The sequence below is a fragment of the Ancylobacter sp. TS-1 genome (assembly GCF_009223885.1).
GTDB lineage: Bacteria > Pseudomonadota > Alphaproteobacteria > Rhizobiales > Xanthobacteraceae > Ancylobacter.
This window is the reverse complement of the sequence record NZ_CP045144.1, coordinates 1565520-1619856: the sequence shown is the minus strand read 5'-3', so window position 1 is coordinate 1619856 and position 54337 is coordinate 1565520. Positions and strand designations below refer to the sequence as shown.

The following is a 54337-nucleotide window of genomic DNA, read 5'->3' as shown; positions in this document are numbered from 1 at the left end:
CGGGTCTATCGCGGCTTCCTCTCCGCCGCGCTGACCGCGCGCTGGGTCACCATCGCGGTGACGCTCGGCCTGTTCGTCGTCGCCGTGCTGCTGATGCCGCTGATTCCGCGCCAGTTTTTCCCCTCGTCCGACCGGCCGGAGCTGCTGGTCGACCTGCAACTGCCGCAGAACGCCTCGATCTACGCCACCGAGGGGGCGATGCAGCGGCTCGACGACGCGCTCAAGGGCGACCCGGACGTGGACCGCTGGAGCGCCTATGTCGGGCGCGGCGCCATCCGCTTCTACCTGCCGCTCAACGCGCAGCTGCCGAACGACTTCTTCGGTCAGGCGGTGGTGGTCGCCAAGGATGTGGAGGCGCGCGAGCGGCTGCACGCCAAGCTGGTGAAGCTGCTCGCCGACGACTTCCCCAATGTGGTGAGCCGCGTCTCGCCGCTGGAACTCGGCCCGCCGGTGGGCTGGCCGATCCAGTACCGCGTGGTCGGTCCCGATCTGGCGCAGGTGCGCGACATCGCCTTCAAGCTCGCCGAGGTCATCGCCGCCGATCCGCTGACGCGGACGGTGAACTATGACTGGATCGAGCCGGCGCGCGAGATCCGCATCCATGTCGATCAGGATCAGGCGCGGCTGCTCGGCCTCTCCACCGAGACCATCGGCTCGGTGCTGAACACCGTCGTTACCGGCGCCCCGGTGACGCAGGTGCGCGACGACATCTACCTCGTCGACGTGGTGCTGCGCGCCACCGACGAGCAGCGCGTCTCGCTCGACACGCTGCGCACGCTGGAGGTGCCGCTGCCCGGCGGCCAGACCGTGCCGCTGAGCCAGTTCGCCACCTTCGACTACGCGCAGACCTATCCGCTGGTCTGGCGGCGCGACCGGCTGCCCTCGCTGACGGTGCAGTCGGACATCGCGGAGGGCGAGCTGCCCGAAACCGTGGTGCAGCAGCTCACCCCGCACATCGAGGCGCTGGCGAAGACACTGCCGGCCGGCTACCGCATCGAGATCGGCGGGACGGTGGAGGAGAGCGCGTCGTCGCTGGCCTCGGTGATGGCGGTGATACCGCTCATGCTGCTGATCATGCTGACGGTGCTGATGTTCCAGCTGCGGCGCTTCTCGCTCACCTTCCTGGTGGTGAGCGTGGCGCCGCTCGGCCTCATCGGCGTGGTGCTGGCGCTGCTGGTGTCGAACCGTCCGCTCGGCTTCGTCGCCATCCTCGGCGTGCTGGCGCTGATCGGCATGATCATCAAGAACGCGGTGATCCTGATCGGCCAGATCGAGGCCGAGCGCGCAGCCGGCAAGAGCGCCCGCGAGGCGGTGATGGACGCCTCCTGTGCGCGCTTCACCCCGATCATGCTCACGGCGGTCTCGACCGTGCTCGGCATGATCCCGATCGCCCCGACCGTGTTCTGGGGGCCGATGGCCTTCGCCATCATGGGCGGCCTGCTGGTCGCCACGCTGCTCACGCTGATCTTCCTGCCGGCGCTCTATCTGGCGGCGGCGGGACGCGAGCGGCCGGCGGCGCCCTGAGCGGGCGCCGCGCTCCCGCCCTCACGGGGCGGGGGCGGGCTCGGCGGGAGGCGTGGTCTCAGGGGCTGCGGTCGGCGGTCCGGCGGGAGCGTCGGTCGCCGGCACGGTGTCCGCGGGCACGGTGGGCGTGGGCGCGGTGTCGGCGGGCGTAGCCGGCGCCGTTGCGGCCGGCGGCAGCTCCGGGCCGATGCGGTCGCTCATGTAGGAAAAGAACGGGTTCGACGACATGCGCACCAGCGCGTCGAGGCTGACGATCAGCGCGCCGCGCTCGCCGCGCACCGCCATGGCGCCGAGCTGGAGCCCGAAATCTTCCTTCGGATCGGGGTGCGATCCGTAGAGCCCATCCTCCGGCGGGAAGGGCAGGGCGACATGCGAGAGCGAATAGACGTCGAGCGGATAGCTCAAGCCGAGCGGGCGCACGGTCTCCTCCGTGCTGCCGGCCGGGAAAATGCGCTCCACCACCCGGTCGCTGCCGGCGTCCTCATTGGTGACGATCACGGTGCGGAAATTGCGCGGCAGCGGCGGCAGCAGGCGCAGCAGCGCCGAATACGAGGTCGCGCGCAGCAGCGGGCCGAGCTTGGTGTTGCGGTTGATGTCGAACAGCACCAGCTCGCTGCCGTTCTTCGGCAACTGGCTGTAGAAGGCGTCGACGATCGCCCGCGTCGAGACGGTGAAGTCCATCACCGACTGGAAGGTCAGCGCCGGCGGCAGGTCCTTGAGCCGTCCGGCCCGGGCCTCCGACGCGATGGAGGCTTGCAGCGCCCGCGTCAACTGATGCGACTGCACCGCGCCGTTGACCGGGAAGCTGTTGTATTTGAACGGGTTGAATTCCGGCACGATGCCGAGCCACGCCGCCTTGTCGAAGGCCGGCAGCCAGGCGGGCAGGGCGGCGAGGCCGGCAAAGCGCGCAAAGCGGGTGATGCCGATCATCGGCGAGATCAGCACCAGCCGGTCCGGCCGCACGAGCTTCGTATCGCCGAGCGCGTCGAGCGCGTATTTCAGCGCCAGCGCGCCGCCATTGGAGAAGCCGACGATTTCCATCGGCTTGCCGGGCGCGCGGGCGGCGGCCTCGCGCACCGCGAGGCGCGTCGCCGCCAGCCAGTCCTCCCACACCGCCTCGGTGAGGCCGGCCGGCACCGTGCCGTGCCCCGGCAGGCGCGGGGCCACCACGACGAAGCCGGCCTGCGCATAGCGCTGGCCGATATGGCGCAGGCTGTAGGGCGAATCCGTCAGGCCGTGCAGCAGCACCACGGCGCCGACCGGCGCGCCGGCGGGCACCAGCTCATAGGAGCGGTTGAAGTCCTGCGTCAGGCTCGGGGGATAGACGGCGCTGCCGGCGAAGTAGCGGTTGGAGGGAACGCGCTCGTCCTCGGGCAGCTTCTGCACCACCTCGGCCGTCACGTCGCGGAACAGCCTGTCCTCGCGGGCGAGGTAGCCGGCCCAGTTGGTGGCGTCGAGCTCGGCGATGCTCAGTTCCTCCGGCACGAAGGTGTGCCAGACCTCCAGCTGCGCGCCGGTCTGCGAAAACCAGACGCGCATGCCGAGGAAGGCGACGAAGGCCAGCGCCACCAGAATGGCGAGCCAGCGGACGGTTCTCTTCAGCCGGGCGAACATCAGGCGGCGGTCTCCTGCGCGGGCTCCGGGGGAGGCTCCTGCCGGCCCGACAGCAGGCGGGCGATCCAGCGCGTGCTCTCGCCCTCCTCGCAGAAGGTGAGGGCGGCGATGACCAGCGGCACGCCGATGAAGGCGCCGGACAGGCCCCACATGAAGGACCAGAAGAACACGGCGAACAGCACGAGGAAGGGCGAGATGGCGAGCGCCCGCCCGGCCATGCGCGGCTCGATATAGCTGCCGCTGAAGAACTGGATGACGTTCATGGCGAGGAAGACCAGCACCGCCGTTTCCCACGAGCCGAACTGCGCCAGCGCGAACAGGGTGGGCAGCAGGGTCGCCACCAGCGGCCCGATGAAGGGAATGTAGTTCAGCGCGAAGGCGATGACGCCGAAGGCCGGGGCGAGATCGAGGCCGAGCCCGGCGGTGAGCGCCCAGACGAAGACGCCGGTCAGCACGCTCATGACCGTGCGCACCATCATGTAGGTGCGGAACTTCGCCGCCGTGGCGGCGCTGGCGCGCACCAGCTTGCGGCCGGTCTCGCCGGCCTCGGCGATCAGCTTGGCACGCACGATGCCGACTTCCAGCAGGCCGAGCATGACGAAGATCAGCGTCACCACGCCGAAGCCGATGATGCCGTTGAGCCGTCCGGCGAGGCTCTGGAAGAAGCGGATCAGCCAGCTGGCGTTGAAGGTGTCGGCCAGCATGCCGGCGGAATAGAGCCCGATCTCCTCCAGCCGCGCGGCGGTCTCGACATAGAGCGTCTGGAACCGCGCGGCATTGGCGATGAGCCAGCGCCCGGCCTGGCTGAAGCCCCAGACGGTGACATAGCCGAGCGTCGCGATGACGAGGATGGTCGCCACCAGCGTGATCGCCATGGCGACCAGCGCCGGCAGGCGCCGTTGCAGCGCAAGCTGGAGCGGCCAGACCAGCGCCATGATGAACAGGGCGAAGGCGACCGGCGCCACGATCTGCCGGGCGAGATAGACCGCGCCGGCGAGAAGGACGAAGGCGATGAAGCCGAGAAAGACGGCGTTGGCGCGGGCGGTCATGAATGCCTGTGGGTCTCTGGGAGTACCCGGTGGCGAATATCATGTCGGCCGGCCGGTAGGAACCGCCGTCCGCCTCGGGGTCGGCACTCCGGGCGTCCCGCCGGTCGGGACATATGCGCAACACCCTGTCCGCGTTTGGCCCGCGAGGACCGTGCAGGGTCCGAGCCGGGTTAAACTGCGTGAGACGATGGTCTATCTTGCCCGGACCGGCCGGGACGGCGATTGCAGCCCTTCGGACCGCAACGACAAAAGTCGACCAGAATGAGGGGGATGCGATGGGAGGGCTGCTGGCCTTCAGCCGCGTCATTGATGGGCTGAACGAGAAATTCGGCTGGATCGCGGATTACTGCGTGCTGTTCGCCTGCCTCATCAGCGCGGGCAACGCCACGGTGCGCTACCTCCTGAGCTACAGCACCAACGGCCTGCTGGAAATCCAGTGGTACCTGTTCGGCGCCGTGGTGCTGCTCGGCGCGCCCTACACGCTCAAGCGCAACGAGCATGTGCGGGTCGATCTGCTCTACATGTCGGTCTCCGCGCGGGCCCGGCTCTGGATCGACACGCTCGGCTTCACGCTGATCCTGATCCCGGCCGGCCTCTATCTGAGCTGGCTGAGCTTTCCCTTCTTCTGGCAGTCCTTTGTCTCCGACGAGATGTCGCAGAATGCCGGCGGGCTGATCCTGTGGCCTGCCAAGCTGCTGCTGCCGCTCGGCTTTGCGCTGCTGACCATTCAGGGCGTCTCGGAGCTGATCAAGCGCGTCGCCGCGCTCGCCGGCGCGATCGAGATCGAGACCGATTACGAGAAGCCGCAGCAGTAGCGGCCGCGACGAGCCGTCCGAGCCGCCCCGCCACCTCCTCTCCCGACGCGCGAGCCCCGCATGTTCTCCTATGGCGTGATGCCCCCGCTGATGTTCGCCGGCATGGTCTGCTTCATGCTGGCCGGCTTTCCGGTCGCCTTCTCGCTGATCGCGGTCGGGCTGTTCTTCGGCTCCATCGGCATTCTGACCGAGCATTTCCACCTGAGCTTCCTTCAGGCGCTGCCGCTGCGCTTCTACGGAATCATCTCGAACGACCTGCTGCTGGCGATCCCGTTCTTCACCTTCATGGGCGCGATTCTCGAACGCTGCGGCCTCGCCGAGGATCTGCTGGAAGGCACCGGCAAGCTTTTCGGCCGGGTGCCGGGCGGCCTTGCCTATGCGGTGATCGTGGTGGGCGCCATCCTTGGCGCCATCACCGGCACGGTGGCGGCCTCGGTCATCGCCATGGGCGTCATCTCGCTGCCGGTGATGATGCGCTACGGCTACAATGAACGGCTGGCCACCGGCGTCATCGCGGCGTCCGGCACCATCACCCAGCTCATTCCGCCCTCCCTGGTGCTGATCATCCTCGCCGAGCAGCTCGGCAAGCCGGTCGGCGACATGTATCTGGGCGCCATCGGCCCCTCGCTGCTGCAGGTGGCGATCTTCCTCGCCTATGTGTTCGTGCTGTCGCTGTTCAAGCCGCACCACATGCCGCCGCTGCCGCCGGAAGCGCGCGGGGAGGGTGGCTGGCCGCTCATCCGGCAGGTGCTGTGGGGCATGGTTCCCTCCATCGTGCTGATAATGCTGGTGCTCGGCACGCTGGCCATGGGCCTCGCCACGCCGACCGAGGCGGGCGCGATGGGCGCGGTCGGCGCCATCGTGCTGGCGGCGATGCACGGGCGACTGACCTGGAACCTCGTCCGGCAGGCCATGGGCTCGACCGCGCGCATCACCTCGATGGTGGTGTTCATCCTCATCGGCGCCACCGTGTTCAGCCTCGTCTTCCAGGGCATGGACGGGGCGCTGTGGATCGAGCACCTGCTGTCGCAGCTGCCCGGCGGCCGGGTCGGATTCCTGATCTTCGTCAACGTGTTCGTGTTCTTCATCGCGTTCTTCCTCGACTTCTTCGAGATCGCCTTCATCATCGTGCCGCTGCTGGTGCCGGTGGCGATCAAGCTCGACATCAACCTGATCTGGTTCGGCGTGCTGCTGTGCGTGAACATGCAGACCGCCTTCATGCACCCGCCCTTCGGCTTCGCGCTGTTCTACCTGCGCGGCATCGCGCCCAAGTCGATCCGCACCTCGCAGATCTACTGGGGGGCGATTCCGTGGCTGCTGATGCAGCTGATCCTGGTCGTGGTGGTCATCCTGTGGCCGGACGCGGTGACGTACTGGATCAGCGCCGGCCCGACGGTCGATCCCTCGACCATCGAGCTCAACATCCCGCAGTTCGAGCCGCCTCCGCTCAACATGGGGCCGCCCCAGTTCTGACGGTTCGCGCATCGCTGCGGCGGGCATCGGGGGAGCGAATTCGAACGATCTGTGTCCCGGCGCCCCTAGGGTCGGGCGCGGATCTGCGCGATAAGGCCGGCCCCGGCGCCCTTTGCCGGAATCGCCAACGCACGGATTCCCCATGAGCACGAAGACCTCCGCGCCGGAGACGCCCGCCTCCGGCTCGCCGCATCCCGGCATGGGGTTCCGCGAATTCGTGCTGTTCATCGCCGGGCTGATGGCGACCAACGCCATCGCCATCGATTCGATGCTGCCGGCGCTGCCGGAAATCGGCCATTCGCTGGCCATCGACACCGCCAACCACACCCAGCTCATCATTACCGCCTATCTGCTCGGCTTCGGCTCGGCGCAGCTCTTCTACGGCACGCTGGCCGACCGCTTCGGGCGCCGCGCCGTGCTGGTGTTCGGCCTTGCCCTGTACACGGCGGCCTCGGTCTGGGCGATCTTCGCGGGATCGCTGGAGATGATGCTGGCGGCCCGCGTGGTGCAGGGCATCGGCTCGGCCTCGACCCGCATCCTCGCCATCACCATCGTGCGCGACTGCTATTCCGGCTCGCACATGGCGCGGGTGATGTCGCTGGCCTTCCTCGTCTTCCTGTCGGTGCCGGTGCTGGCACCCTCGATCGGCCAGGCGATCATGATTGTGGCGCCGTGGCGGGCGATCTTCCTGATGCTGTGCCTGCTCGGCGCGGTGCTGCTGGTGTGGACGCTGTGGCGCCTGCCGGAGACGCTGCACCCCGAGGACCGCTCGCCGATCTCCTTTGCCGGCATCTCGCATGCCTTCGGGCTGATCGTCGGCAGCCGCGTCACCGTCGGCTACATGCTGGCGATGACGATGGCGATGGGCGGCCTGTTCGGCTTCATCAACTCGGCCCAGCAGATCTTCGCCGACGCCTTCCGCTCCGCCGAGCTGTTCACGCTGATCTTCGCGCTGATCGCGGTGTTCATGGCCGCCTCCTCGCTGCTCAATGCGCGCATCGTCGAGAAGCTCGGCATGAGGCGGGTCTCGCACGCCGCGCTCGCCGGCTACCTGACGGTGACGGTCGCGCACGCCGCCGTCGTGCTGGCGGGGGCCGAGAACATCTGGACCTTCTCGGTGCTTCAGGGGGCGATGATGTTCTTCTTCGGCCTCATGGTGTCGAATTTCAACTCGATGGCGATGGAGCCGGTCGGCCATGTGGCGGGCACGGCCTCCTCGGTGCTCGGCTTCGTCAGCACTGTGGGCGGTGCGCTGTTCGGCTTCGCGCTCGGCCAGCATTTCGACGGCACGACGCTGCCGCTGACCCTGGGTTTCGTCGCGCTCGCGCTGTCGGCGCTCATCTGCGTGCTGTTCGCCGAGCGTGGAAAGCTGTTCCGGGCCGATGCACGGGTTTCCGATACCGCTATCTGAAAGGTAAGTTTTGACGACATCAACGTTCTCCGACCGCCGATGGAACACGCTTGCGCGTCAATCGTTGACGGGGCGCAGTCAAAGGGTGCGGGTCGACAGGAGAATACGATGATACGTCATGCGATTATTGTAGTGTCGCTGCTTGTTGCTACGCCCATGGTGGCCAATGCTCAGGACGGTGCCGGGACAGCCGCCGGTGCGACGACGGGTGCCGTCGGCGGTGCGCTCGTCGGCGGTCCGGTCGGCGCCGTGGTCGGCGGTGTCGCCGGCGCGGTGGTAGGCGGCATCTCCGACAGCCAGCGCCGGCCGTTCCGCCAGTATGTGGTGGAAGAGCGCGTCCCCTCCTACGCCTATGAGCGCGAGGTCGTGGTCGGCGCCGAACTGCCGCCTTCCGGGGTGCGCTACTACGAGGTTCCCGCCGAATACGGCGCCACCAGATACCGCTATACGGTGGTGAACGACCGTACCGTGCTGGTCGATCCCTCGACGCACCGCGTCGTGCAGATCATCGAGTAACGGTCGGCCGGGCCACACCGGACGTGACGGGCCGTCCGCCGCCGGCGGGCGGCCGAAACGGTCAGGGGGCGGCGACGGCGCTGCCATCCTTCGGCGCGCGTACCGGCAGCATCCGCCGCGCGGCCGGAGACTGGGCGAATTCGAGAACGAGGGCCCCGAGATCGGGCTCATCGAGCAGCAGGGCCGCTTCCTCGGCGGTGACCCATATCTGGGCGCGCTCGTGGCGCTCGGGCCAGTCGTCGAGCTGGCGGCGCACGGCCAGCGGATAGACCGCGACCCGGGCCAGCGCGAAATGCGTCTCCAGACGCTTCCAGTAATGATACTCGCCGATGCGCTTGCGGCCGACATCGCCGACCACGCCCGCTTCCTGCCGGGCCTCGATCTCGGCCGACTTCCAGTCCTTGCGGTTCTTCATCGGCCAGCCCTTGGGGATCACCGCGCGCTGCGTCTCGCGCGAGGTCATGATGAGGATCTGGATGTCTCCGTCCTCCCCGAGGCGGAACGGCAGGGCCGCCACCTGCTCGATAGGGCGCCCGTTGGCCGCTTGCCGCAATTTCTGTTTGCTTTTGGCCATGGTTGGTAAATGTAGTCCGCTTTGCGCCGATGGCGACGGGTTTCGTCATTCTCCCAGCAGGACGGTGATGCGGCCATGACGATCGAATTGACCCTGCTCGCCTGGGCACTGGTGCTCGCCCTTGTGCAGGTACTGCTCCCGGCGTCCCTGCGCAACCGCGAGACCGGAATCTCTTACAATGCCGGGCCGCGCGACGAGCCCGGGCCGGCGGTCGGCATCCTCACCGGCCGGCTGAGGCGCGCGCAGGCCAATCTGTTCGAGACGCTGCCGCTGTTCGCGGCGGCGGTGCTGATCGCCCATGTCGCCGGCCGCGAGGGCGCGCTCACCCTGTGGGGGGCGTGGCTCTTTCTGGGCGCGCGGGTCGTCTATGTGCCGCTCTACGCGTTCGGCGTACCTTATCTGCGCTCTCTGGCCTGGCTGGTCTCGGTCGGCGGGCTCGTTCTCATCCTCATTGCCGTGCTGCGGCCGGCGTGACGCTACGCGGTGCCTGACATGTCGGTCGATTTCTCCTCCTTCGATTTCCTCGTCGTCCCCGGCCGCGAGAACGCCCCGGCCGAGCACTGGCAGTCGCACTGGCTCGGCGCCTTCGCCAATTCGAGCCGGCTGATACAGGAGGACTGGAGTCGGCCGGAGCTGCGGGCCTGGACCTGGCGGCTCAATGCCGCCGTCGAGGCGGCGCCCCGGCGCGTGGTGCTGGTCGCCCATTCCGTCGGCGTGGCGACGGTCGTGCGCTGGGCGCAGTCGCGGCCGGGCCTCGCCCGCAACAAGGCGGCGGCCGCCTTCCTGGCGGCGCCGACCAATGTCGACGACCCCGATCCCTCCTTCGACGTCGTGCGCAATTTCGGGCCGATGCCGCTGGCGCCGCTGCCCTTCCCGACGCTGGTCGTGTCCTCGCGCGACGATCCGCGGGTGAAGCCGGCGCAGGCGCGGGCCTTCGCCGACGCCTGGGGCGCCGACTTCGCCGATGTCGGCGAGCAGGGCCATATCGGCTCGGCCGCGCGGCTCGGCATCTGGCCGGCCGGCCTCGTGCTGCTCGGCGGGCTGCTGGCGCGGATCTGACGCGCCGCGCCCTTCGCTCCCGAAACGGAGCTAGTGCTGGGCGAGCACCAGAGCCAGCGCCTGCGCCACATGCTTGGTGACGCGCTTCTTGTAGCGGCGGTGGACGAGCTGGCCGTTATGGTAGACGTCCTGCTCCACATAGAGGTTGGTGCCGTCCCAGCGCAGGATGTTGTCGGACTCGGTCGTCTCGATGACGCCGATGTCGGGTTTCAGGTTTCCTTCCGGCGCGGTCGTGGTCATGCGGTTCCTCCTGCAATGGCGGGGCGCTCTGCGTCGCCCTGCCGATGAATGATAGCCGAGCGCCGGGCGAATGCCATCGGTGGCATTGCGACTTCACCGCTCGACGAAGGGCCCCCCGGATGCGGATTCGCCCTCTCCCGCCGGCTCCCGGCCGTTGGCGTTCTCGATGCGCCCGCGCCGTTGCAGCACCAGCGCCACCAGCCAGCACAGCAGCGCCCACGCCGCGCCGGCGCACCAGCCGGCAATGACGTCGGTCGGCCAGTGGACGCCGAGATAGATGCGGCTCAGCCCGATGGCGAGGGTGAGCGCAACCGCGACGCCGAGCACATAGGCCTTCAGCCGCCGCCCGCTCTCCGTGCGCACGATGAGCGCGCCGAGGGTGAGATAGGTGACGGCGGCGCCCATGGCGTGGCCGCTCGGGAAGCTCAGCGTGGTGACGTCGACGAGATGGGCCACGAGATCGGGGCGCGGACGCTCGAAGCCGAGCTTGAGCAGGTAGCTCAGCGCCCCTCCGCTCGCCGTCGCCGCCAGCACGAACAGGGCGGCGGCGCGCTTGCGGTCGACCACGAGGAAGCCGGCCACCGCCAGCGTGATCAGGGTGAGCACGGTGGTGCTGCCGAGCGCGGTCACATCGCCCACCGCGATCTCCAGCCAGCGGGGACCGAGCGGATCGGCCGGGTCGCCCGGCGCGCGGAAGGCCAGCAGCACTGCCTCGTCGAAGGCATGGGTCTCGCCCTCCACCACCTCGTCGGCGATGTAGGCGAACACCAGCAGCCCCGCCGCCGCGCCGAGCAGGGCGACCAGCACGCCGATCTCGGCGGCGAGCCAGCGCGGCAGGTCGAGCAGGCGGAATGCGAGTGGCGGGTGCGAGGTTGCCGGGCGGGCCGGGGCCGGCATTTCGGGGGGCGACATTTCGGGCGCAGGCGTCTTGCTGGAGGGCGTCTTGCTGGCGGGCATCTTGCTGGAAGGCATCTTGCTGGAAGGCGTCATCGGGCACCGCTCGGAGGGAATCGGGGCGCGCGAGCAATAACCCGCGCCATCGGGGAACCCAAACCGGGTCGCGCGTGTTCCCTTCCCACAACCGGGAGAAGGGCATCATGTTCAAGGGCGGGCTTCTGTGGCTGATCGGCATTCCGCTGCCGATCATCATCGTGCTCTGGCTGTTCGGCTATCTCAGCTGAGGCCTCGGGCCTTCACGAGACCGCGAGCGGCGGGCTCAGGCTGACCTTGCGTCGGTCGGGAGCTTACCGATCGGTTCAATTCAGCTACTGTTCGCGTCATCCTGCGCTTTGCCGCAGCCATCCTACCGGCGGTTTTCAGAACCGGAATTCGCATGGATCATACCGGCAGCCACGACCAGGCGCTCGTGGCCCTGTCGCTCGTCATCGCCGTGGCGGCGTCCTACACGGCCCTCGATCTCGCCGGGCGCCTGCCGGATGCGCGCGGACGTGCGCGTGACGGATGGCTGGCGGCGGCGGCGCTGGTGCTGGGCGGCGGCATCTGGGCGATGCACTTCATCGCCATGCTGGCGCTGCATGTGGGGGCGCCTGTCTCCTACGATGTCGGCCTGACCGCGATTTCCTTCCTGCTCGCCGTCGTCGCCACGGGTATCGCCTTCTTCGCGGCGAGCCGGGTGCGGCCGGACCGGCCGGGGCCCGGGCCGGGCAGCATCGTGCTCAGCGGCATCTTCATGGGCCTCGGCATTGTCGGCATGCACTACACCGGCATGGCGGCGATGCGCGTGGCGGGAGCCATGTCGCACGACATGCTCTATGTCGGCGCCGCCATGGTGCTGGCGGTCACCGCCTCCACCGTCGCGGTCTGGCTCGCCTTCCGCCGCCATTCCATCGCGCAGCGCGCCGGCGCGGCGCTGGCGCTCGGCTTCGGCATCGCCGGCATGCACTATGTCGCCATGTGGGGGATGACGATCACCCGGCATGAAGGCGTGCACGACCCGCTCGGCGGCATGGGCAATGTCGAGCTGGTGGTCGTGGTGACGGCGGCGACCTTCGCCATCTTCGTCGCCGTGCTGCTCGCGGCCATGTACGACCGGCGCTTCGCCGTGCTCGCCGACCGCGAGGCGGCGATGCTGCGGGCGAGCGAGGAACGCTACCGCACGCTCTACCGCCGCACGCCGCTGCCGCTGCACTCGCTGGGCGGGGACGGACGGATCGAGCAGGTGAGCGACCGCTGGCTCGACCTGCTCGGCTATCGCCGCGAGGAAGTGATCGGGCGCCCGCTCACCGACTTCATGACCCCCGATTCCGCGCGCCGGCGCAACGAGGAGCACTGGCCGCAGCTGGTCGGCAGCGGCGAACTGCGCGAGGCCGAGTACCGCCTCGTGACCAGAGACGGCCGGATGCTCGACTGCATGCTGTCCGCCGTGACCGAGAAGGACGCGCAGGGCGGCATCCTCAAGACCCTGTGCGGGCTGATCGACGTCACCGACTACCGCGCCGCCGAGGAGGCGCTGCGGCAGGCACAGAAGCTGGAGGCGGTCGGCCAGCTCACCGGCGGCATCGCACACGATTTCAACAACCTGCTCGCCGTGGTGCTGGGCAATCTCGAACTGGCAGCCAAGCGCGCGCCGGGCGATCCGCGGCTGCAGACGCTGCTCGACAACGCCACCCAGGCCGCACAGCGCGGCGCGGCGCTCACCCAGCGCATGCTGGCCTTCGCCCGACGGCAGGACCTGCGGCCCGAGCCCGTCGACGTGCCCGACCTCGTGCTCGGCATGGCCGAGATGCTGCGCCGCTCGATCGGCCCCAGCGTGCGCATCGAAACCCGCTTCCCGCTCGGCCTGCCGCATGCGCGGGTCGACGCCAACCAGCTCGAACTGGCGCTGCTCAACCTCGCGGTGAATGCGCGCGACGCCATGCCCGATGGCGGCACCATCACCATTGCCGCCGGCGAGCGCGTGGTGGCCGTCGGCGACGCCGACGCGGAGGCTGGCAGCGAGGCGCTGCGGCCGGGGCGCTATTTCTGCCTCTCGGTGAGCGACACTGGCGCCGGCATGGACGAGGAGACGCTGGCCCGCGCCGCCGAGCCGTTCTTCACCACCAAGGGCGTCGGCAAGGGCACCGGCCTCGGCCTTGCCATGGTGCATGGCCTCGCGGCGCAGTCGGGCGGCCAGCTTCTGCTCGAGAGCCGTCCCGGCCACGGCACGACGGCGACCATCCTCATGCCCATCGCCGACACTCCCCCCGTGGCTGCGCCGGTCGCGGTGGCGGTCGAGGACGAGATGGTGCCGGCCGGCACGGGCGGGGCGCAGCGCGTGCTGGTCGTCGACGACGACCCGCTGGTGCTTTCCGCCACCGGCGCGATGCTGGAGGATCTCGAATGCCTCGTCACCGAGGCGGCATCGGGGGAGGAGGCGCTGCGCATCCTCGAATCCGGCGTCAGCTTCGATGTCGTGCTGACCGATCAGGCCATGCCCGGCATGACCGGCGTGCAACTCGCGGCGGCGCTCGCGGCCCGCTGGCCGGACCTGCCGGTCATCCTCGGCACCGGCTATGCCGAGCTGCCGCCGGACGCGCGCGCCGGCATGATGCGGCTCGGCAAGCCGTTCAGCCGCGAGGCGCTGCGGCGCGCGGTGATCGCGGCGACGCGCCCGGCGGGCCGGGCGGGCGACAATGTGGTGCCGATCTCGCGCCGTGGCTGAGGCCGCCCTGCGGCCGGCGGGGAATATTGTCGGCCGGCCGGTGACATCGGCCTGCCGAGGGACTATATCCATTTTGTCCGGGGGAGCCTCGTCAGGAGGCTGAGAGGCCATCGGCGCGTCGACCCGACGCGGCATGGCGACCCTTCGAACCTGATCCAGTTGAGACTGGCGGAGGGAGGAGTGAATGACGTTCCCGCACACTGAATCGACCGACACCGCGCCGCATCGGGCGGCCAATGCCATGCGCGTGCGCATCGTGGGCGGCGGCGTCGCCGGGCTTACCTGCGCGCATGCCTTCGCGCGCCGGGGGGCGCAGGTGACGCTGATCGAGCGCCGCAGCGCCACCGGGCAGGGCTGCTCCTGGTATGCCGGCGGCATGCTGGCGCCCTGGTGCGAGCGCGAGAGCGCCGAGCCGATCATCGCCGAACTCGGCTTCGAATCACTCGCCTATTGGCGCGAGGCGGTGCCGGACGTGCCGAACGAGGGCAGCCTCGTGCTGGCGCAGGCGCGCGACCTGCCGGACCTGCGCCGCTTCTCGCGGCGGACCGAGGGGTTCGAATGGCTCGACGGCGCGGGCATCGCCGCGCTGGAGCCGGACCTCGATGGCCGCTTCGAGCAGGGGCTGTTCTTTCCCACAGAGGCGCATCTGGAACCGCGCAAGGCGCTCGCCGCGCTGACCGCCCGGCTGGTCGGCGAGCATGGCGTGACCATCCGCACCGATGCCGACGGCTTCGAGGAGCCGGGCGAGGCCGACATCGTGGTCGACTGCCGGGGGCTGGCGGCGCGCGACACGCTTGCCGACCTGCGCGGCGTGAAGGGCGAGATGCTGGTGCTCTATTCCACCGAGGTGTCGCTGAAGCGCCCGGTGCGCATGCTGCACCCGCGCATCCCGGTCTATATCGTGCCGCGCGGCGACGGGCATTTCATGATCGGCGCCACCTCGATCGAGAATGACGAGCGCGGGCGCGTCACCGGGCGCTCCATGCTGGAACTGCTGGGAGCGGTCTATGCGCTGCACCCGGCCTTCGGCGAGGCCGAGATCGTCGAGATCGGCGCCGATGTGCGCCCGGCCTTTCCCGACAACCTGCCGCGCCTGCGCCGGCGCGGCAACACGATCTATGTGAACGGGCTCTACCGCCACGGTTTCCTCGCCGCGCCGGCTTTGGCGCGTCGCGCAGCGGAACTGGCATTCGACGGGACGTATTTCCCGGAGGTCATGGATGAAGATCATCGTGAATGGTGAGAACGCCGACACGCGCGCGGGCACGCTGGCCGAACTCCTCGGCGAGCTTGGGCTCGGCGAGGCGATGGTGGCGACGGCACTGAACGGCGCCATGGTGCGCAAGGTGAAGCGCGGGGAGACCCAGATCGCCGATGGCGACCGGGTGGAGATCCTCGCGCCGATGCAGGGTGGCTGACAGGGAGGCTGTCATGGATGCGATCAACATGTCCGGGACGCTCGCCGATCCGGTCGAATTCTACGGAACCAAGGTGGGCTCTCGCCTGCTGCTGGGCACGGCGCAATATCCCTCGCCGGCAATCCTCCAGGAGGCGATCCGCGCCTCGGGCGCCGACATCGTGACCGTCTCGCTGCGGCGTGAATCGGGCGCGGCGAAGGCCGGGCAGCCTCTCGCGGGCCAGAGCTTCTGGCAGCTCATCCGCGACCTCGGCGTAAGGGTGCTGCCCAACACCGCCGGCTGCAAGACGGTGAAGGAAGCCGTGACCACCGCCGAGATGGCGCGCGAGCTTTTCGACACGCCCTGGGTGAAGCTGGAGGTGATCGGCGAGGACGACACGCTGCAACCCGATGTGTTCGGGCTCGTCGAGGCGGCGCGCATCCTGTCGCGCGACGGTTTCCAGGTGTTCCCCTACACCACCGAGGACCTCGTTGTGGCGGAGAAACTGGTGGCCGCCGGCTGCGAGGTTCTGATGCCGTGGGGCGCCCCGATCGGCTCCGGGCGCGGGCTGAACAATCCCTATGGCCTGCGCTCGCTGCGGGCGCATTTCCCCGGCCTGCCGCTGGTGGTCGATGCCGGCGTCGGCGTGCCCTCGCATGCGGCGGCGGCGATGGAAATGGGCTACGATGCGGTGCTGCTGAACACGGCGGTTGCCAAGGCCGGCGATCCGGTGCGCATGGCGCGCGCCTTCGCCCGCGCCATCGAGGCCGGCCGCGAGGCGCTGATCGCCGATCCCATGGAAGCACGCGACATGGCGGCGCCCTCGACCCCGGTGATGGGCCGCGCCATCCTTGGACAGTGAGAGGTCCGGCGCCGCCGGCCGGTGAGTGAACCGATGAAGCTCGACCCGTTCTACCTGATCGTCGACCGCGCCTCCTGGCTGCCGCGCCTGCTGCCGCAGGGCGTGAAGCTGGTGCAGCTGCGGGCCAAGGAACTCGACGAGGCGGCGTTGCGCCGGGAGATCGCCACCGCGCGCGACGTCTGCGCCCGCTACGGGGCGCAACTCGTCGTCAATGATTACTGGCGCCTCGCCATCGACGAGGGCTGCGACTTCGTGCATCTCGGCCAGGAAGACCTTGCCGATGCCGATCTGGTGGCGATCCGGCGGGCGGGGCTCAAGCTCGGCATCAGCACCCATGACGAGGCGGAGCTGGAAGTCGCGCTGCTGGCGCGGCCCGACTATGTGGCGCTGGGCCCGGTCTACCCCACCATTCTCAAGAAGATGCGCTGGGCGCCGCAGGGGCTGGAGCGCGTCGCCGCCTGGAAGAAGCGCGTCGGCGACCTGCCGCTGGTCGGCATTGGCGGGCTGACCATCGAGCGCGCTCCCGGCGTGCTGCGCGCCGGCGCCGACAGCGTGGCGGTCGTTACCGACGTGCTGCTGAACGACAATCCCGAGCGGCGCGCCCGCGAGTGGGTGACGGCGACGCGCGAGACGGTGTGACGGTCACGGCCGGGAAGGCTCCCGGCCGCTCCTGCGGCGATCAGGGCGGGTTCAGTGCAGGGCGGGGGCGCCGCCGGCCTTGTCGTGGGTGCCGAAGCGGTCGACCATGGTGGCGCTCGCTTCGTTGAGCCCGAGCACCTCGACATGCGCGCCGGCCTTGCGGAACTTCATCACCGCCTTGTCCAAGGCGCCGACCGAGGTGATATCCCAGAAATGCGCGTGGGTGAGGTCGATCACCACCTCGCGCGCCGGGTTGTCGAAGTCGAAGCCCGAGAGGAACACCTCGGAGGAGGCGAAGAAGATCTGCCCCTCGACGACGAAGGTGATGCGTCCCGCCGCCTCGTCGATGATCTCGCCGACCGCCACAAGCTGCGAGACCTTGCCGGCGAAGAACACGCCCGACAGCAGCACGCCGACCAGCACGCCGATGGCGAGATCGTGCGTCGCCACCACGGTGACGACGGTCGCGAGCATCACCAGTGAGGACGAGCGCGGATTGGTGCGCAGATCGAGGAGCGAGCGCCACGAGAAGGTGCCGATGGAGACCATGATCATCACCGCCACCAGCGCCGCCATCGGGATGATGCGCACGAGATCGTCGAGCACGAGGATGAGGAACAGCAGGAAGCTGCCGGCCACGAAGGTCGACAGACGGCCGCGTCCGCCGGAGGTGACGTTGATGACCGACTGGCCGATCATCGCGCAGCCGCCCATGCCGCCGATCAGCGCCGAGGCGATGTTGCCGGTGCCCTGGCCGATGCATTCCTGGCTCTTGTTGCTCGGCGTGTCGGTCATGTCGTCGACGATCTGCGCGGTGAGCAGCGATTCCAGCAGGCCGACGGCGGCCAGCGTCAGCGAATAGGGCAGGATGATCTGCAGCGTCTCCAGCGTCAGCGGGACGTTCGGGAGGGTGAAGATCGGCAAAGTGGAGGGCAGTTCGCCGAGATCGCCGACCGTGCGCAGTTCCACGCCGCTCCACCAGGCGAAGAGCGTGAGCGCGGCGATGGCGACCAGCGGCGAGGGCACGGCCTTCGTCAGGCGCGGGAAAAGATAGATGATGGCGAGACCCGCCGCGATCATCGGGTAGGTCTGGAGCGGCACGCCGATGAGTTCCGGCAGCTGCGCCATGAAGATGAGGATGGCCAGCGCGTTGACGAAGCCGGTGATGACCGAGCGCGAGACGAAGCGCATCACCCGGCCGAGCTTCAGGAAGCCGGCGAGGATCTGGATGATCCCCATCAGAATGGTGGCGGCGAACAGATATTGCAGGCCATGGTCGCGCACGAGGGAGACCATGACGACCGCCGTGGCGGCGGTGGCGGCCGAAATCATGCCCGGCCTTCCGCCGACGATGGCCGAGACGCAGGCGATGGCGAAAGAGGCGAACAGGCCGACCTTGGGGTCGACGCCGGCGATCACCGAGAAGCCGATGGCCTCGGGAATGAGGGCGAGGGCGACGACGATGCCGGCGAGGAGATCGGCGCGGATATTGGAGAACCAGTCGCGGCGGTAGCGTTGGGAGAGGGTCATGAAATCAACTTCGCAAAAGAGCGGGCGACCGCCGGAGGGGCGGTGGGGGCCTGCGCTGCATGTGCGTGGTCCGGCGGATCGGCGGCCGGAAGAGCCACCCGGGATTTCACCGGGTCCGGATTCATGGGTTCCTCGTAGCGGCTTCCCCGCTGCGGCGCAACATGGCCGGCCCGCCACGGACCGAGCGCCGCGTGCTGTTGCGACAGTGCGGCGGCTGCGCGCCGTGCTCGCGGCGGGGCTCTGGCTCGCCGCCACACCGGCGCTGGCCGACGCCGAATCCGATATCCGCGCGCGGCTCGACGCGTGGACGCGGGCCTTCAACAGCGGTGACAAGGCGGGCGCCTGCGACCTGTTCTCCCGCGCGCTGGTCTCCGATTATCGCGGGCAGGGGGAGGCGGGCTTTGAGACACGCTGCGCGCTGATCGGGAAGGCGCTCGACAATCGCGAGCGCCGATTCCGCTATGCCGCCGACATCAAGGAGGTGATCGTCGAGGGCAACCTCGCCGTCGTCCGCCTTACCTGGACACTGACCATCACGCCGGGCGACATCAGAAGCGTCGAGCCGGGAATGGACGTCTTCCGCAAGGAGGACGACGGCGAATGGCGGATCATCCGCTACATCGCCTACGAGGAATAGCGGCCTACGAGGAGTAGCGGTCTGCGAGGAGCCGGCGATCAGGCGGCGGCCAGGTGCTGCCGCTGGCGCAGCAGGGCGGCGAGCTTGGCCATCTCGGGCGGCGGCGCGCGCTCGACGCGGCTATATTCGCTCCCGTCCGGCGTGCGCCGGAACAGGCCGAGATCCACCAGCTCGCGGCGCAGCAGTGCGTGGTCGCCGAACAAATGCTCGGCGTTGAGCAGCTCGTTCATCCGCCGCTCGGGGAAGGTCTCGCCCGCCGGCAGGCGCGACCACAGCATCCACAGGCACAGGATCTGCTGGTTGCGCTTCTTGGGCCAGCGCGCGAGCCGGCCCGACGGGTCGAACAGGCGCAGCGCCTTCTCGCAGCGTGCGTGGTCGGCAACCGGCACCGGCGGGGCGGGCGGTGGCGCGTCGAGCCGCTGCCGCGCCTGCGCGTCGGCGCGCATGTGCTGGAAGTTGCGGTAGCCGGCGCCGCGCGCCAGCAGGTTCAGCAACTCGACATGTCCGGGCGGGCGATCGAGCCCGGCAATGCCCTGATGCAGGGTGCGGGCGAGCGCGGAAATATCCGGCGCCTCATAGGCCAGAACGGTTCTGGGCATGACTTATCCTCGTTTGGTGCCATTCCGCGAGGAAGTGTCGGGGTTGCCGTCTTGCGACCTGGCACAAGGACAAGTGCGGGGTGCGTCTTGCTTGCAGGTTTAGCTCCCCTTGCGGGGCGGCAACGCCTCGGTGAACTGCAGACCGTGGCGCAGAGATAGGGGAGGCGGGGCGCGATGTCCAGCACCCCGCTTCATCTCTGGGAGAGACGCCAACGGGCCCCCTCATCCCCGGGCTTGACCCGGGGACCCAGACTTCACGCCGCCCGTGCCCGGCCTCCGGGTGCCCGGGTCAAGTCCGGGCATGAGGGCGGGGGAGAGGGACGCCGGGCGCCGGCGCCTTATTCCGCCGCCGCGCTGGCGGTGCCGGCGAACATCTGCTCCATCTCGCGGCGCAGGCGCACCGCCGGGCTGTCCTTCACCTCGACATCGGCCCAGCCGACGACCTCGCCCTCGGCGATGTCGCGCTTGAGCGCCACGCCATGCGCGAGGCCGATGGGCAGGCCGCCCCTCGCCAGCGAGGCGGCGGCCGGCAGAAGCTTGCCCCACACGGTGAAGCCGCCTTCGCCGTCCAGCATCTCGCCGGCCTTCAGCGGGCGCTTGGCGACCGCCACCACATCGGCGTTGAACGCCTCGGTGACGCCGGTCGGCTCGCCGCGCAGCGCCGCCGAGGCGACGCTGACGCCGAGTTCCAGCCCGATGAGGTGATAGGGGCGATAGAGAGCGGTGTAGCGGCCCGACGAATCCGTCACTACGCCATATTCCTTGAAGCAGCGGCGGGCATAGTCGCCGCGCGGGCTCGGATCGGCCTCGAACACGACATAGACGCCCCAGCGCAGGTCACGGAACACCGGGCGGCCGTCGCGCTCCAGCGAGGAGACCGTCTCCACCGTGCCGGAATGCTCCAGCACGCCGCCATGTTCGCGCGGGCGCAGGATGGTGGCGAGGTCGTCGACGCCGCAGGGCGGGAACAGCAGGCCGTCGGACGGCGCCGTCAGACCCGCCGCATTGGCGATGGCGGCCATCTCGATCGACGACTTGGTGCCGTCGGCGAAGGAGTTGAACATCTGTGCGTTCATGCCGCCCTGCGCCGCCTGCTCAGGCGTGAGGCCGTAGAGGCTCCAGATCGTGTCCGGCGTCGATTTGTGGAAGCTCGGCAGGTATTTGGTGCCCTTGCCGGCGCAGACGATCCGGAAGCCGCAGGTGCGCGCCCAGTCGACCATCTCGCAGACGAGGGCGGGCTGGTCGCCGGACCCCATGGAATAGACCACGCCGGCCTTGCGGGCGCGCTCGGCCAGCAGCGGGCCGACCAGCACGTCGGCCTCCACCGTCACCATGACGATGTGGCGGCCGTTCTCGATGGCGAGCAGCGCGTGATGGGCGCCGGCGGCCGGGCTGCCGGTCGCCTCGACCACGACGTCGAGGCCGTCGGCCGCGATCAGCGCGGCGGCGTCGTCGGTGAGCATGGTGCGCCCGGTGCGCAGCGCCTCGTCGAAGGAGGGGGCGACAGCGGCGTCCGCGTCCCAGCCGGTGGCGGTGAGTGCGGCGCGGGCGCGCGGCACCGACAGGTCGGCGATGCCGAGCAGATGCAGCCCGGGCGTCGTGCGCAGCTGGGAAAGGAACATGGAGCCGAACTTGCCGGCACCGATGAGGCCGACGCGGACCGGGCGGCCGGCATCGGCGCGCGCCTTGAGCATGCGGGCGAGATTCATGGAGCGTCTTCCTTCCCAGGTGTGGATTGGCGGCGGGCATTCATCGGCCCGCCTTGCCTTGGTCGTGGAGTGTGGCCGCAGTGCGCGGGTCTGGCGCCCCGCGCGACCGCTCAGCCGGCGGCGACCCGGTCCTTGGTTCGGGCGTCTTCCGCCGCGAGGGCATCCGGGCCGGTGCCGCGCAGCGCGAGGATGCGGTCGGCCAGCGTCGGCGGCGCGCCGTTGACGGGGGAGTGGCCGGCGAGCAGGGCCTCGATGGGCGAGCCCGGCCCTTCGAGGCGCGCGGTGAGATGGGCGACCTCGGCGGCGATGTCGCCGATGCGCTGGCGCAGCAGGGCGGCGCCGTCCGCCTCGTCCGGCACGGCGGCGGCGAGCGGGGCGAGGGTATCGAGCTGAAGCTGGATCGCCGCGCGGTCTTCGCGCGCCTTGGCGAGCGCGTCGTCGAGCATGGCCTTCTCGGCCCGCAGCATCTCGATGGTGTCGTTGGCGCCGCGCGCCAGCGCCTCGGCGTGGCGACGGCCCTCATGGGCCTCGGCGGTGACGCGGTGGGCCTCGGTCTCGGTCGCGGCGCGCGCCTGCTCGGCGGCAAGGGTGCGCGATTCGAGTTCGGCGACCCGGGCGACGAGCGCGGTGCGCGCGACGGCAAGCGCGGCCGATTCCGCCTCGACACGGGAAAGCCGCGTCTGGGTGTCGGCGAGCTGGTGCGTGAGTTCGCGGGTGCGGGCCAGCTCGGCGGACAGGCTCTCGGAGGTGCTGCGCAGCGAGTCCCGCGTCGTGGTGAGCTGGGCGTTGGCGGCCGACAGATGGCGGTCGAGTTCGCCGATGCGGTCCTTCAGCGTGTCGCGCAGGGTGGTGAGCGCCACATGGTCGATCTTCAGCTCTTCCTCGCGGGCGGTGGTGTCTTCCAGCGCGTCGCGGGTGCTGCGCAGGTCCGCCTTGGTCGATTTCAGCACCTGCCGCGTCTCGTCGAGGTCGCGGGTGTGGATGCCCAGTTCGACGGCGAGCCGGTCACGATCGGCGACCACTTCGACATGCTCGGTCTGGATAACCGCGAGTTCGCCGGTCAATCGCGCGATGGTCTCCTGCCGCGTGCGCAGTTCGTCGGCCTGGCTCGTGACCACGCCCCATTGCGAGGCGGTGCGCGTGCGCAGCTTGTCGACTTCAAGTTCCAGCCGCCGGACGTCGACGGCGAAGACGGCGCGCTGCTCGTCCTTGTCGGCGAGGATCTCGGCGACGGAGACGGGGATCGCTCCCTCGATGCGCTTGCGCGTCAGCCGGACAGCACGACGCCACACCGCCGGAAGCGCCAGCAGGGCCAGCAGCGTCGCCGTCAGGAAGCCGATGGCGGAATACATGATCGCTTCGATCATGCGGCGGTCTCACCTCGAACGCGGAACGCCCGTCCGCAGAGGACGGGACGGGCAGGGTAGGGGCCATAGGTTACAGATACCAAAACGGCCGGGCTAGCCCGGCCGCACGGTATCATGTGGTGAAGCTCAGAAGGGATTCCACGTCGCCGTGGGCGTGAACTTGAGATAGCCGATATTGGCGCCGAGGCGCACGCCGACGCCCGAGCGGATCGGCACCACGACCATACGGTCGGCGGCCAGAGCCGTCATGCCGAAGCCGGCGACGAAATAGGCCGAGCCCGAAATGCCGCCGAAGCGGCGGAAGATGTCGTTGATGCTGTTCAGGTTGTAAACGAGGATCATGGTGCGGGCGCCGTCGCCGCCGAAGTCCCAGCCGAGCGAGGGGCCCTGCCAGAACACCTTCAGATCGCCGGCGTTGCGGGTGTAGAGCGTGCCGTCGCCGTAGCGCAGGCCGCCGACGAAAGCGCCGGAGCCTTCCTGGCCGAGAATGTAGCCATTGGGCTGGCCCCACTGGCTCACTGCCTTCTCGATCGACAGCGCCAGACCGCGCGAGACCTCGCCGAAGAAGCCGTGGCCCTGCTGGACAAGCTCGTCGGACGAGTAGGTCGAATTGGACTGGGCACGGGCCGGAGCGGCGGCGAAGGGAAGGGCGGCCAGAAGGGCAAGGCAGGCAAGGAGGGCGCGCAAGGTCGGCATCGTCGGTCTCGCGTTTGATCTCAAAAGGAGGGGTGATGCCCGCAAGCCCCCGAGTCGGGGTCGGGCAACCAGTCCCCAAAGCCTATCATTAGCATGGAGTGCGGCGCTAGGAAGGCGCGTTCGGCCCGCTTCGGCGCGGTTGCACCTCGGCTGTGACCCTCACGCATCGGCCCCGCGGGCGACGAATCCGGTCACGCGGTAGCTGGCATCGGTACGTCCGTAGGGCAGGGCGCTGCCGTCCGGCCGGCGCACGCTGCCGCCCGCCGCCCGTACCAGCGCGTGGCCGGCGGCGACGTCCCACTCGCACACCGTGCCGAGCCGGGGATAGATGTCGGCCCTTCCCTCGGCGACGAGGCCGAACTTCAGCGCCGAGCCGCAGCTGATGCGCTCGGCAATGTCGAGGCCGGCGAGCACCGCCTCGGTGCCGGGATCGGGATGCGAGCGGCTGGCCACGGCGACGAGGCCGCGCGCCGGCACCGGGCGGCAGCGGATCGGCGTCCACAGATCCGTGTCGGCCACCAGTCCTGCGGCGTAGGCGGCGCCGCCCGCCGGCGTGGTGACGCCGGCATAGAGCCGACCGACCGCCGGGGCGAGCACGATGCCGAAGGTCGGCACACCCGCTTCGACGAGGCCGATATTCACCGTGAACTCGCCGCTGGCGCCGATGAACTCGCGCGTGCCGTCGAGCGGATCGACCAGCAGGAAGCTGTCGGCCGCCGCCTCGCCGGTTCCCAGCGCCTCGCCCTTGCCCTGCGCCACCGCTTCCTCGGCGATGACCGGGATGCCCGGCAGGATCCGCGCCAGCTCGCCGCGCAGCAGTTCCTCGGCGGCGAGATCGGCGGCGGTGACAGGGCTTTCATCCGCCTTGCGGGCGACCGTCAGGCCCTCCGCGCGGATGCGCAGTATGACCTCCCCGGCCTTCAGCGCGGCGCCGGCGAGGGCGGCGAGAAGCTGGACATGCGGCGGCAGGCGGGAAGGGACGGGGGACATCGGGGAAGCCGGCTTTCGAGAGGGCGGGTACAGGTTGGCGTCGGTTGGGGCGCGGTGTATCACACCCCCGATGCCGGCCGTACCCGTTGCGGCCGATTCGCCGCACTCTCGACGCAAGGGCCGCGATGACGACCGCCATCGATCTCGACAAGCTCGATCTTGCCGCTCTCCTGTGCTCACGCGTGTGCCATGACGTGATCAGCCCGGTCGGCGCCATCGTCAACGGCCTCGAAGTGCTGGAAGACGAGGACGACCCGGCCATGAAGGCCTTCGCGCTCGACCTCATCGCCAAGAGCGCGAAACAGGCCTCGGCCCGCCTCCAGTTCGCCCGGCTCGCCTTCGGGGCGGCCGGTTCGGCCGGGGCGCAGATCGACACCGGCGACGCGGAGAAGGTGGCGCGCGGCTTCATCGAGGACGACCGCACCCGCCTCACCTGGCAGGTGCCGCGCGTGCTGGCGCCCAAGAACAAGGTGAAGCTGCTGCTCAACCTCCTGGTCGTCGCCACCACGACCATTCCGCGCGGCGGCCATATTGCGGTCGATGCGACCGGTGAGGGCGACGAGGGCGGGCTGCGCCTGCGCACCGAGGGCAGCCATTCGCGGGTTCCCCCGCATCTGGTCCGGCTGCTCGACGGCGAGGCGGTGGAGGGCGGGGCGCTCGATGCCCATGCGATCCAGCCGCATTATACCGGCCTGCTGGCCCGTGCCGCGGGCTACGGTTTCGACATCGCCCATGAGGGCGACGGCGTGACGATACGCGTCGAACGTGTGTAAGACGCATTCACCCAGCGTCACTTTCAGACGGCGTTAACGTGAACGGGCGAAACTACGCTACGCAGGCCGGAAAGGCGTGCGCGTTGTGTTGAGCATTGCCGGTCGCCCATGTTCCCCGTCGATTCCCTTTCCGCCGTCCCCTTTCCCGGTGCCTCGCGCGGCCCCGTGCCGGCCGATGCGTCGCGCGTCGCCGCCTTTCGGTCGCCGGAGGTGCCGCGCCCCGAGGAATCGCGTCCCGCCCCGGCGCGCGTCGAGGTGCTGACCTTCCGCGTGCACGGCATGCGCTTCGCGCTGCCGGCGACCAACGTGCTGGAGGTGATGACCGTGGCCGGCGAACGCTGGCAGAAGCTTCTCGCCATGGCGGCGGCCGGCACGCTCGGCTCCAGCGGCCTGCCGCTGATCCGCCTCTCCACCCGCATGGGCCTCGTTCCCGACCCGACCGCCGAGGGCGGTCTGGTGCTGTTCGGCAATGGCGGCAAGGTGCGCGCGGCGGTGCTGATCGACGAGGTGCCGGTGCACCAGCGCGCGGCGGTCGAGAGCATGCCGGCGAGCTGGCGCGACCGTTTCAGCCCGTGCGAGGACATGATTTCCGGCGTCGCCCTGATGGCCGACGGCTTCCAGGCGGCGCTGCTCGACCTGCCGCTCGGCGTCGCCGCGCCGCGCCCGCGTGCTACCGCCATGCCCGAGCACGACACCGCCCATCTGCTGGTGCGCGCCGGTCGGGCCCAGCTTGAGGCGGTGCGCGTCGCCACGCTGCGCGGGGCCACCCCGCTTGATGAGGTTCCCGGCATCGCCGTGCTGCCGGGCGGCGCCGCCCCGGGCGCGCGTCGCGGCCGGCGCATGATGCTTGAATTCGGCGGCGAGGGCGACGTGATCGCGGTCGACGAGGTGGTCGCGATCGCCCCGTCGGGACGGATCGAGCGCGTGGGCAGCCTCCGCTTCCTCGCCACCGCGACCGGCCGCTACCGGCTGCTGGAGCCGGGCGGCACACAGCCCGAGCGCACGCTGCCGATGCGGGTGCTGGTGACGGCGCCGGAGAGCGCGGCGCGTACCAGCCTGCGCGACCTCGTGCGCGCCATGGGGCACGACGTCTCGCTGGCCGACGATCCGCGCGCCGCGCGGCTGGCGGGCGGACGGTTCGACGTCATCCTGTTCGATCTCGACGCCTATGCGGATGTGCGCGCCGAGGGCATTGCGACGCAGGACGAGGCGCGCCGTATCGGGCTGTCCAGCGCCGCGCCGACGCTGAATCCGCCCGGCTTCGCCGCCGTGGTGCCGGCGGGCGATCCCGTGGCGCTGGTGCTTGCCCTGCTGCGCAAGGGCGGCCGTCCCGGCTGAGCCTGCCCTCTTCACGGATGCGCCATCCGTGCTTCTCCCGCTGGCCGGCGGGGGCGATGCTGCTAAGCTACATCGCCACATCCGGACCCGGGCGCTCTCCTTTCATGACCTTGCCGCGCACGCTCCGCCTGATGATCGCGCTCCTCGCGCTGACCGCCGCTCTGGCGGGCTCGGCGGCGGGCAGCGCGGCGATGGCGCGCGCCACCATGCCGTGCCACGAGCCGGCGCTGGTCGCGAGCGTCGCCACAGGACACGAGGCCCATGGCGGGCATTCCACCCATGCCGTCGAGACCGCCGGCGAGGCGAGGGGGCAGGGCGCCATATTGGCGCAGCCGCCCGCCCCGGACGCGGTGCGGCTGCATCTGTGCTGCGTGCTCAGCCAGCTTCTGGTGACGCCGCTCGCCGCGCCGGACCTGCAACCGCGCCTGCCGCGCGCTCTGGCGCTCGCCGTGCCGGCGGGTACGGAACGCGACGGCCGCGTGCTGCCGATCCCGGTGCCGCCGCCCCGCTCCGCCTGATCGTCCGAGCTGCGGCCCCGTGCCGCTTTCCCACGATCTCATGGAGAAAATCATGAACCGCTATACCCGCGCGGCCCTTGCCGCCGCCTGCCTGTCGTTCGTTCCCGTCCTCGCCGTCGCGCAGGACATGCCCGGCAACATGCCGATGCAGCACGGGGACATGCCGATGGACCACAGCGCCCATATGGGCGCCACCACGGCGGCTCCCTCGACCGAGGCCTTCGAGAGGGCCAATGCCCGCATGCATGAGGGCATGGCCATTCCCTTCACCGGCAATGCCGATATCGACTTCGCGCGCGGCATGATTCCGCACCATCAGGGCGCGATCGACATGGCGCGCATCGAGCTTCAGTACGGCAAGGACCCGGAACTGAAGAAGCTGGCCGAGGAGATCATCAAGGCGCAGGAAAGCGAGATTGCCTTCCTCAAGGCCTGGCTGGCGAAGAACGCGAAGTAGCCGGCGCGCGACGTGCACGCCTTCCCGGACGCGATCCGGGAGGGCGCTTCGCGCCGATTCCGGAACAAGGCGTGGAGGACCGGGCCTGTCCTCGCCATGACGCGGCCTCCTCACGCCGTGATCCGTTTCCCTCGTCATCCCGGACGGCCGGCACGGCCGAGCCGGGATCGCTCGCGGAACGGGGAGCGATCCCGGCTCTCGCTGCGCTCGGCCGGGATGACGGGGCGGGAGGGGACGGCGGTACCGCGCAAACAAAAACCCCGCCTTGCGGCGGGGCTTGAGTTGGGGAGGCGGGTGTCGCGCCTCACCGCTCGGGTTCGGGTTCGGGTTCGGGTTCAGCCCTCAGGCCGAGATACGCTGTTCGTGCTCACCCATCTCGCGCAGCACATAGCCGCGGCCCCACACCGTCTCGATGAAGTTGTGGCCTTCGGAGGCGTTGGCGAGCTTCTTGCGCAGCTTGCAGATGAAGACGTCGATGATCTTCAGTTCCGGCTCGTCCATGCCGCCATAGAGATGATTGAGGAACATCTCCTTGGTGAGCGTGGTGCCCTTGCGCAGGGAGAGCAGCTCCAGCATCTGGTATTCCTTGCCGGTGAGGTGCACCCGGTTGCCGGCGACCTCGACCGTCTTGGTGTCCAGATTGACCACCAGGTCGCCCGTGGTGATGACCGACTGGGCGTGGCCCTTGGAGCGGCGCACGATGGCGTGGATGCGGGCGACCAGTTCGTCCTTGTGGAACGGCTTGGTGAGATAGTCGTCGGCGCCGAAGCCGAGACCCTTCACCTTGTCCTCGATGCCGGCGAGGCCGGACAGGATGAGGATCGGCGTTTTCACCTTGGCGACGCGCAGACCCTTGAGGACGTCGTAGCCCGACATGTCCGGCAGGTTCAGGTCGAGCAGGATGATGTCGTAGTCGTAGAGCTTGCCGAGATCGACGCCTTCCTCGCCCAGATCGGTCGTGTAGACGTTGAAGTTCTCGGACTTGAGCATCAACTCGATGCTCTGCGCGGTCGCGCGGTCGTCCTCGATGAGCAAGACGCGCATGCCAATCCCCTTCCCTCGCCATGGCCCCGGGGGGTTGAGCGCTCAACCGGACACTTCCAGACTGAACGCGACCCCACCCCGCGCCCGGCCCGACTCACCGATTCGTTACTTCTTGCAATAGGGGTAACAAACTCAGATTCCTGAGCACAAGCGGGGACTGAAATTTTCTTCGAGTCTTGCCGCAAGAGATTGTTCAGAAACCCGAATCTGGCGACCCGAGGCTTGAAGTCGAACCTTAGAAAACCAGCCTAAGTGAGTCAGCCGACTCCGCTTTCGCGAAACCTGCCGTCTTCACCGGACGTTGCCGCGATCATTAACGAGGCCGGTAAACAAATCGTTTCCAAGCGGCGGATCGCGCACGCATTCCCGGTCGTGGACTACCTTTTCCGCCGAAAGAGTAAGGAAGCGGCAATATCTCTCGGCCAAGATGCCCCCTGCCGCCGCGTAATGGTGGCTCGAACCGGCCGGTGTCTGCGCCGATGCGGCGCGCAGCGGTCGGCCGATGCAGCGGAGTAAGCCGGCCATGAAGTCGCTCGACACCCTCATCCGCCTCAAACGCTTCCAGGCGGAGGAAAAGCGCCGTCACTTCGTCCAGATCGAGACGATGATCGCGGATTTCGACCGCATCTCGCGCGACCTGGACCGCGAGATCGACGTCGAGGAAAAGCGCACCGGCATCACCGACACGCAGCATTTCGCCTATTCGACCTATGCCCGCGCCGCCGCGACCCGCCGCGACAATCTGCGCCGCTCGGCCGACGAGCTGAAGGGCCAGCAGGAAGAGGCGCGCCTCGCCTATGAGGAGGCGCTGGACGAACTCAAGAAGGTCGAGGCGCTGGGCGAGCGCGAGCGCGCCGAGGCGCCCGTGGAAGTGCCGCCGCGCAACATTGCCGGCCGCGCCCGGGCCGCGCTCGGCGCCTGATCCGTCTTTCCGAACCTATCCGATGAGCGGCGCGTGCGGCCCGGCCTCGCGCGCCAGCAGCCCGGCGAGGCGCGGGTCGTCCGCGACCTCGATGGCGCGCGCATAGGCCCTGAAGCCGGCCTTGCCGTAGAAGCCGACCGCGCCCTGATGATCGAGCGTGCAGGTGTGCACGTGGACCCGCCGGGGCCGCGCGGCCCAGGCCAGCGCCAGCACGCGGTTCATCATGAAGCGCCCGGCGCCCGACCCGACCAGTTCCGGCACCAGGCCGAGGAAGGCGAGTTCCACCTCGCCGGCCACGCGGAAGTCCAGCTCCGCCAGGCCGACCTCCTCGCCGCCGCGCCTGAGCACCAGCACCGACACCTGCGGATCGGTCAGGATCGCCGCCAGCTCGGCATCGGCGAGCCGCAGGCGCGAGAACCACAGCCAGTTCTCGCCGATGCGTCGGAACAGGGCCCGGTACCAGTCCACGCCGGGCGCCGCCACCGGCTCGAGCGTCAGCCCGCCGGTGTCGCGCTCGGGCAGCGGCGCGGGCGGCGCGGTCATCTCCATCAGCGTGACCACAGCCGCGATCTTGCCGGGTGGCAGCGCGGTGTAGCCGTCGAGGTTGAGCGGGGTGGAGGCGGGGGCGGTCGTCTCGGTCATGATAGGATGGATCGCTGTCTGGCCGTCCCGGGCGGGCGGCGGCCCTTTCTAGCGCCGGGGGCCGCTCCTGCCTATGCCGCCCCGCGCCTCCCGCACTTTTGGGCGGTTGCGGGGTTCACAGACCGGATTTTTCAGATATCTTCTGGCCAATTACATTTAATACATCGAACGAGAGTGATTTATGACCGTCGCCGTCACCATCGATCAGGTCGGCAAGAGCTTCGGCAGCGGCGCGCCGGCGCTCTCCAACGTGTCGCTCGAGGTCAAGCCGAGCGAGCTGGTGGCGCTGCTCGGGCCGTCCGGTTCCGGCAAGACCACGCTGCTGCGCATCGTCGCCGGGCTGGAGCAGCCGAGCCATGGCCGCGTGCTGTTCGACGAGCACGACGCGTTGTCGGTTCCGGTGCGCCGTCGCGGCATCGGCTTCGTGTTCCAGAACTACGCCCTGTTCCGCCACATGACGGTCAGCGAGAACATCGCCTTCGGCCTGCGCTCGCGCCCGCGCGCCGAGCGGCCCTCGGAGGCGGAGATCAACAAGCGGGTGTCGGACCTGCTGTCACTCGTCCAGCTTGAGAGCTTCGGCGGGCGTTTCCCGGCGCAGCTTTCCGGCGGCCAGCGCCAGCGCGTGGCACTGGCCCGGGCGCTGGCGATAGAGCCCAAGGTGCTTCTTCTCGACGAGCCGTTCGGCGCGCTCGACGCGCTGGTGCGCAAGGAACTGCGCAAATGGCTGCGCGAGCTGCACGACCGCACCGGCCACACAACGCTGTTCGTGACCCACGACCAGGAAGAGGCGCTCGAACTCGCCGACCGCGTGGTGGTGATGGGCAAGGGCAAGATTGAGCAGGTTGGCACGCCGGATGACGTCTATGACCGCCCGGAGACGGCGGCGGTGTTCGGCTTCATGGGCGAATCGAGCCGCATCGAGGTCGAGTTGAAGGACGGGCTCGCCTTTGCCGGCAGCACGCCTATCGCGGCGGCGACGCAGCCGGTGCCGGACGGGCCGGGCCTCGTCTATGTGCGCCCGCACGATGTCTCGCTCGGCCTGCCGGGCACGCCGGGGCTGAAGGGCCGGGTGCGCGGCTTCCGCCGCCACGGCGCCATCCGCCGCGTCGAGATCGAGGTGGGCACCGCGCTGTTCGAGGCGGATATCGCCCCCACGGTGCGGGTGCCGATCGGCGAGGCGGTCGCCGTGCGGCTCGACCGCGCCCGGCTCTTCGCCAATGGCGGGCCCGGTATCGACTGCCGCGCCCCGGCGGCGCAGCAGACCGGCGAATACGCGATCTGATCGCGGCGCGGCGCGTCTCAGCGCCGCTCCAGCCGCCAGACCGCCTCGGCCACCGGCGTTACCCCGCGCAGCCCTTCCTTCACCTCGTGCCGGCCGAGGCAGGCGACCCGGTAGGCGGCGCCGTAATGGCGGCGCAACTCGGCCTCCGGCACCGCGAAGGGCGGACCCATGACGAGCGCCTGATCGTACTCGAAGGTGACGATGAGCTGCGGGGCGGCGTGGGTGAGATGCACCAGATGGCCGGCATAGCGCTCGCGCAGCGGCTCGGGCAGCGCGACCAGCGCCGCGCGGTCGTACACCGCGTCCACCTCGCCGAGACGGTGGCGGTCGAGATCGAACACATTGCCGGCGAAGACGGTGAGCCGGTCGGTCTCGAAGCGCCGCAGCGTACCTTCGTCGGTGATGACAGGGGTCACGCCGAGTTCGGAGAAGAGCTGCTCCACGGCGAGTTCGCTCAGTTCGACGCCGACCACCTCGTGCCCCTGCGCCAGCAGCCAGCCGATGTCGCGCGTCTTGCCGCAGAGCGGCAGCAGCAGCCGCGCGTCGGAACCGAGGCCGAGCGCCGGGAAATGGCGCAGCAGCAGCGGGTTGGCGTCTGCCCGGTGGAAGGCGATCTCATTGTTGCGCCATTTGCGGTGCCAGAACTGCTCGTCCATCGCCTCTCGTCCTGCGTTCTTTTTGCGTGGTGGTCCATCGCTGCCGCGAGGCCGGGGCGCCGTCAATCCGGCGGGGTGCGGCGGATGAAGGCGCCGAAGGCGCGCGGGCCGTCGGCGACCGGAATCTCGGCGATGACCTTCAGGGTCTTCACGTCGATCACGCCGAGCGTGTTGCCCTCCCAGTTCGCCACATAGACGAGGGCGCCGCTGCGGCTCGCCGCGATGCCCTCGGGATAGTCGCCGACCGGGATGGTCCCGATCCGCTCCAGGCGCGCAAGGTCGAACACGCTCACCGTAGAGTCGTACTGGTCCGTGACGAAGGCGCGACCGTCCGCCAGTGCCACCGCATAGGGCCGCTGGCCGACCTTCACCGTGCCGACGACCCGCCGGGCGGCGAGGTCGATGACGGTGACGTCGTTAGAGGCGACATTGGCGGTGTAGGCACGCCCTCCCTGCGCGTCGATGGTGACGCCGAAGGGGCGGGCGCCGACCTTGATCGAGGCGATGCGGGTGAGGGTGCGTGTATCGACGAGGCTCACCGCATCGGAATCGCGGTCGGCGGAGACCAGCAGTGCGCCGTCCGGCGTCACCGCGAGGCCGGACGGCGACTCGCCGACGCGCACCTCGCCCGCAATGGCGCCGGTGTCCGCATCCACCGCGACGATGCGCGCGCCGTACCAGTCCGCCACATAGGCCGGGCTGCCGGATGGGTGCACCGCCACGCCAAGCGGGCCGCCGCCCACCTCGACGCGGCGCCGGACGCTGCGGCTCGCCGTATCGACGATGCTCAGCGCCTTGCCGTCCGGCGAGGTGACGAAGGCCCGCCGCCCGTCCGGCGACACCGCGATGCCGGCCGGCTTGCCGGGGATCGGCAGGGTGGCGACAACCTTGAGCGTGTCGAGGTCGACGACGGAGAGCATCTCCGCCGGCTGCGAGGTCACGAAGGCCTCGTCCGCCCGCGCGGGCGGGGTGGCGATGAGCATCGCGGTCGCCGCCAGCACGGCGCAAAGCCCTCTCCCTGAGGGAGAGGGGTGGGTGAGGGGTTCCGCACCCTCCGTGGAGGCTCGCCCAACCGGCGAGCGTCCTTCCCCCTCACCCCAACCCTCTCCCCAGTGGGGAGAGGGAGCGGAGGTCGCCGTGCACCCCTCGCCGTCATCCCGGACGGCCACAGGCCGGTCCGGGATCGTTTGCCAATCGGAGAGCGATCCCGGCTCTCGCTGACGCTCGGCCGGGATGACACCTTCAGAGGAACGCACGAGACGGAGCATCCCGCTCAGCCGTCACGGCTCAGCTGCCGCCCTCGATCTGCTTCTTCATCGATTCCAGCCCGGCCTTATAGAGCCCGGTCACGGCGTTCACCGCGGCCTCGTCGTTCAGCTCCGGCGGGGGATCGTTGTTGGGGTAGCCGCGATAGAAGGCGCCGCGCCACTCGACCTTGGACTTGGCGCCGCCGTCCTCGGGCGTCACCACCAGCCAGGACGAATAGTTCGTCACCGGCAGGACCTTCACGTCGACCTGGGTGATCCGGTACATGAGGGTCATCTTGTCCGGCTCGACCTTGGCGAGTTCCTCGTCCACCGTCGCGTCGTTCTTGAGCGTCAGCGTGCGCTTGGCGCCGGCCTCGTTGCCGCCGGTGCCCTCGGTCTTGGCGACCACCGGGATCCAGCCGCCGTCCTGGAAGTTGGAGACCACGCCCCAGACCTTCGCCGGCGGCGCGTTGATCACGATGCTCTCGGAGACCTTCTGGCGGGTCGGGCCATGCGCCGAGGCGGTGCCGATTGCAGCCAGCATCGAAGTGGCGGCCAGTGCCACCGTAAACAGTTCAATCTTCATCGTTTCCATCCCGGAACTAGGGTCATTCCGGACTTTTAGCGTCCGTTGCGCACCAGTTTAGGGAGGGATTCGGCGTTCGTGAACTCTTTTGAGTGTGGAAAAATTCCCGGTCCCAATTCTTATCGTATTCTAAGAGAATTCTTTGAGAATCCTAAGAAAGGCGGATCCGAACGCCTCCAGCTTGGCGGCGCCGACGCCCTTGACGCCGGCAAGTTCCGCACGCGTGCGCGGGTGCTCGACCGCCATTTCCTCCAGCGTCTTGTCGGCGAACACGACATAGGCGGGCACGTTGCGCTCGGCGGCGAGCTCGCGGCGCAGCGCCTTGAGCTTGCCGAGCAGCGCCGCCTCGGCGGGGGCGAGCTCGGCTCCGCCTTCCGAGCGGGCGAAGCGCTCGCGCCGGCGCTTGGCCGGGGCGCGCAGGGTGACGGCGCGGGTGCCTGCGAGCACCGCGAGGCCGGTCTCGGTCAGGATGAGCGCGCCGAAGCGCTCGGGGTCGGCGTGCAGCGCATTGGTGGCGACGAGCTGGCGCAGCAAGGCGCGCCATTCGGTCGCCGGCTTGTCGGCGCCGGCGCCGAATTCGGCCAGCCGGTCATGGCCGCGCGCGCAGAGCGGGTCGGTGCGCTGGCCGGTGACGACGCTGGCGATGTAGGCGGCGCCGTAGCGCTCGCCGGTGGCGCGCACGATGCGCAAGGCGAGCTGGGCCTCGCGGCTGGCGTCCACCACCTGAGGCGGATCCCGGCAGACGTCGCAGGCGCCGCAGGCCCGCGCCCGCTCGCCGAAATAGCCAAGCAGCACCGCGCGCCTGCAGGTGACGGCCTCGCAGAAGCCGACCATGGCGTCGAGCCGGCGGGCCTCCACCATCTTGCGCTCGGGCGGGGAGGGCTCCTCGTCGAGGAAGCGGCGGCGGGTGGCGATGTCGCCGGCCGAATAGAGCAGCAGCGCCTCGGCCGGCTGGCCGTCGCGGCCGGCGCGGCCGATCTCCTGGTAATAGGCTTCCAGCGTGCCCGGCGCGTCGGCGTGCAGCACGTAGCGCACGTCGGACTTGTCGATGCCCATGCCGAAGGCGACGGTGGCGACCATCACCACACCGTCCTCGGCGAGGAACACTTCCTGATTGGCGGCGCGCATCTCGGGCGTCAGGCCGGCATGGTAGGGCAAGGCGCGGATGCCGGCGGCGGAGAGGCGCTCGGCGGTCTCCTCCACCTTCTTGCGCGAGATGCGGTAGATGATGCCCGACAGCCCGTCGCGGGCGCGCACGAAGCTCTCGATCTGTCGCGCCGGATCCTTCTTGTCCTCGACGCCGATGAAGATGTTGGGCCGGTCGAAGCCGGAGACGAACACCCGCGCCTGCCCGCCGAACAGGCGCTCGACGATGTCGTCGCGCGTGGCGCGGTCGGCGGTGGCGGTGAGGGCGACCAGCGGGATGCCCGGGAACATCTCGCGCAGCTTGCCGAGTTCGAGATATTCGGCGCGGAAGGAGTGTCCCCATTGCGAGATACAGTGCGCCTCGTCCACCGCCACGAGGCCGAGCGGCAGGCGGGCGAGGGCGGCGAGCATGCGCCCGGTCATCAGCCGCTCGGGCGCGAGATAGAGCAGGCGCACCTCGCCGGCCGCGACGCGGCGCCAGATGGCGACGTTCTCCTCGCGCGACTTGGCCGAGTGGATCGCCTCGGCGGCGACGCCCTGCAGCTTGAGGGCGTTCACCTGGTCGTCCATCAGCGCGATCAGCGGCGAGACGACGACGGAGAGACCGCCCAGCACCAGCGCGGGAAGCTGGTAGCACAGCGACTTGCCCGCGCCGGTGGGCATGACGGCAAGGGTGGGAACGCCCGCGAGCACCGAATCCACCACGTCCTGCTGGCCGGGACGGAAGCGGTCGAAGCCGAACACTTCGGCCAGACGCGCCCGCTTCGCCTCCTCCACGGGAGGCGGCAGGATGCCGTGCGACGAGGTGACTAGCGCGTTCATGCGGCAGGCGTGATCCGGTTGATGGCGCGGGAGCCGCGCGCACGGGGTCTTGATGGCGGGCGCGCGGGCGGAAATGGTGGAACCGCGCGGCCGCCGGATTCGGAACGTCGCGGAAGCGCCCCGATAGAGAATCACTTCCGATGACCCTCGAACTTACCCTCGGTTTAACGCTGGCGGCGCTGCTGTTCGAGGCCGCTCTCGGATATCCCGGGATTCTGCTCGAGCGCGCGGGGCATCCGGTGATGTGGATCGGCCGGCTGATTGCCGCGCTGGACCGCAATTTCAACCTCGACAGCGACACGCCCGGCCAGCGCCGCCTCGCCGGCGTGGTGTCGCTGATCCTCATCGTCGGGGTGAGCGGGGCGGCCGGGCTGGCGGCGCAGAAATTCCTCGTGATGCTGCCGCTTGGCTTCTTCTACGCGGCGTTCGTGGGCTCCACGCTGTTCGCCCAGCGCAGCCTGCACCAGTATGTCGGGCTGGTGGCGGACGGGCTCGACGAGAGCCTGGAGGCCGGGCGCCGGGCGGTGTCGCACATCGTCGGGCGCGACCCGGAGGCGCTCGACGAGGCCGGGGTGGCGCGTGCCGCCATCGAGAGCCTCGCCGAGAACTTCTCCGACGGCGTGGTGGCGCCGGCGCTGTGGATGGCGGTCGGCGGGTTGGCCGGCGGGGCGGTCTACAAGGCGGTGAACACCGCCGACAGCATGATCGGCCATCGCGACGCCCGCCACGGCGATTTCGGCTGGGCCTCGGCGCGCTTCGACGACCTGATCAACCTGCCGGCCTCGCGGCTTTCGGGAATGCTCATCGTGGCGGGGGCGTTCTTCGTGGCCGATGCCTCGCCGCTGCGGGCCTGGGCGGCGATGCGGCGCGACGCCGCCCGCCACCGCTCGCCCAATGCCGGATGGCCGGAGGCGGCGCTGGCCGGGGCGCTCGGCATCGCCATTGCCGGGCCGCGTTATTACGGCGGCAAGCTCTCGGTCGACGGCATCATGGGCGAGGGCGGGCGGCGCGAATGCACTGCCGACGACATCCGCCGGGCGCTCCGGCTCTACCGCGCCGCCGACGGGGTGCTGGTGACGACCGTGGCCGTGCTCGCCTTCGCCGCGCTGAGCTGGTGAGGGGCGCTTAGCCCCGTCGCGCGATTTCCAGCAGGCGGTCGAGGTCGATATGGTGGGAAAGGTGTTCGGCGAGCGCGTCCAGCGTCGCCTCTACTCCAGCCTCATAGTCGATGCCGGCCGGGGCGGCGCCGAGCGCTTCCAGCCAGCGCCCGCGCTGGCGGTCGTCGGCGAACAGGCCGTGGGCATAGGTGCCGATAACGCGCCCGTCCGGTGAGAGGGCGCCTTCCGGCCCTTCGCCGTCGAGTTGAGCGAAGGGGCGGGCGCGGCCGGGGCCCTCTGTCACGCCCATATGCATCTCGTAGCCGGCAAACGGCGCGCCGCCGGCCGTGCCGGTGACGGCCACCAGCCGCTTTTCGGCCGACAGCACTGTGTCGACGTCGAGCAGTCCGAGGCCGGGGACGATGCCGGGCGGGCCCTCGACGCCCTCGGGGTCGGCCAGCGTGCGGCCCAGCATCTGGTAGCCGCCGCACAGGCCGAGCACCCGGCCGCCGCGCCTGACATGGGCGAGCAGGTCGATGTCCCAGCCCTCGCGGCGGAAATCGGCGAGGTCTGGGATGGTCGATTTTGAGCCGGGCAGGACGATGAGCGCGGCATCGGCCGGCAGCGGCGTGCCGGCGCGCACGCGCACCACCTCGACGCCCGGCTCGGCGTCGAGCGGGTCGAGATCGTCGAAATTGGCGATGCGCGGCAGGATCGGCACGGCGATCTTCACCTTGGCGCCGGGCTTGGCTGCACGGGCGGTGTCGAGGGCGAGCGCGTCCTCGGCCGGCAGGCGGCGGGCGTCCGGGAAGAAGGGGACGAGGCCGAGCGCCTCCCAGCCGGTGCGGGTGGCGATTTCCGCCATGCCGGAGGCGAAGAGGGCAGGGTCGCCCCGGAAGCGGTTGACGAGGAAGCCGGCGATCATCGCCGCATCCTCGGGCGGCAGCACGGCTTTCGTGCCGACGAGGCTGGCGATGACGCCGCCACGGTCGATGTCGCCGATCAGGATGACGGGTACATTGGCCGCGCGGGAAAAACCCATATTGGCGATGTCGTTGGCGCGCAGATTGATCTCCGATGCCGAGCCGGCGCCCTCGACCAGCACGAGGTCGGCCTCGGCGCACAGATGCGCGTAGCTTCCCAGCACGGCTTCCATGAGGGCGGGCTTCAGCTTCTGGTAGTCGGCGGCCTTCGCATTGCCGCGCGCGCGGCCCTGCACCACCACCTGCGCGCCGATCTCGCTCTGCGGCTTCAGCAGAACCGGATTCATGTGGACGGAAGGTGGAACGCGCGCCGCGCGGGCCTGAAGCGCCTGCGCGCGGCCGATCTCGCCGCCATCGGGGGTGACGGCGGCGTTGTTCGACATGTTCTGCGGCTTGAAGGGGCGGACCCTGAGCCCGCGATTGGCGAAGGCACGGGCGAGGCCGGCGACGATCAGCGACTTGCCGACATCGGAGCCGGTGCCCTGGAACATGAGGGCGAGCGTCATCGCCAGCCCCCGGCGTTTCGCTTTGCCGACGTCATGGCCGGGCCGGGCCCGGCCATCCACGTCTTCGGCGCCGTCAGCCGTGGTGATGGCCCTGGCGCGAGCCGTAGTCGCGGCCTTCCAGATAGTCCACGCGGCGTTCGAGGTTGGCCTCGCGCACCATGCCGGGGATCAGGAACAGGTCCACGATCTGGCCGATGCCGAGCAGGCCGACGGTCAGCAGCCACAGCGCGCCGGTCCAGTAGCGGCCGGTGTAGAAGCGATGGATGCCGCAAATGCCGATCAGGCCGAAGAGCCAGAACAGATAGGCGACGGGCGTCGAACGCATCGAGGCGTTTCTCCATGAAAGCGTTGCGCCGCATCATCCGGCGTCCTGTTCCAAATAGGGCTTGCAGGGCAAATTATAAGATCCGTCGTAGGATCAACTTTCAAATGGTATTATATTGACTTTGATCTGAAAATGTGCTAAGGGCTCCGGTCAGTACAGATTCGAGGCGGAGCCTCGAATCTGTACTGACCGGACGGCGTCGAGCTAAAACTTTGATTTTAAACAGTATTTTCCTGTTCGTCAATTTCTTGCGTGGGTTCATTTGGCGTCTCGTCGATGCATTAATCGTAGAGACAATTATACGACAATTTTTCAGCTAAGAATATGAAAATAAAAGATAATCCTAGAACTCGATGCCCTTCTGCGCCTTCACCCCGGCTTTGAAGTGGTGCTTCACGAGGCCCATCTCGGTGACGAGATCGGCGGCCTCGATCAGCGCCGGCTTGGCGTTGCGGCCGGTGACGACGACGTGCAGCCCCTCCCGCCGCGCGGCGAGGGCGGCGACCACCTCGTCGAGGGGCAGGTAGTCATAGCGCAGGGCGATGTTCATCTCGTCGAGGATGACCAGCCCGAAGGCGGGGTTATCCATCATCTCCCGCGCCTTCTCCCACGCCCGCCGTGCGGCGGCGACGTCGCGGGCGAGGTCCTGCGTCTCCCAGGTGAAGCCCTCGCCCATGGAATGCCATTCCACGCGCTCGCCGAAGCTCTCCAGCGCGGCGCGCTCGCCCGACTGCCAGGCGCCCTTGATGAACTGGACGACGCCGACCCTGCCGCCGTGCCCCAGTACCCGCAGGGCGAGGCCGAAGGCGGCGGTCGACTTGCCCTTGCCGGGGCCGGTGTGGACGATGAGCAGGCCCTTCTCGACGGTCTTTTCCGCGACTTCCGCGTCCTGCACCGCCTTGCGCTTTTCCATCTTGGCGCGGTGGCGAGCGGCCTCCTCCGGAGTGATGTCGCGCATGGTTCCACCTTATCCTTTCACCCGCATGGGCAGGCCGGCGACCATGAAGACCACGGCATCGGCGCGGGCGGCGATCATCTGGTTGAGCCGGCCCTGCGCATCGCGGAAGCGGCGGGCCAGCGCGTTGTCCGGCACGATGGACAGGCCGACCTCGCTGGAGACGGCGACCGTCGGTCCGTCGCGGGAGGCGAGGGCTTCGGCCAGCGCGGCGGATTCCGCCGTCACATCGGCGTCCGCCAGCATGCGGTTGGTGAGCCAGAGGGTGAGGCAGTCGACCAGCACCGGCCGGCCCGGCGGCAGGGCGACCAGCGCGCCGGCGAGGTCGTGCGGCGCGTCGAGCGTCTGCCAGCCTTCGCCCCGGCGGGAGCGGTGGAGCGCGATGCGCTCCACCATCTCGTCGTCCCAGGCCTGCGCCGTCGCGAGATAGCTCCACGGCGGCGCCAGCCGCTCGACGAGTTGCTCGGCATGGGCGCTCTTGCCCGAGCGGGCGCCGCCGAGGACGAGGGTGAGGCTCATGCCTCAGCCCGCCATGCGGGCCAGTCGCGGCCGCAGCCAGCCGGCCAGGCCGCCGAGCAGGACCCAGAACACGAAGCTGACCGCGACGCTCGCCACCACGAAGCTGTGGTGAAGGGCTTCCGGGATCGGGCTCTCATGGCTCTCGGGCTGCGGCGCGCCGATCACGTGCGGGGCGAGGATCAGCGCCACGCCGAGCACGGCGAGCAGGGGCGAGCGGCCGAAGGCGAGCAGCGCGAGGCCGCCCGCCGTCGCCGCCACCGTGCCGACCCACCAGACCTGCCGGGCGGCGAGGTCGGCGGCGGGCATGGCCGGTAGTTCCGGCGGCAGGCCGAGCCCCGGCGCCACGGTGAAGGCGGCGAAGCCGGCGAGGCCCCACAGCAGGCCCTGATGCCAGCCCTTGAGCCCGCCCGTGACCTCGCTCGCCGCGATCAGCAGCAGGCCGAAGCCGAAGCCGGTGAGCACGGTGAAGATCACGGTGAGGCCGTTGCGCTCGATGCCGTCGGCGGGGCCCCATTCCTCCTCGTCATGGGAATGGGCGGCGGCGCCGGGCGCGTGCTCGTGCGCCTCCGCCGTGACGGCGGGGGCGGCTTCCCCACCCGCATTCTCGAAGGTCTCGGCCTGCAGGATCAGCGGCACGGTGGTGAACAGATGAAGGGCGGAAACCACCAGCCCGGTACCGATGCCGGCGAGCGCGGCGACAAACAGAATCGTCCTGAAAAGCGACATGATGCGTTCTCCCCCGGCGCGTCAGTGGCAGGGGAAGGCGTTGGCGTGGCGCACATCGTGCGTCGCATTGTGCACGGCGCTGATGTGGGAGAAGCCCACCCCGCCGAGCACGAAGACGCCGAGCAGGGCGGCGAAGGTGATCTGGACGGCGCGGGAGGCCAGCGAGGTGTGCAGCGAATCGTGGGAGGCAGCCGCGTCGCGGCTGTGCGGGGTCGTCATGTCAGCTCCTTTGGCCCTCCACCCGAGGGCCGTTGCGGTTCTGTCGACGGCCGGTCTCCTGGCTCGCGGGTCACGGCCCTTGTCTCCGCCTTCCCGGCTGACGCCAGTGGCCGATGGAGGAGGGCTCGCCGCTCACAGTTGCGGGGGCAGCCGCGGATTCGGCGGTGTCCTTCCGAGGAAGGTTTCCGCCCCACCGCGTTCCCGTCTTGCGTCCCGTGCGCATCACGGGAACCGACGACAACGGCGAGTATAGCCGGCAATCGCCGTGCGGCAATCGCGGGGCGGCCGGCATTTGACATTCCCCCGGCGCGCTCCTTTAGTGGCCGCGACCATCGGTTTCCTCCCCCGGGAGGGACGAAGAGGGAATGCGGTGAGGAGCGCCCGGCGCTCCAATTCCGCGGCTGCCCCCGCAACTGTGAGCGGCGAGCCTGCGCCGAAAGCCACTGGAGAGCCTCTCCGGGAAGGCGGCGACGAGGCGGCGACCCGCGAGCCAGGAGACCTGCCGAAGGTTCGGTCGTGTATGCCGGCGGGGTGCCCGGCAGTCAGGCAGAGCCACGGGACCGTTCCCGGCGGCTTCGCGCGGAAAGTCCTTCCGCGACCGATGCATCCCGCGATTTCGACCGTTCTCGTGGAGATGCCGCATGTCCGACGCCCGCCCCGCCTCGCCGACCTCCCTCGACCGGGTGCCGTGCACCATCGTCACCGGCTTCCTCGGCTCGGGAAAGACGACGCTGATCCGCCATGTGCTGGAGAATGCGCGGGGCAAGCGCCTCGCCGTCATCGTCAACGAGTTCGGCGATGTCGGCATTGACGGCGAGATACTGAAGGGCTGTGGCATCGACACCTGCCCGGAGGAGAACATCGTCGAACTCGCCAATGGCTGCATCTGCTGCACGGTGGCGGACGATTTCGTTCCCGCGCTCGACGCCATCCTCGCCCTCGAGCCGAAGGTCGACCACATCCTCATCGAGACCTCCGGCCTCGCGCTGCCGAAGCCGCTGGTGCAGGCCTTCCACTGGCCGGCGATCAAGAGCCGGGTGACGGTGGACGGCGTGGTGGCGGTGGTCGACGGCGAGGCGCTCGCCGCCGGCCGCGTGGCGCACGACCATGACGCGCTGGCCGCCCAGCGCGCGAGCGATGTCGTGCTCGACCATGACGACCCGATCGAGGAGGTGTTCGACGACCAGATCGCCTGCGCCGATCTCGTCATTCTCACCAAGGGCGACCTGATCGATGCCGAGGGGCAGGTCCGCGCCCGCGCCGCGCTCGATGGCGAGTTGCCGAAGGGCGTGCGCGTGGTCAGCGTCACCGAAGGGCGGATCGACCCGGCGATCCTGATGGGGCTCGGGGTCGGCACCGAGGACGACATCGAGAACCGCCGGACCCATCACGACGACGAGCTCGACCACGACCATGACGACTTCGACAGCTTCGTCGTCGAGGTGCCCGAGATCGCCGATCCCGAGGAATTCGCGGCGCGGGTGGCGCGGGCGGCGCAGGAGGCCGACGTGCTGCGGGTGAAGGGGTTTCTTTCCGTCGCCGGCAAGCCGCTGCGCCTTCTCGTGCAGGCGGTGGGGCCGCGCGTGGCGCATCATTTCGACCGCCCGTGGGGCGCCGGCCCGCGCACGGGCCGCCTCGTCGCCATCGGGCTGAAGGGGCTCGACCGGGCCAAGGTGGAAGCGATCCTCGCCGGCGAGAGCGTGCCGGCGTGAGGGCCGTCGTCATGGGTCGTCATCCCGGAACGGCCGCAGGCCGTATCCGGGATCGCGGAGCGCTTTCCTTGCGCGCGATCCCGGCTCTGCGCTTCGCTGCGGCCGGGATGACGGCCTGAGGAGAAGGGCGGCCCATGCACATCCTCACCACCACATCCTCCAGCCTCGACGATCTTGTCGAGCCGGTGGACCTCGGCCAGACGCCGGGGGAGGTGGTGGTGGTCTCCTTCACCGACAGCGACCTGATGGGTCTCGCCTCGGCGCTCGCCCGCGCGCAAAGCGAGGACGGCACCTTGCCGAGCCTGCGCCTCGCCAGCCTGCGCGATCTGCGCCATCCGCTCTCGGTCGATCTGTGGATCGACAAGGTGGGGAGCCGTGCCCGCATTGTGGTGGTGCGGCTGCTCGGCGGGCTCGACTGGTGGCGCTACGGCGTCGAGCGCCTTGGCGCCGAGGCGCGCGCGCGCGGCTTCAAGCTCGCCGTGCTGCCGGGCGAGGACCGCGACGACCCGCGCCTCGCCGAAGCCTCGACGCTGCCAGCCGACGAACTCGCGGCGCTGCTCGCCTATTTCCGCGCCGGCGGGCCTTCCAACATGCGCGCTTTGCTGCGCCGGCTGGCGGGCCATGCCGGGCGTCCGGGACAAGCGCCGCCGCCCGAGCCGGTGCCGCTGGCGGGGTTTTATGAGGGGGGCGTTGCTTCCCCCTCACCCAACCCTCTCCCCCGTGGGGAGAGGGCTTCCGAGGACCAACACGCCCTCAGGACCGGGCTTGACCCGGCCACCCAGGGGCCACGCATTGCGACCTCGGAAACGCCGGGTCCCCGGGTCGAGCCCGGGGATGAGGGTGTCTCTCTTGTGGACGCCGCCCGTCCCGCCGTTCCCGTCATCTTCTACCGTTCCATGTGGCTCGCCGCCGACACCGCGCCGGTCGACGCCCTGTGCGCGGCGCTGGCGGCGCGCGGGCTGGCGCCGGTGCCGATCTTCGTGGCGAGCCTCAAGGAGCCGACCTCCATCGCCTTTCTGCGGGAGGCGCTGGCGGGGATGGAGCCCGCCGCTATCGTGACGCTCACCGCCTTCGCCGCCGCCGATCCCGGCGAGGCGACGGTGCTCGACGCGCCTGATGTGCCGGTGTTGCAGGCGATTGTCGGCACCACGGCGCGCACGGCCTGGGCCGAAGGCGTGCGTGGGCTGACCAGCGCCGATCTCGCCATGCATGTCGTGCTGCCCGAACTCGACGGACGGGTGCTCGCCGGGGCGCTTTCCTTCAAGGCGCCGCAGGAAACCCCCGCCGTGCCCGGCTTCGCGGCGCTGGTGAACCTTCCCGAGCCGGACCGGGTGGAGCAGGTGGCCGCGCGCGTGGCGGCGCTGGCGCGACTGCGGCGCCTGCCTCCTGCGCGTCGGCGCCTCGCCGTGCTGATGCCGGACTATGCCGGCGCCCCCGGCCGCACCGGCTGGGCGGTCGGCCTCGATGTGCCGGCGAGTGTGCGCGTGCTGCTGGAGGACCTGAAGGCCGCCGGCTACCGGGTCGACGACGCGCCGGGCGACGAGAAGGCGCTGGTGGAGGCGGTGAGAGCCGAGGGTCGGGCCCCGTCATCCGGGACGGCCAACGGCCGATCCGGGATCGCTTTCAGCACGGAGAGCGATCCCGGCTCTGCGGCTTCGCCTTCGGCCGGGATGACGTCGTTCGGGCTCGGGAATGACGATGAGGGTGCGGTCTTGTCGCTCCTTACCTACCGCGCCCATCTCGACACCCTGCCGCCCGAGGCGGTGGCTGCCGTCCAGTCGGCGTGGGGCGCGCCGGAGGACGACCCGGACCTCGTGGACGGCGCCTTCCGTTTCCGGGCCGCCCGCTTCGGCAACGTCACGGTAGCGCTGGCGCCCGAGCGCGGCTCTGTTGCCGAGCGGCGCGCGCAGTATCACGACCCCGCCCTCCCGCCGCGCCACGGGCTGCTCGCCTTCGGCCACTGGCTGCAGGGGGGCGCCGACGCGCTGGTGCATATGGGCGCGCATGGCACGCTGGAATGGCTGCCCGGCAAGCATGTGGCGCTCACCAGCGCCTGCTTCCCCGAACTGGTGCTGGGCAGCCTTCCCGTTGCCTATCCCTTCATCGTCTCCAATCCCGGCGAGGCGGCGCAGGCGAAACGGCGCATCGCCGCGATCACCCTTGGCCATCTGCCGCCGCCCACCATCGAGGCGGGGCTGGCCGGGGACGCGGCCGGGCTGGAGCGGCTGGTCGACGAATACGCGCAGGCCGACGGGCTCGACCGCCGTCGCCGCGAGCGCCTCGCCCGGCTGATCGTCGAGGAGGCGGCGCGCACCGGCCTTGCCCGCGATGCCGGGCTGGCAACGGATGCGCCGCCCGACGAGGCGCTCAGGCAGATCGACGCCTTTCTCTGCGACATCAAGGAGATGCGGCTCAAGGACGGCTTTCATGTCTATGGACGCGGCGCCTGCGGGGCGGCCGAGCGCGACGGGCTGCTGGCCGTGCTGGACGGGCGGCGCGTGGCTGCCGGGCCCGCCGGCGCGCCGGGCCGGGGGCGCACCGATGTGATGCCGACCGGGCGCAACCTTTACGCCAGCGATCCCCGCGCCTTGCCGACGCCGACCGCCATGGACCTCGGCCGGCTGGCGGCGGAGGAGGTGCTGCGCGCCCATGCGCAGGCCCATGGCGACTGGCCGCGCTCCCTCGTGCTCGACCTGTGGGGCAGCGCGACGCTGCGTACCGGCGGCGAGGAGATCGCGCAGGGGCTGGCGCTGATCGGCGCCCGCCCGGTCTGGGACCCGGCCACCGGACGCGTTACCGGCGTGGAGGTGCTGCCGCCCGCCGCGCTCGGCCGCCCGCGCGTCGACGTCACCTTCCGCATATCCGGCCTGTTCCGCGACCTGTTCCCGGCGCAGATCGCGCTCATCGACGCCGCGCTGCGGGCGGTGGCGCGGCGCGAGGAGAGCGCGGACGAGAACCCGCTACGCGCGGCCGGCGAGAATGCCCCGCGCATCTTCGGCACCGCGCCGGGTGCCTATGGCGCGGGGCTGGACACCCGCGCCGGCGGGATCGAGCGGGAATCGCTGGGCGCGGCCTATCTCGCCAGCGCCTCGCACGCCTATGGCGGGGCCGAGGGAACGGCGCGCGCGGCCGGGGACGCCTTCGTGGAGCGGGTGGCGGCGGCCGAACTTCTGATCCACGGCACGGACGATCCCGGCCGCGACCTGCTGGAAGGCGACGCCGACCTCGCCTTCATCGGCGGTTTCGCGGCAGCGGCGGAACGGCTCGGCCGCGCGCCGGGGCTCGTGGTGCTCGACACCTCCGACCCGGCGCGGCCGGTGGCGCGGCCGCTCGACGCCGCGCTGGCCCGCATCGTGCGCGGGCGGGCGAACCCGCGCTATACCGAGGGCCTGCGGCGGCACGGGCCGCGCGGCGCGGCCGAGATCGCCGAGACCGTCGACCGGCTGATCGGTTTCGCCGAGGCGACACGCGCCGTGCCGGGCCATCTGATCGACGCGCTGCATGCCGCCTATGTCGATGATGCCGGGATGCGCGATTTCCTGATCGAGGTCTCGCCCGAGGCGGCGCGCTTCGTCGCCGCCCGCTTCGAGGGCGCGCGGGAAAAGGGACTCTGGCATCCGCGCCGCAACGACATTACCGAGGCGCTGGCGGCGCTGTCCGGGGAGGCGGCGCAATGAGCGCGGTGGCCGCCATGCGGCGGGGCGCCTGCCCCTCGCTGCCCGAACCGATGCCGACCGGCGACGGGCTGCTGGCGCGGCTTCAGCCGCTGGAGCCGCTCACATTCGATCAACTGGCCGGGTTGGCGCGGCTGGCGCATGAGACGGGCAACGGCATTCTTGAAGTGACGGCGCGCGGCAAGCTGCAATTACGCGGGCTGACGCCGCAGAGCGCGCCCCGGCTGGCGGAAGGCGTGGCGCGGCTCGCCATCGCGCTGCCGGAGGGATTCCCGGTCGAGCATGGCGCGCTGGCCGGGCTCGACCCGGCGGCTCGCGCCGACCCGCGCCGGCTGGCGACGATGATCAGCGAGGGCGCCGCCCCGCTGGTGCCGCGCCTCGCGCCGAAGATGTCGGTGACGCTCGATGCCGGTGGCGCGCTGTCGCTCGCCGCGCTCAAGGCCGACATCGCGCTGACCGCGACGGGGGCCTGCTGGCGCGTCGCGCTGGCTGGGCGGGAGGCGGGCACGGTCGACGCGGCGCGGGCGGCGACGCTGGTTGTCGATCTGCTGGGCGCGCTGGCGCAGGACGGGCCGCAGGCGCGCATGGCCGACCTTGTGGCGCGCGAGGGGCTCGACGCGCTCGTGGGGCGCCGTCGCCTCACCCCCGGCGATGCCCCGCTTGCGCGGGACGCCGCCGACCCGGTGGGCACCCACGCGTTGAACGACGGCACCGTCGCGCTCGGGCTCGGCCTCGCCTTCGGGCAGGTGCGCGGGGAGGCGCTGGAGGTTCTGGCGCAGGAGGCCCGCGAGGCCGGCGCCCGCCATGCCGAGCCGGCCGCCGGGCGGGCGCTGCTGCTCGTCGGGCTGCCGCGCGAGGCCGTGCCGGGGCTCATGGCGCAGGCCGCCGCGCTCGGCTTCATCACCGATGCCGCCGATCCGCGCCGCCGGGTCTTCGCCTGCGCCGGGCGACCGGCCTGTGCCTCCGCGCGCATGGAGACCCACGCGCTGGCAACGGAACTGGCGCCGCATGTGCGGCACGGCGAACTGCATGTTTCGGGCTGCGCCAAGGGCTGCGCGCATCCCGCGCCGGCCCGGCTCACCATTGTGGGGCTGGACGAGGGGGCGGGTCTCGTGGTCGAAGGCACGCCGCGCGATGTTCTCGCGCGGAGCCGGCCGCCGGGCATCGTGCCCGAGGCCCGGCTGCGCGCGCTGGCGCGGGACTTTCTGGACAAGGACGAGGGCTGAGTGTCGATCCCGACCGACTATGAGCGCGACGGCAACGCGATCTATGAGCGCTCCTTCGCCATCATCCGCGAGGAGGCCGACCTCGGCCGCTTCACGCCTGACGAGGCCGACGTCGCGGTACGCATGATCCATGCCTGCGGGCTGGTGGAAGCCGCCTTCGCCATCGACTTCGCGCCGGGGCTGGTCCGGGCCGCCCGCAACGCGCTTGCCGCCGGTGCGCCGATCCTGTGCGACGCCGCGATGGTGGCGCATGGCATTACCCGCGCCCGCCTGCCGGCGAATAACGAGGTGATCTGCACCCTGCGCGAGCCCGCCGTGCCGGGCCTTGCCGAGCGGCTCGGCACCACGCGCTCGGCCGCCGCGCTGGAACTGTGGCGCGACCGGATGGAAGGCGCCGTCGTCGCCATCGGCAACGCCCCGACCGCGCTGTTCCGCCTGTTGGAGATGCTCGACGCCGGGGCGCCGAAACCGGCCGCCATTCTTGGCATTCCCGTGGGCTTTGTCGGTGCGGCCGAATCCAAGGACGCGCTGGCGGCCGGCGACCATGGCGTGCCGTGGCTGGTGGTGCGCGGGCGGCTGGGCGGCAGCGCCATGACGGCGGCGGCGGTCAACGCGCTGGCGAGGCCGGGCATATGAGCGCGCTTCCCGCAGGCCGTCTCGTCGGCGTGGGCGTCGGGCCGGGCGATCCCGAGTTGATGACGCTGAAGGCGGTGCGTGCGCTCGGCGCGGCCGATGTCGTCGCCTATTTCGCCAAGCTGGGCAATTCGAGCCACGCCCGCGCCATCGCCCATGCCCATTTCCGCGCCGGGGTGGAGGAACTGCCGCTCGGCTATCCCGTGACCACCGAGATGCCGAAGGACGAGGCACCCTATCGCGACGCCATCGCCGGCTTCTACGACGCCTCGGCTAAGGCGGTGGCGGCCCATCTCGACGCCGGGCGGACGGTGGCGGTGCTGTCCGAGGGCGACCCGATGTTCTACGGCTCCTACATGCACCTGCATGTGCGGCTCGCCGACCGCTACCCGACTGAGGTCATCGCCGGCGTCACCGGCATGTCCGGCTGCTGGTCGCTGGCCGGCGCACCGATCGCGCAGGGCGACGATGTGCTCTCCGTGCTGCCGGGCACGCTCGCCGAGGCCGAACTGGCGCGCCGCCTCGCCGGGGCGGACGCGGCGGTGATCATGAAGGTGGGGCGCAACCTGCCGAAGATCAGGCGCGCGCTCGCTGCCGCCGGCAAGCTCGACCGCGCGCTCTATGTCGAGCGCGGGACGATGAGCGGGGGCTATTGCGAGCGTCTGGAGACGCGGGCGGACGGGCCGGCGCCCTATTTCGCCATCGTGCTGGTGCCGGGCTGGGGAGGACGCATATGACGAAGGCGGGCAAGACGGCGGGCCCTGCGACGGGGCGGCTGACCGTCATCGGCCTCGGGCCGGGCGAGGAACGCTTCCTCACCGGGCAGGCGCAGGCGGCGCTGGCCGAGGCCGAGGCGGTCTATGGCTACATCCCCTATCTCGACCGCGTGCCAGCCCGCGAAGGCCAGACGCGCCATCCGTCCGACAATCGCGAAGAACTGGTGCGGGCCGGCGCCGCGCTCGCCCATGCGGCGGCGGGGGCGCGGGTGGCGATGGTTTCCGGCGGCGATCCCGGCGTGTTCGCCATGGCGGCGGCGGTGATCGAGGCGATCGAGACGGGGCCGGAGGAATGGCGCGCGCTGGAGGTCGAGATCGTGCCGGGCATCACCGCCATGCTGGCGGTGGCGGCCAAGTGCGGCGCGCCGCTCGGTCATGATTTCTGCGCCGTCTCGCTGTCGGACAACCTCAAGCCGTGGGAGGTGATCGAGCAGCGCCTGCGCCTCGCGGCCAAGGCCGGCTTTGCCATGGCCTTCTACAACCCGGTGTCGAAGGCGCGCCCGCACCAGCTCGACACCGCCTTCGACATATTGCGCGAGGAACTGCCGGCCGAGGTGCCGGTGATCTTCGGGCGCGCGGTGGGAAGGCCGGACGAGCGCATCCGCGTGGTGCCGCTCGCCAATGCGCGCGGCCACATGGCCGACATGGCGACCTGCGTCATCGTCGGCTCGCCGGAGACCCGCATCGTCGCGCGCCCGGGCCGGCCGGCGCTGGTCTACACGCCCCGGCGGTCGGGGGATGCCTGATGGCGGAGGCGCTCCAGCCAGACCAGCGCCTCCTCGACGCTGCCCACGGTCTCGCCCTCCGGGCGGGGCGGGCGGGCGACCATGATCACCTCGATGCCGAGCGCGCGGGCGGCGGCGATCTTGCCATAGGTGGCGTCCCCACCGCTGTTCTTGGAGAGCACGGCGTCGATGCGGTTCTCGGTCAGCAGCGTGCGCTCGTCCGCTTCCGCGAAGGGCCCGCGCGCCTCGATGTAACGGGCGTGCGGCACGTTGAGCGGCGGCTCGACGGGATCGATGCTGCGCACGAGATAGTGGTGCTGCGGGGCGGCTTCCAGCGCGCGGACCTCGTTGCGCCCGAGCGCGGCGAGCACGCGGCGCGGGGCGGGGCCGAGTTTCTCCACCGCGTCGGCAATGTCGGCCGCCTCGGTCCAGAGATCGCCGGGAACGGGCTGCCATTCCGGCCGCACGAGGGCGAGCAGCGGCACGCCGGCGCGGCGCGCGGCCTGCGCGGCATTGCCGGACATGATGGCGGCGAAGGGGTGGGTGGCGTCGATGAGCGCATCGATGCGCTCGGCCTTCAGATGCGCCGCCAGCCCCTCCACGCCGCCGAAGCCGCCCGAGCGCGTGGGCGCGGGCTGGTCCGCCGGGTTGCGCGTGCGACCGGCAAGGGACAGGCTGAGGGCATAGCCCCCGCGGGCGGCGAGCGCCGCCGCGAGCGCGCGGGCCTCGGAAGTGCCGCCGAGGATGAGCAGGCGCGGGGCGCCGGCATCCCGGCTGTCGGAAGGCGGGTTCATGCGGGCCGTTGAGTCCATCGCGCCGGAATCCATCCTCGCGGCGCCGCGCGACGATGCGCCGGACGTGCGCTGGTTGTCCATCGTCGGCATTGGCGAGGACGGTCTCGACGGCCTGTCGCCGGCCGCGCGCGCGGTCATCGAAGCGGCGGAGATCGTGTTCGGCGGGGTGCGGCACCTCGCGCTGGCCGGCGACGCGGTGAAGGGCGAGGCGCGCGCCTGGCCGAGCCCGTTCGAGCGCGGCGTCGCCGAGGTGCTGGCGCTGCGTGGCCGCAAGGTGTGCGTGCTGGCTTCGGGCGACCCGTTCCTCCATGGCGTCGGCGCGGTGCTGGCGCGCCACGTGGCGGCCGGCGAGATCGCGGCCATGCCCGCGCCGTCCTCCTTCAGCCTCGCCGCCTCGCGGCTCGGCTGGGCGCTGGCCGAGACTGGCTGCCTCACCGTGCATGGCCGCTCGCTCGACCTTGTGCGGGCGCATCTGCACCCCGGCCGTCGGCTCTTGGTGCTGACTTCCGACGGTGCCGGGCCGGGCGAGATCGCGCGTTTGCTGACCGAGAGCGGCTTCGGCGGCTCCACGCTGCATGTGCTGGAGGCGCTGGGCGGACCGCGCGAGCGGGTGCGCTCGGGGCCGGCGGAAGGTTTCGATCTTGCCGACGTCGACCCGCTCAATCTCGTCGGCATCGAACTGGTTGCCGGGGAGGGCGCCCGCATCATCGCCCGCGCGCCGGGGCTGCCGGACGATCTCTTCGAGAATGACGGCCAGCTGACCAAGCGCGAGATCCGCGCGGTGACGCTTTCCGCGCTCAGTCCGCGCCGGGGCGAACTCCTGTGGGACATCGGCGCCGGGGCGGGGTCCGTCGGCATCGAATGGATGCTGGCCGATCCTTCGCTCCGCGCCATCGGCATCGAGGCGGACCCCGAGCGCGCCGCCCGGGCGCGGCGCAATGCCGGCGCTCTCGGCGTGCCGGGGCTGGAGATCGTCGAGGGGCTGGCGCCCGACGCGCTGGCCGGCCTTCCCGTGCCGGACGCGGTGTTCGTCGGCGGCGGGGCCGGGGCGCCGGGCGTGCTCGACGCCGCGATCGCCGCGCTGCGGCCCGGCGGGCGGCTCGTGGTCAATGCGGTGACGCTGGAGACCGAGGCGCTGCTGGTCGCCCGCCATGGCGCGCAGGGTGGGGAACTCGTCCGCCTGTCGGTCGCCCGCGCGGCGCCCGTGGGCGGACTCACCGGCTGGCGGCCGGCGATGCCGGTCACGCAATGGATCTGGGTGAAGCCGGGAGCGCGCCCGTGATCGTCGCCGGCGTCGGCAGCCGGCGCGGCGTGAGCGCGGAGGAGGTCTGCGCCTGCGTGCGCGGGGCGATGGCGCGCCATGATGTGAAGCTGTGCGACATCTCGCTGATGGCCACCCCGGCGCTGAAGGGCGGCGAGGCCGGCATCATCAAGGCGGCGCTGGACCTCGGCCTGCTGCTGGTGATGGTGCCGCAGACGCAGCTCGAGGCAGCCGGCGCCCGCGCCGTGACCCATTCCGAGCGTGTCGTCGCGCTGATGGGCGTGCCCTCGGTGGCGGAGGCCTCGGCGCTGGCGGCGGCCGGGCGGCGCTCGACGCTGATCGGGCCGCGCTTCGTGCTCGGCGCCGTGACCTGCGCATTGGCGCGGGAGGGCGTGAAGGACATGCCGACCGAAACGGACGAGGGAGCGCCGCAGAAATGACGGTTCATTTCATCGGCGCCGGCCCGGGCGCGGCGGATCTGATGACGCTGCGCGGGCGCGACCTGATCGCCCGCTCACCCGTCTGCCTCTATGCCGGCTCCATCGTGCCGCCCGAGGTGCTGGGCTGGTGCCCGCCGGGCGCGCGCATCATCGACACGGCGCCGCTCGCGCTCGACGACATCGAGGCGGAGTTTCTCGCCGCCGAGGCCGCCGGCCATGACGTGGCGCGGCTGCAATCGGGCGACCTGTCCATCTATTCGGCGGTCGCCGAGCAGGTGCGCCGGCTGGAGCGGCACGCCATCCCCTACACGCTCACCCCCGGCGTGCCGGCCTTCGCGGCGGCGAGCGCGGTGCTGGGGCGCGAGCTGACCGTGCCGGGGCTGGCACAGAGCCTCGTCGTCACCCGCGTTTCCGGCCGCGCCTCGGCCATGCCGGAAGGCGAGACGCTCGCCGCCTTCGGCGCGACGGGGGCGACGCTTGCCGTGCATCTGGCCATCCACGCGCTGGAGCGGGTGGTGGCCGAACTCGCCCCGGTCTGCGGCGCGGACTGCCCGGTTGCGGTGGTGGTGGAGGCGAGCCGGCCGGCCGAGCGGGTGATATCCGGCACACTGGCCGATATCGTCGCGAAGGTCGCCGCCGAGCCGGTGGAGCGCACCGCGCTGATCCTGGTCGGCCGCGCGCTGGCGGCGGACGGCTTTCGCGAGAGCGCGCTCTACGATGCGACCTATCAGCGGCGCTTCCGGGGGCGCGAATGAGGGCGTCCGGGAAGAACGTCATCCCCGGGCTTGAACCGGGGATCCGCGACCTCATCGCCGGAAACGCCGCATGACCGCGCGTGGATTCATCATCGCGGCGCCGCGTTCGGGCTCGGGAAAGACCACGGTGACGCTCGGCGTGGCGGCGGCGCTGGCGGCGCGCGGCGTGCGAGTGCGGGCGGTCAAGTCCGGGCCGGACTATATCGACCCGGCCTTCCATGCCGCCGCGACCGGGCAGCCGGGCCTCAATCTCGACAGCTTCGCCATGAGCCCGGCGCTGGTCGACGCGCTGGCCGGCGAGGCCGCGCGCGAGGCCGACCTCGTGGTCGTCGAGGCGTCGATGGGCCTGTTCGACGGCATCGGCGGCGAGGCGGGGCGCAGCGGCGCGGCGGCGGATCTCGCCGCCCGGCTCGACCTGCCGGTGGTGCTGGTGCTCGACATTTCCGGTCAGTCGCAATCGGCCGCCGCCGTGGTGCGCGGCTTCGCCACCCACGACCCGGCGGTGCGCATCGCCGGGGTGATCCTCAACAAGGTGGCGAGCGAGCGCCACCGGGCGCAGGCGAGCGAGGCGATCGCGGCGCTGGGTATCCAGATATTGGGCAGCCTGCCGCGTGACGGGGCGACAAGCCTGCCGGAGCGCCATCTCGGCCTCGTGCAGGCGGCCGAGCATCCCGCCCTCGCGGCGGCGCTCGACGAGCTGGCGGCGCGGGCGCGGGCGCATATCGACCTCGACGCGCTGGTCGCGCTGGCGGCGCCGATCCGCGTCGGCGGGCCGGCGCCGGTGGCGCTGCCTCCGCCCGGCCAGCGCATCGCGCTGGCGCGCGACGTCGCCTTCTCCTTCGCCTACGAGCATCTGCTCGCCGGCTGGCGGCGGGCGGGGGCGGAAATCCTGCCCTTCTCGCCGCTCGCCGACGAGGCGCCTGCCGACACGGCGGATGTGTGCTGGCTGCCGGGCGGCTATCCCGAGCTGCACGGCGGCACCCTCGCCCAGGCGGGGCGCTTCCTCGACGGCGTGCGCGAATTCGCGCGGACGCGGCCGGTGCATGGCGAGTGCGGAGGCTTCATGGTGCTGGGCGAGGCGATCGAGGACGCCGAGGGCACCTCCCACCGCATGCTCGGCCTGCTCGGCCACGCCACCAGCTTCGCCCGGCGCCGGCTCAATCTCGGCTACCGCCGCGCGGTGACGCTCACCGCCTCGCCGGTGGGGCCGGCGGGA

Annotated in this window: 55 protein-coding genes, 3 riboswitches and 1 other annotated feature (2 of these 59 only partly in view); of the genes, 30 read left to right on the top strand and 25 right to left on the bottom strand. The window is 70.6% G+C overall.

Annotated elements, in window-relative coordinates:
* A protein-coding gene (locus tag GBB76_RS07800; RefSeq protein ID WP_152302781.1) for an efflux RND transporter permease subunit crosses the window boundary here: on the top strand, nucleotides 1-1524 show its 3' portion. It extends 1515 nt beyond the left edge of the window; the window shows 1524 of its 3039 coding nt (coding positions 1516-3039); its start codon lies off the left edge, out of view; it ends in the stop codon at nucleotides 1522-1524.
* Nucleotides 1525-1545: 21 nt separating this feature from the next.
* On the opposite strand, the gene GBB76_RS07795 is transcribed toward GBB76_RS07800, so the two are convergent.
* Together GBB76_RS07795 and GBB76_RS07790 are read right to left on the bottom strand one after the other, a co-directional pair.
* Nucleotides 1546-3138 carry a carboxylesterase gene (locus GBB76_RS07795; protein ID WP_152302780.1) on the bottom strand — a complete coding sequence of 531 codons (1593 nt, stop codon included), beginning with the start codon at nucleotides 3136-3138 and terminating at the stop codon, nucleotides 1546-1548.
* Complete coding sequence (locus GBB76_RS07790; RefSeq protein ID WP_152302779.1) at nucleotides 3138-4187, bottom strand: AI-2E family transporter; 1050 nt, start codon at nucleotides 4185-4187, stop codon at nucleotides 3138-3140. Before GBB76_RS07790 ends, GBB76_RS07795 begins: the two co-directional genes overlap by 1 nt.
* Before the next feature lie 275 nt (nucleotides 4188-4462).
* Between GBB76_RS07790 and GBB76_RS07785 the strand changes: the two genes are divergently transcribed.
* The 4 genes from GBB76_RS07785 (at nucleotide 4463) to GBB76_RS07770 (ending at nucleotide 8402) form a co-directional block, all read left to right on the top strand.
* Nucleotides 4463-5002, top strand: a complete 540-nt coding sequence (locus GBB76_RS07785; protein ID WP_152302778.1) for a TRAP transporter small permease subunit — start codon at nucleotides 4463-4465, stop codon at nucleotides 5000-5002.
* A gap of 60 nt (nucleotides 5003-5062) precedes the next feature.
* Nucleotides 5063-6475 carry a TRAP transporter large permease subunit gene (locus tag GBB76_RS07780; RefSeq protein ID WP_152302777.1) on the top strand — a complete coding sequence of 471 codons (1413 nt, stop codon included), beginning with the start codon at nucleotides 5063-5065 and terminating at the stop codon, nucleotides 6473-6475.
* Between the two features lie 142 nt (nucleotides 6476-6617).
* Nucleotides 6618-7886, top strand: coding sequence for a multidrug effflux MFS transporter (locus GBB76_RS07775; RefSeq protein ID WP_371717105.1), 1269 nt, complete (start codon nucleotides 6618-6620; stop codon nucleotides 7884-7886).
* Between the two features lie 108 nt (nucleotides 7887-7994).
* Nucleotides 7995-8402, top strand: coding sequence for a DUF1236 domain-containing protein (locus tag GBB76_RS07770; protein WP_152302776.1), 408 nt, complete (start codon nucleotides 7995-7997; stop codon nucleotides 8400-8402).
* A 61-nt stretch (nucleotides 8403-8463) separates the two neighbouring features.
* On the opposite strand, the gene GBB76_RS07765 is transcribed toward GBB76_RS07770, so the two are convergent.
* A complete protein-coding gene (locus GBB76_RS07765) occupies nucleotides 8464-8955 on the bottom strand; it encodes an NUDIX hydrolase (RefSeq protein ID WP_246669073.1) in 492 nt (163 codons plus the stop codon).
* A gap of 96 nt (nucleotides 8956-9051) precedes the next feature.
* Here GBB76_RS07765 and GBB76_RS07760 point away from each other — a divergent pair, with 96 nt between their 5' ends.
* Both GBB76_RS07760 and GBB76_RS07755 read left to right on the top strand, forming a co-directional pair.
* On the top strand, nucleotides 9052-9450 hold the full coding sequence (locus GBB76_RS07760; protein WP_152302774.1) for an MAPEG family protein: 399 nt from the start codon (nucleotides 9052-9054) through the stop codon (nucleotides 9448-9450).
* Between the two features lie 18 nt (nucleotides 9451-9468).
* The gene (locus tag GBB76_RS07755) at nucleotides 9469-10035 is read left to right on the top strand and encodes an alpha/beta hydrolase (protein ID WP_152302773.1); all 567 of its coding nucleotides are present in this window, start codon (nucleotides 9469-9471) and stop codon (nucleotides 10033-10035) included.
* A 30-nt stretch (nucleotides 10036-10065) separates the two neighbouring features.
* Here the strand turns inward: GBB76_RS07755 and GBB76_RS07750 are convergent, their stop codons facing one another.
* On the bottom strand, nucleotides 10066-10275 hold the full coding sequence (locus GBB76_RS07750; RefSeq protein ID WP_152302772.1) for a hypothetical protein: 210 nt from the start codon (nucleotides 10273-10275) through the stop codon (nucleotides 10066-10068).
* 93 nt (nucleotides 10276-10368) lie between these two features.
* Nucleotides 10369-11082, bottom strand: coding sequence for a phosphatase PAP2 family protein (locus GBB76_RS07745; RefSeq protein ID WP_152304789.1), 714 nt, complete (start codon nucleotides 11080-11082; stop codon nucleotides 10369-10371).
* 526 nt (nucleotides 11083-11608) lie between these two features.
* Here GBB76_RS07745 and GBB76_RS07740 point away from each other — a divergent pair.
* From GBB76_RS07740 to GBB76_RS07720, 5 genes are all read left to right on the top strand, one after another.
* Nucleotides 11609-13936, top strand: a complete 2328-nt coding sequence (locus GBB76_RS07740; RefSeq protein WP_152302771.1) for an MHYT domain-containing protein — start codon at nucleotides 11609-11611, stop codon at nucleotides 13934-13936.
* 69 nt (nucleotides 13937-14005) lie between these two features.
* A riboswitch (TPP riboswitch) is annotated at nucleotides 14006-14130 on the top strand.
* 47 nt (nucleotides 14131-14177) lie between these two features.
* Complete coding sequence (thiO, locus tag GBB76_RS07735; RefSeq protein ID WP_152304788.1) at nucleotides 14178-15179, top strand: glycine oxidase ThiO; 1002 nt, start codon at nucleotides 14178-14180, stop codon at nucleotides 15177-15179.
* Nucleotides 15157-15354, top strand: a complete 198-nt coding sequence (gene thiS, locus GBB76_RS07730) for a sulfur carrier protein ThiS (protein ID WP_152302770.1) — start codon at nucleotides 15157-15159, stop codon at nucleotides 15352-15354. Before thiO ends, thiS begins: the two co-directional genes overlap by 23 nt.
* Nucleotides 15355-15382: 28 nt before the next feature.
* Nucleotides 15383-16195: a thiazole synthase gene (locus tag GBB76_RS07725; protein ID WP_202911216.1), complete on the top strand. Its 813-nt coding sequence runs from the start codon at nucleotides 15383-15385 to the stop codon at nucleotides 16193-16195.
* Between the two features lie 33 nt (nucleotides 16196-16228).
* A complete protein-coding gene (locus GBB76_RS07720) occupies nucleotides 16229-16834 on the top strand; it encodes a thiamine phosphate synthase (protein WP_152302768.1) in 606 nt (201 codons plus the stop codon).
* A 51-nt stretch (nucleotides 16835-16885) separates the two neighbouring features.
* On the opposite strand, the gene GBB76_RS07715 is transcribed toward GBB76_RS07720, so the two are convergent.
* On the bottom strand, nucleotides 16886-18364 hold the full coding sequence (locus GBB76_RS07715; RefSeq protein ID WP_152302767.1) for a SulP family inorganic anion transporter: 1479 nt from the start codon (nucleotides 18362-18364) through the stop codon (nucleotides 16886-16888).
* Between GBB76_RS07715 and GBB76_RS07710 the strand changes: the two genes are divergently transcribed.
* Nucleotides 18363-19001 (top strand): DUF4440 domain-containing protein, encoded by a 639-nt coding sequence (locus GBB76_RS07710; RefSeq protein WP_152302766.1) that lies wholly within the window; start codon nucleotides 18363-18365, stop codon nucleotides 18999-19001. The genes GBB76_RS07715 and GBB76_RS07710 overlap by 2 nt on opposite strands.
* Nucleotides 18429-18484: a sequence feature (sul1 is cis-regulatory element that is thought to sense ions involved in sulfur or methionine metabolism; They are found in Alphaproteobacteria), on the bottom strand. (Overlaps the previous gene by 56 nt.)
* 38 nt (nucleotides 19002-19039) lie before the next feature.
* On the opposite strand, the gene GBB76_RS07705 is transcribed toward GBB76_RS07710, so the two are convergent.
* The 5 genes from GBB76_RS07705 to cysQ form a co-directional block, all read right to left on the bottom strand.
* Nucleotides 19040-19600 (bottom strand): DUF2087 domain-containing protein, encoded by a 561-nt coding sequence (locus tag GBB76_RS07705; RefSeq protein ID WP_152302765.1) that lies wholly within the window; start codon nucleotides 19598-19600, stop codon nucleotides 19040-19042.
* Between the two features lie 338 nt (nucleotides 19601-19938).
* Nucleotides 19939-21309, bottom strand: coding sequence for an NAD(P)H-dependent oxidoreductase (locus GBB76_RS07700; RefSeq protein ID WP_152302764.1), 1371 nt, complete (start codon nucleotides 21307-21309; stop codon nucleotides 19939-19941).
* 110 nt (nucleotides 21310-21419) lie between these two features.
* Nucleotides 21420-22676 (bottom strand): hypothetical protein, encoded by a 1257-nt coding sequence (locus tag GBB76_RS07695; protein ID WP_202911178.1) that lies wholly within the window; start codon nucleotides 22674-22676, stop codon nucleotides 21420-21422.
* 126 nt (nucleotides 22677-22802) lie between these two features.
* A complete protein-coding gene (locus GBB76_RS07690) occupies nucleotides 22803-23372 on the bottom strand; it encodes a DUF1134 domain-containing protein (RefSeq protein WP_152302763.1) in 570 nt (189 codons plus the stop codon).
* A gap of 159 nt (nucleotides 23373-23531) precedes the next feature.
* Nucleotides 23532-24362 (bottom strand): 3'(2'),5'-bisphosphate nucleotidase CysQ, encoded by an 831-nt coding sequence (cysQ, locus tag GBB76_RS07685; protein ID WP_152302762.1) that lies wholly within the window; start codon nucleotides 24360-24362, stop codon nucleotides 23532-23534.
* Between the two features lie 125 nt (nucleotides 24363-24487).
* On the opposite strand from cysQ, the gene chpT reads away from it, so the two are divergent.
* The 4 genes from chpT to GBB76_RS07665 all read left to right on the top strand — a co-directional run bounded on the left by chpT (nucleotide 24488) and on the right by GBB76_RS07665 (nucleotide 27448).
* The gene (gene chpT, locus GBB76_RS07680) at nucleotides 24488-25135 is read left to right on the top strand and encodes a histidine phosphotransferase ChpT (RefSeq protein WP_152302761.1); all 648 of its coding nucleotides are present in this window, start codon (nucleotides 24488-24490) and stop codon (nucleotides 25133-25135) included.
* A gap of 108 nt (nucleotides 25136-25243) precedes the next feature.
* A complete protein-coding gene (locus GBB76_RS07675; RefSeq protein WP_152302760.1) occupies nucleotides 25244-26473 on the top strand; it encodes a chemotaxis protein CheW in 1230 nt (409 codons plus the stop codon).
* A gap of 104 nt (nucleotides 26474-26577) precedes the next feature.
* Nucleotides 26578-26991: a hypothetical protein gene (locus tag GBB76_RS07670; RefSeq protein WP_152302759.1), complete on the top strand. Its 414-nt coding sequence runs from the start codon at nucleotides 26578-26580 to the stop codon at nucleotides 26989-26991.
* A gap of 52 nt (nucleotides 26992-27043) precedes the next feature.
* Nucleotides 27044-27448 (top strand): DUF305 domain-containing protein, encoded by a 405-nt coding sequence (locus GBB76_RS07665; protein ID WP_152302758.1) that lies wholly within the window; start codon nucleotides 27044-27046, stop codon nucleotides 27446-27448.
* 342 nt (nucleotides 27449-27790) lie between these two features.
* Here GBB76_RS07665 and ctrA read toward each other — a convergent pair whose 3' ends face one another.
* Nucleotides 27791-28492 carry a response regulator transcription factor CtrA gene (gene ctrA / locus GBB76_RS07660; protein WP_152302757.1) on the bottom strand — a complete coding sequence of 234 codons (702 nt, stop codon included), beginning with the start codon at nucleotides 28490-28492 and terminating at the stop codon, nucleotides 27791-27793.
* Between the two features lie 291 nt (nucleotides 28493-28783).
* Nucleotides 28784-29017 carry a hypothetical protein gene (locus tag GBB76_RS07655; protein WP_152302756.1) on the bottom strand — a complete coding sequence of 78 codons (234 nt, stop codon included), beginning with the start codon at nucleotides 29015-29017 and terminating at the stop codon, nucleotides 28784-28786.
* On the opposite strand from GBB76_RS07655, the gene GBB76_RS07650 reads away from it, so the two are divergent.
* Complete coding sequence (locus tag GBB76_RS07650; protein ID WP_152302755.1) at nucleotides 29016-29414, top strand: flagellar export protein FliJ; 399 nt, start codon at nucleotides 29016-29018, stop codon at nucleotides 29412-29414. The genes GBB76_RS07655 and GBB76_RS07650 overlap by 2 nt on opposite strands.
* Before the next feature lie 15 nt (nucleotides 29415-29429).
* Here the strand turns inward: GBB76_RS07650 and GBB76_RS07645 are convergent, their stop codons facing one another.
* Nucleotides 29430-30056 (bottom strand): GNAT family N-acetyltransferase, encoded by a 627-nt coding sequence (locus GBB76_RS07645; protein ID WP_152302754.1) that lies wholly within the window; start codon nucleotides 30054-30056, stop codon nucleotides 29430-29432.
* A gap of 181 nt (nucleotides 30057-30237) precedes the next feature.
* On the opposite strand from GBB76_RS07645, the gene GBB76_RS07640 reads away from it, so the two are divergent.
* Nucleotides 30238-31338, top strand: a complete 1101-nt coding sequence (locus GBB76_RS07640; protein WP_152302753.1) for a sulfate/molybdate ABC transporter ATP-binding protein — start codon at nucleotides 30238-30240, stop codon at nucleotides 31336-31338.
* A 17-nt stretch (nucleotides 31339-31355) separates the two neighbouring features.
* Here GBB76_RS07640 and tmpT read toward each other — a convergent pair whose 3' ends face one another.
* The 4 genes from tmpT to recQ all read right to left on the bottom strand — a co-directional run bounded on the left by tmpT (nucleotide 31356) and on the right by recQ (nucleotide 35795).
* Nucleotides 31356-31994 carry a thiopurine S-methyltransferase gene (tmpT, locus tag GBB76_RS07635; RefSeq protein ID WP_152302752.1) on the bottom strand — a complete coding sequence of 213 codons (639 nt, stop codon included), beginning with the start codon at nucleotides 31992-31994 and terminating at the stop codon, nucleotides 31356-31358.
* Nucleotides 31995-32056: 62 nt separating this feature from the next.
* Nucleotides 32057-32977: a YncE family protein gene (locus GBB76_RS07630; protein WP_152304787.1), complete on the bottom strand. Its 921-nt coding sequence runs from the start codon at nucleotides 32975-32977 to the stop codon at nucleotides 32057-32059.
* A gap of 304 nt (nucleotides 32978-33281) precedes the next feature.
* Nucleotides 33282-33827 (bottom strand): SRPBCC family protein, encoded by a 546-nt coding sequence (locus GBB76_RS07625; RefSeq protein WP_152302751.1) that lies wholly within the window; start codon nucleotides 33825-33827, stop codon nucleotides 33282-33284.
* 129 nt (nucleotides 33828-33956) lie between these two features.
* Nucleotides 33957-35795, bottom strand: a complete 1839-nt coding sequence (gene recQ / locus GBB76_RS07620) for a DNA helicase RecQ (RefSeq protein WP_152302750.1) — start codon at nucleotides 35793-35795, stop codon at nucleotides 33957-33959.
* A 140-nt stretch (nucleotides 35796-35935) separates the two neighbouring features.
* Between recQ and cbiB the strand changes: the two genes are divergently transcribed.
* Nucleotides 35936-36913 carry an adenosylcobinamide-phosphate synthase CbiB gene (cbiB, locus tag GBB76_RS07615; protein ID WP_152302749.1) on the top strand — a complete coding sequence of 326 codons (978 nt, stop codon included), beginning with the start codon at nucleotides 35936-35938 and terminating at the stop codon, nucleotides 36911-36913.
* A 7-nt stretch (nucleotides 36914-36920) separates the two neighbouring features.
* On the opposite strand, the gene GBB76_RS07610 is transcribed toward cbiB, so the two are convergent.
* The 6 genes from GBB76_RS07610 to GBB76_RS07585 all read right to left on the bottom strand — a co-directional run bounded on the left by GBB76_RS07610 (nucleotide 36921) and on the right by GBB76_RS07585 (nucleotide 41125).
* Entirely contained in the window at nucleotides 36921-38381 is a 1461-nt protein-coding gene (locus GBB76_RS07610; protein WP_246669072.1) for a cobyric acid synthase, read from the bottom strand.
* A 73-nt stretch (nucleotides 38382-38454) separates the two neighbouring features.
* On the bottom strand, nucleotides 38455-38706 hold the full coding sequence (locus GBB76_RS07605) for an NINE protein (RefSeq protein WP_152302748.1): 252 nt from the start codon (nucleotides 38704-38706) through the stop codon (nucleotides 38455-38457).
* 343 nt (nucleotides 38707-39049) lie between these two features.
* On the bottom strand, nucleotides 39050-39664 hold the full coding sequence (gene cobO, locus GBB76_RS07600; protein ID WP_152302747.1) for a cob(I)yrinic acid a,c-diamide adenosyltransferase: 615 nt from the start codon (nucleotides 39662-39664) through the stop codon (nucleotides 39050-39052).
* Between the two features lie 9 nt (nucleotides 39665-39673).
* The gene (gene cobU, locus GBB76_RS07595; protein WP_152302746.1) at nucleotides 39674-40180 is read right to left on the bottom strand and encodes a bifunctional adenosylcobinamide kinase/adenosylcobinamide-phosphate guanylyltransferase; all 507 of its coding nucleotides are present in this window, start codon (nucleotides 40178-40180) and stop codon (nucleotides 39674-39676) included.
* 3 nt (nucleotides 40181-40183) lie between these two features.
* Nucleotides 40184-40906, bottom strand: coding sequence for a CbtA family protein (locus GBB76_RS07590; RefSeq protein WP_152302745.1), 723 nt, complete (start codon nucleotides 40904-40906; stop codon nucleotides 40184-40186).
* Between the two features lie 21 nt (nucleotides 40907-40927).
* Nucleotides 40928-41125, bottom strand: coding sequence for a CbtB domain-containing protein (locus GBB76_RS07585; RefSeq protein WP_152302744.1), 198 nt, complete (start codon nucleotides 41123-41125; stop codon nucleotides 40928-40930).
* Between the two features lie 30 nt (nucleotides 41126-41155).
* Nucleotides 41156-41376, bottom strand: a riboswitch (cobalamin riboswitch).
* Nucleotides 41377-41441: 65 nt separating this feature from the next.
* A riboswitch (cobalamin riboswitch) is annotated at nucleotides 41442-41647 on the top strand.
* 119 nt (nucleotides 41648-41766) lie between these two features.
* Here GBB76_RS07585 and cobW point away from each other — a divergent pair.
* From cobW to GBB76_RS07555, 6 genes are all read left to right on the top strand, one after another.
* Nucleotides 41767-42837: a cobalamin biosynthesis protein CobW gene (cobW, locus tag GBB76_RS07580; protein ID WP_152302743.1), complete on the top strand. Its 1071-nt coding sequence runs from the start codon at nucleotides 41767-41769 to the stop codon at nucleotides 42835-42837.
* Nucleotides 42838-42971: 134 nt separating this feature from the next.
* Nucleotides 42972-46514: a cobaltochelatase subunit CobN gene (cobN, locus tag GBB76_RS07575; RefSeq protein WP_152302742.1), complete on the top strand. Its 3543-nt coding sequence runs from the start codon at nucleotides 42972-42974 to the stop codon at nucleotides 46512-46514.
* The gene (gene cobG / locus GBB76_RS07570) at nucleotides 46511-47737 is read left to right on the top strand and encodes a precorrin-3B synthase (RefSeq protein WP_152302741.1); all 1227 of its coding nucleotides are present in this window, start codon (nucleotides 46511-46513) and stop codon (nucleotides 47735-47737) included. The genes cobN and cobG overlap by 4 nt, the downstream gene beginning before the upstream one ends.
* Complete coding sequence (locus GBB76_RS07565; RefSeq protein ID WP_152302740.1) at nucleotides 47738-48373, top strand: precorrin-8X methylmutase; 636 nt, start codon at nucleotides 47738-47740, stop codon at nucleotides 48371-48373.
* Nucleotides 48370-49107: a precorrin-2 C(20)-methyltransferase gene (locus GBB76_RS07560; RefSeq protein ID WP_152302739.1), complete on the top strand. Its 738-nt coding sequence runs from the start codon at nucleotides 48370-48372 to the stop codon at nucleotides 49105-49107. Before GBB76_RS07565 ends, GBB76_RS07560 begins: the two co-directional genes overlap by 4 nt.
* Entirely contained in the window at nucleotides 49104-49892 is a 789-nt protein-coding gene (locus GBB76_RS07555) for a precorrin-3B C(17)-methyltransferase (RefSeq protein ID WP_152302738.1), read from the top strand. Before GBB76_RS07560 ends, GBB76_RS07555 begins: the two co-directional genes overlap by 4 nt.
* On the opposite strand, the gene GBB76_RS07550 is transcribed toward GBB76_RS07555, so the two are convergent.
* The gene (locus tag GBB76_RS07550; protein ID WP_371717104.1) at nucleotides 49862-50683 is read right to left on the bottom strand and encodes a cobalt-precorrin-6A reductase; all 822 of its coding nucleotides are present in this window, start codon (nucleotides 50681-50683) and stop codon (nucleotides 49862-49864) included. The genes GBB76_RS07555 and GBB76_RS07550 overlap by 31 nt on opposite strands.
* Here GBB76_RS07550 and cbiE point away from each other — a divergent pair.
* The 4 genes from cbiE to GBB76_RS07530 all read left to right on the top strand — a co-directional run.
* On the top strand, nucleotides 50664-51947 hold the full coding sequence (cbiE, locus tag GBB76_RS07545; protein WP_152302737.1) for a precorrin-6y C5,15-methyltransferase (decarboxylating) subunit CbiE: 1284 nt from the start codon (nucleotides 50664-50666) through the stop codon (nucleotides 51945-51947). The two genes, GBB76_RS07550 and cbiE, sit on opposite strands and share 20 nt — an antisense overlap.
* A complete protein-coding gene (locus GBB76_RS07540) occupies nucleotides 51944-52366 on the top strand; it encodes a cobalamin biosynthesis protein (protein WP_152302736.1) in 423 nt (140 codons plus the stop codon). Before cbiE ends, GBB76_RS07540 begins: the two co-directional genes overlap by 4 nt.
* Nucleotides 52363-53121, top strand: coding sequence for a precorrin-4 C(11)-methyltransferase (gene cobM / locus GBB76_RS07535; protein WP_152302735.1), 759 nt, complete (start codon nucleotides 52363-52365; stop codon nucleotides 53119-53121). The genes GBB76_RS07540 and cobM overlap by 4 nt, the downstream gene beginning before the upstream one ends.
* Nucleotides 53122-53191: 70 nt before the next feature.
* Nucleotides 53192-54337 carry the 5' portion of a cobyrinate a,c-diamide synthase gene (locus tag GBB76_RS07530; protein ID WP_152302734.1) on the top strand. Its footprint extends 177 nt past the window's final position, so 1146 of the gene's 1323 nt are visible here — the first part of the coding sequence; it begins with the start codon at nucleotides 53192-53194; its stop codon lies beyond the right edge, outside the window.

Bases quoted from the DNA above. Each gene is read 5' to 3' on its own strand.
- GBB76_RS07640 (WP_152302753.1), top strand. From the start codon at position 30,238: ATGACCGTCGCCGTCACCATCGATCAGGTCGGCAAGAGCTTCGGCAGC.
- GBB76_RS07585 (WP_152302744.1), bottom strand. From the start codon at position 41,125: ATGACGACCCCGCACAGCCGCGACGCGGCTGCCTCCCACGATTCGCTG.
- thiS (WP_152302770.1), top strand. From the start codon at position 15,157: ATGAAGATCATCGTGAATGGTGAGAACGCCGACACGCGCGCGGGCACG.
- GBB76_RS07645 (WP_152302754.1), bottom strand. From the start codon at position 30,056: ATGACCGAGACGACCGCCCCCGCCTCCACCCCGCTCAACCTCGACGGC.
- recQ (WP_152302750.1), bottom strand. From the start codon at position 35,795: ATGAACGCGCTAGTCACCTCGTCGCACGGCATCCTGCCGCCTCCCGTG.
- GBB76_RS07760 (WP_152302774.1), top strand. From the start codon at position 9,052: ATGACGATCGAATTGACCCTGCTCGCCTGGGCACTGGTGCTCGCCCTT.
- GBB76_RS07725 (WP_202911216.1), top strand. From the start codon at position 15,383: ATGTCCGGGACGCTCGCCGATCCGGTCGAATTCTACGGAACCAAGGTG.
- GBB76_RS07700 (WP_152302764.1), bottom strand. From the start codon at position 21,309: ATGAATCTCGCCCGCATGCTCAAGGCGCGCGCCGATGCCGGCCGCCCG.
- GBB76_RS07665 (WP_152302758.1), top strand. From the start codon at position 27,044: ATGAACCGCTATACCCGCGCGGCCCTTGCCGCCGCCTGCCTGTCGTTC.
- GBB76_RS07750 (WP_152302772.1), bottom strand. From the start codon at position 10,275: ATGACCACGACCGCGCCGGAAGGAAACCTGAAACCCGACATCGGCGTC.
- GBB76_RS07690 (WP_152302763.1), bottom strand. From the start codon at position 23,372: ATGCCGACCTTGCGCGCCCTCCTTGCCTGCCTTGCCCTTCTGGCCGCC.
- GBB76_RS07655 (WP_152302756.1), bottom strand. From the start codon at position 29,017: ATGGCCGGCTTACTCCGCTGCATCGGCCGACCGCTGCGCGCCGCATCG.
- GBB76_RS07785 (WP_152302778.1), top strand. From the start codon at position 4,463: ATGGGAGGGCTGCTGGCCTTCAGCCGCGTCATTGATGGGCTGAACGAG.
- GBB76_RS07755 (WP_152302773.1), top strand. From the start codon at position 9,469: ATGTCGGTCGATTTCTCCTCCTTCGATTTCCTCGTCGTCCCCGGCCGC.
- cbiE (WP_152302737.1), top strand. From the start codon at position 50,664: ATGCGGGCCGTTGAGTCCATCGCGCCGGAATCCATCCTCGCGGCGCCG.
- GBB76_RS07775 (WP_371717105.1), top strand. From the start codon at position 6,618: ATGAGCACGAAGACCTCCGCGCCGGAGACGCCCGCCTCCGGCTCGCCG.
- GBB76_RS07605 (WP_152302748.1), bottom strand. From the start codon at position 38,706: ATGCGTTCGACGCCCGTCGCCTATCTGTTCTGGCTCTTCGGCCTGATC.
- GBB76_RS07630 (WP_152304787.1), bottom strand. From the start codon at position 32,977: ATGCTCATCGCCACCCCGCCCGCGCGGGCGGACGAGGCCTTCGTGACC.
- GBB76_RS07550 (WP_371717104.1), bottom strand. From the start codon at position 50,683: ATGGACTCAACGGCCCGCATGAACCCGCCTTCCGACAGCCGGGATGCC.
- GBB76_RS07795 (WP_152302780.1), bottom strand. From the start codon at position 3,138: ATGTTCGCCCGGCTGAAGAGAACCGTCCGCTGGCTCGCCATTCTGGTG.
- GBB76_RS07790 (WP_152302779.1), bottom strand. From the start codon at position 4,187: ATGACCGCCCGCGCCAACGCCGTCTTTCTCGGCTTCATCGCCTTCGTC.
- chpT (WP_152302761.1), top strand. From the start codon at position 24,488: ATGACGACCGCCATCGATCTCGACAAGCTCGATCTTGCCGCTCTCCTG.
- thiO (WP_152304788.1), top strand. From the start codon at position 14,178: ATGCGCGTGCGCATCGTGGGCGGCGGCGTCGCCGGGCTTACCTGCGCG.
- cysQ (WP_152302762.1), bottom strand. From the start codon at position 24,362: ATGTCCCCCGTCCCTTCCCGCCTGCCGCCGCATGTCCAGCTTCTCGCC.
- GBB76_RS07670 (WP_152302759.1), top strand. From the start codon at position 26,578: ATGACCTTGCCGCGCACGCTCCGCCTGATGATCGCGCTCCTCGCGCTG.
- GBB76_RS07695 (WP_202911178.1), bottom strand. From the start codon at position 22,676: ATGATCGAAGCGATCATGTATTCCGCCATCGGCTTCCTGACGGCGACG.
- cobW (WP_152302743.1), top strand. From the start codon at position 41,767: ATGTCCGACGCCCGCCCCGCCTCGCCGACCTCCCTCGACCGGGTGCCG.
- GBB76_RS07705 (WP_152302765.1), bottom strand. From the start codon at position 19,600: ATGCCCAGAACCGTTCTGGCCTATGAGGCGCCGGATATTTCCGCGCTC.
- GBB76_RS07715 (WP_152302767.1), bottom strand. From the start codon at position 18,364: ATGACCCTCTCCCAACGCTACCGCCGCGACTGGTTCTCCAATATCCGC.
- GBB76_RS07710 (WP_152302766.1), top strand. From the start codon at position 18,363: ATGAAATCAACTTCGCAAAAGAGCGGGCGACCGCCGGAGGGGCGGTGG.
- GBB76_RS07590 (WP_152302745.1), bottom strand. From the start codon at position 40,906: ATGTCGCTTTTCAGGACGATTCTGTTTGTCGCCGCGCTCGCCGGCATC.
- GBB76_RS07770 (WP_152302776.1), top strand. From the start codon at position 7,995: ATGATACGTCATGCGATTATTGTAGTGTCGCTGCTTGTTGCTACGCCC.
- cobN (WP_152302742.1), top strand. From the start codon at position 42,972: ATGCACATCCTCACCACCACATCCTCCAGCCTCGACGATCTTGTCGAG.
- GBB76_RS07780 (WP_152302777.1), top strand. From the start codon at position 5,063: ATGTTCTCCTATGGCGTGATGCCCCCGCTGATGTTCGCCGGCATGGTC.
- GBB76_RS07650 (WP_152302755.1), top strand. From the start codon at position 29,016: ATGAAGTCGCTCGACACCCTCATCCGCCTCAAACGCTTCCAGGCGGAG.
- tmpT (WP_152302752.1), bottom strand. From the start codon at position 31,994: ATGGACGAGCAGTTCTGGCACCGCAAATGGCGCAACAATGAGATCGCC.
- GBB76_RS07675 (WP_152302760.1), top strand. From the start codon at position 25,244: ATGTTCCCCGTCGATTCCCTTTCCGCCGTCCCCTTTCCCGGTGCCTCG.
- GBB76_RS07720 (WP_152302768.1), top strand. From the start codon at position 16,229: ATGAAGCTCGACCCGTTCTACCTGATCGTCGACCGCGCCTCCTGGCTG.
- GBB76_RS07740 (WP_152302771.1), top strand. From the start codon at position 11,609: ATGGATCATACCGGCAGCCACGACCAGGCGCTCGTGGCCCTGTCGCTC.
- cobG (WP_152302741.1), top strand. From the start codon at position 46,511: ATGAGCGCGGTGGCCGCCATGCGGCGGGGCGCCTGCCCCTCGCTGCCC.
- GBB76_RS07625 (WP_152302751.1), bottom strand. From the start codon at position 33,827: ATGAAGATTGAACTGTTTACGGTGGCACTGGCCGCCACTTCGATGCTG.
- cobM (WP_152302735.1), top strand. From the start codon at position 52,363: ATGACGGTTCATTTCATCGGCGCCGGCCCGGGCGCGGCGGATCTGATG.
- cobU (WP_152302746.1), bottom strand. From the start codon at position 40,180: ATGAGCCTCACCCTCGTCCTCGGCGGCGCCCGCTCGGGCAAGAGCGCC.
- GBB76_RS07610 (WP_246669072.1), bottom strand. From the start codon at position 38,381: ATGACGCTCGCCCTCATGTTCCAGGGCACCGGCTCCGATGTCGGCAAG.
- cobO (WP_152302747.1), bottom strand. From the start codon at position 39,664: ATGCGCGACATCACTCCGGAGGAGGCCGCTCGCCACCGCGCCAAGATG.
- GBB76_RS07555 (WP_152302738.1), top strand. From the start codon at position 49,104: ATGACGAAGGCGGGCAAGACGGCGGGCCCTGCGACGGGGCGGCTGACC.
- ctrA (WP_152302757.1), bottom strand. From the start codon at position 28,492: ATGCGCGTCTTGCTCATCGAGGACGACCGCGCGACCGCGCAGAGCATC.
- GBB76_RS07560 (WP_152302739.1), top strand. From the start codon at position 48,370: ATGAGCGCGCTTCCCGCAGGCCGTCTCGTCGGCGTGGGCGTCGGGCCG.
- cbiB (WP_152302749.1), top strand. From the start codon at position 35,936: ATGACCCTCGAACTTACCCTCGGTTTAACGCTGGCGGCGCTGCTGTTC.